The sequence below is a fragment of the Duganella sp. SG902 genome (genome assembly GCF_013376005.1).
Lineage (GTDB): Bacteria > Pseudomonadota > Gammaproteobacteria > Burkholderiales > Burkholderiaceae_D > Rugamonas.
Genome location: NZ_JABMJK010000005.1, coordinates 456,770 through 497,427, shown reverse-complemented (window position 1 = coordinate 497,427; position 40,658 = coordinate 456,770). Strand labels below are relative to the sequence as shown.

The following is a 40,658-nucleotide window of genomic DNA, read 5'->3' as shown; positions in this document are numbered from 1 at the left end:
CAACCGGCGCCCGCATCAGGCGCTGGGCATGAAAACACCCGCTAAGGCATTTGCATTAGCGGCTTGAGTTGAGCAGGAATCGCTGGGTCATTACAAGGGATCCATCCATACCAGGGATTTCGTTTGCAATTTGCGCAGAAAATGGAGGCTCGTAAATTTGATCTTCCGAATCCCATAGCTGATATACGCGCTCAAAGTTAGCCTGAGATACTTCTACCCATAGGCCAATATAGTATGGATATTCTTGCGGTTTGACGAGCAAGGGGAGAAGCGCACGGATGAAAAATCGCTTTCCTTCAATAATGCACAAATCGCTGCTTTCTGCGACCTGTCTAGCTCGGTCTTCCGCAGATAGTTTAACGACCTCCGCAAGCGGTGCGCCTTGATGTGGATATATCGAATCAAGCAACGTCTATATGAGTTGCAAACACGCGCACAGTGGATTTGATCGCCTAGGCCACTTGTTTGGCCAGTTGGTGATATAGGTCTGCCACATTCGAGTCGTGGGCCACTTTGCCTGCCTGTAGAGCAATTACACGGTCGGCTGAGGCAATCGTCTCCGGACGATGTGCGATGATGATCCGGGTTATATTCAGACCCTTCACTGCGAGATTGACCGCGTATTCCTTAGCAATATCCAGATGGCTAGTAGCCTCGTCAAGTAGAAGGATTTTAGGGCGCTTGTACAGGGCACGCGCCAGTAGTACCCGTTGCTTTTGTCCGCCGGACAGAACAGTGCCCATTTCGCCGACTAGGGTGTTGTAACCCATCGGCATCGCAGCTATTTCATCCGCGATCGCGGCAAGCCGTGCACATTCCTCGACCCAAGCCTGATCGACGCTCGGATCGAAGAAGCTGATGTTCTCAGCAATCGATCCCGCGAATAGTACGTCGTCTTGAAGCACTGCACCGATTAACTGGCGTAAGATTTCGCCACCAAAGTGCTGGACCTCGATACCGCCCACCGTCACCTTACCATCGGTCGCGGGTAATATTCCAAGTAACACATTGATTAGGGTGGTCTTTCCGCAACCGGACGCCCCTACGATCGCCACCGATTCGCCAGACGTGATCTTAAAACTTACATCATCCAAGACCCATGACTCTTGTTCAGCATAACGGTAGCGCAGATTGCTCACTTCGATGACCGGATCAATGACAGTAGTGTCCGTCACATGCGAACTATTCATAGACTCGGGTACTGTGAGAACGATGTCAGCCAAGCGCTCACCTTGCAAGCGAAGCATCTTAATTTCGAAGAGCTTATCTATAAGAGAACTGACACGGCCATCGAACTGCCCTTTATAGGCGTTAAATGCCATCAGGACACCTACGCTAAAATCACCGTCTAAAACCATCTTAGCGCCCAGCCAGATGATCAGAATGTTTTCTATGCCGAACAGCAAGCCATTGACAGTCCGATACAGCAACATTAACTTTTGAGTGCGGATGTCTGCATTGATTTGGTCGACCAACAACGTTAGCCAAGTAGCGCGGCGCTCATCATGACGCTGAAACAGCTTGATTGCCTTTACACCACGTACCGTCTCCAAGAAGTGGCTCTGCTGCTTGGCTGCATGGACGATCTGCTCCTCCGTCGCGCTGCGTAGTGGCCGATACCAAGCCCAGCGTGACAGTCCATAAAGCGTCATCGTGCCTACCGCAATCCAGCCAAGCGTGCTGCTATATATGAACATCACAATTAGAGTCACCAGCGACATGAAACCATCAAGGATCGCCTCTAGGAAGGACGTCGTGAGTGTGTGCTGGATCTGGTCGACAGTACCAAAGCGAGAAGCAATATCACCCAGATTGCGCTTCTCAAAATAATCGACGGGTAGCCGAATAAGATGCGTGAAAACATTCGCACGCCACTGAACGCTGAGAGTGGTTGTCATATACATGACCACCCAAGAACGAATTGCACTTACAGCTTGCTGCATGAGCATTAGCAGACCGAAGCCGAGAGCTAGAGTCGTCAATAGGTCACGGTCACCTGACACGATAACGTTGTCTATGACCCATTGCAGGAAGAAGGGACTGATCAATGCAAACACTTCAAGCGCCGCCGCCAGAATTAAGATCTGACTGAACGAACGCGCAAGGCCCGAGACGCGGCCCATCATAGAACGCAGTCGGATAGTTTGCACTTGCACCTGCGGCTCAAAATTCTGGCTCGGCCACAGCTCCAACGCGACCCCGGTAAATGCTGCCGATAACTCGACCTTTGCGATCTCGCGCATGCCGGAGGCGGGATCATGGATCGTGACACTTTTGGTGCCCACCTTGTTCAGCACTACAAAATGGTTGAAGTTCCAGTGAAGAATGCACGGCAGCTTCAACTTGTCGAGCTCGTCAAGGTCTACTCTCAGCGGACGCGATTCCAGGTTCAGCTGTTTTGCCATCTTGATCAGATGCGCGAGCGTGGCTCCCTTGAGCGAAATCGAAAATCGTCGGCGGAGCGTCGCCAAATCTGCCCGGAAGCCGTGGTAGCCCGCAACCATGCCAAGGCAAGCTAGGCCACACTCCGTGGCTTGAGTTTGTAAAATAACGGGCAGCCGACTGCCGTACCAAAATCTTATGTTGCTAAGAATATCGCGAAGTAGGTGCATACCAGGATTTCAATTAGAGTTTGCCGCTCAGGCTGTAAAGTGGTTCGAGCACCCATTCGTAAAGGCGACGTTTTTCCTGCAAAATGTCAGCCTCAAGCGTCATACCAGCTTGTAGAGGTTGGGGGCGGCCATATGCCTTAATCGTTTGCTCAGAAAGATTAACCGTGACACGGTACAGTGGTTCACTGCCACTCGCCTGCGCCGAAGATCCACTCATGGCTAGCAAGTCGCTGCCTGAAAGTGCAACCTTGGCCGTGTGCACGACCGTTCCTTGCGCTTGGCCGAATTTTTGGTATGGATATGCTTGGTAGCGCATCAATACCTTGTCGCCGGGACGGACAAATCCGATGGCACGGCTGGGGGCGTACAAATAGGCCATCATCGTAGCGCCTTCCGGAACGATGCTTACCAGCGGCTTCCCGCCGTCGACCGTCTGTCCAACTTCGGCCATAACTGCCGTCGCGATGCCCGACTCCGGAGCAGTGATTCCGAGTCTACGCTTGGCTTCACTCTCGGTTAGTTCCTGGCCTAGGCTAATAATATCCCGTTCGATCTGTGCCAATGTATTCTGGTGGCGCAATGGCATACTCGCCAGGTCGCTACGCTGACTCGCCAGGTCCCGCCTCACACTGATCCGATCTCGCTCCAGCGCCTGTAGACGAGCACGCTGATCAAGCAAGTCCGCTTGCCGCTGTTGCAATTGCTCTTTTGAAATGAAGCGCTGAGCCTCAAGGTCTCGCGTCCGTACAACAGCTTCTTCAGCCAGCTTGACGCGGCTAGCTTGGCCCTCAATCTGATTGCCGATTTTGGATATTTCAGCCTCTAAACCATCAATGCGTTTCACCGCCGCAATGCGCTCATCTTCATTAAGCCTGCGCGTTTTTTCAAGTGCGTCTTTCAGCGAGTCGCGCCGTGTACTAACTTGGCTGCTGATTGCCTCCTGCACACTGCCTTGGGTATAGCTACGTCTCTCGCTCGACAACACATATAGCACATCCCCTTGTTTGATCATTTGCCCCTCAACGACATTCTTTTTCACGACAATGCCGAACTGAGGTACATATACTTTAACCAATCCAAGATCAGGAACAAGTTGCCCTGTCACGGTCGAGCGCTTGGTGTAGGTGCCGAAAAACAGGAATAGCAACACTATAAGTGCGCAAAGGCAGGTCAAAAAAACAAGATAAGTAAAACTAACTGGACGGATTAATACGATATCGCCGAGCCAATTAATTGGACGTGCATTCAATGCTTCAGTTCGATACAAATTTCTGTCATTCATAAAAGAATACTTTTTCCTACGATAGTAAAATTTCGTCTCAAAAATCTCTCAGGTATCGTCGAGCTAGCCATCCTTCTACAAATTCTTCTTTGAAATTACATTATTTCAACAACTGATTTACTTCCGACCAGCAAAAATCACAGCAATGGCTCTTGAAATTTTCAAGTTTTAAACTAATATATATTATTCTCCCATAAAACAATAAAATTATTCCAGGGCAAATAATGAAATATTAATTCAAAAATCAATCACAATTTTTTTTGATGATCCATTGTGCAATATTTTAATCATAAAAACTGGTCCTTTTAAAATTAAATCAAAACCCGACTTTGTCATCAGAATCTCATTCTCATTCCATTTAAGTGGTGCTGGCAACCTTGACTGAAAGATGGTACTTCCTTCCTCTCTCGATTTTATACCGTAGCCCTGCTTCTTTATACTTTCCTCAAGGAAGTTCTTCATTTCAGCGCATCCTTGTGGATTATCCGTAGTAATTTTAAATCTTGCTGGAAGCATCATTCGCAGAACAACCGACGAGCCTGCAAATGCAACCAATAGAGTTATTGGTGCTGCAATAGGTTGATCAAAATAAATTAAAATAACCTGAAAAATAGAAAATCCTATTACTGTTGCAGCCACATACGATCCTAACTGTTTCACAGATTGAATTGCAAACAGTTTCAAAAAGAATGATCCCAATAGTTCAATTTCAGAAATTTTCATTTTGTATTAATAAGTTTTAAACTAAATTAATTGGCGATTTGAGAGATCAGCTAGCGAGGACTTAGACAAATTTCGAAGACATCCAAATTAGATATTCCGCTTGGGAGGTAAAGCAATTGAGTGTAACTGCGTGTTCTTAAATTGAAGATCAGAGCTGGTCATGTTCTCTGAGCTATGCAGTGAGAAATCTCAAACAATCTTTTATTTTCTTAGATGTGGCTCCATGTTTAGCAACATTCCATCTCAGTATTAATATGTACACAAATAATTGACGGTGCCACAGAAAGAAGATATGGTTTTTAATGAAAACGACCAGGTGAATTATAGAAATTAATAATTAGGACGACATATTTTACTACTTTGGATAAAAAAATAGCGACGGCTTTAACAATTAGAGAAAGCCGTCGCCCACAAATAGAAATTAACAACTAAATCCAAGAAACAATTCTAATTTTTTACAAATTAAAATATTACTACGAGCCAATTCTTGATTTTCTCGAAAGTTCTCTTGGATTCTAAAATAGTTAAAATCCTAGATGCTGAATGCTAATTTCGTGCTTTCTACTTCTTACTTAGCATTGACTGGCTTGGCGAGCACGTAATACGCCAAAGCGGCACCACCCATTGCCCCAATCACCGCACCCAGAGGGCCAAGAAAAGCGCCCGCACCAAAACCTTCAGCAATCCCAGCGCCAATGGCAGCACCTGCGCCCGAAGCAGCGCGGGACAAACCTGCACCGACGATCACATCGGCAGCACCAGCACCGGAAACTTCTGCAATTTCAACAATACTCAATTCACGCATTCAATAACCTCAGATATTTAGTTGGTTTAGATTTGACTACCTAAGACTCGAACATATGAAACGGTAGCTAGAAAATAAAAGCTATATTTTCAACTATTATTTCACTCTGTCCAATTACCAGCTCAAAAACTTCTTTTCCCATTCATATCCGGCATATATTAACTGTCTGCTATGTCCGAGGAGCGGTAAGTGATCTCGAAAAGTTGCTAATCGTCATCACGTCTGAAAAAATCATAACAAAACTTTCTGTGCAAATAGTCACCAAATGTAACCATGAGGAAATTTTTCTTACAAATTCTTAATATTTGTTGTTTATTAATCAGATGTCACTACCTACAGCACGCGATTTGAAGCAAGATCGAGCACGCTCATCGCTTTGAGTACACACACAAAGCAGCTATGTGGACCGTCAGCGATGCAAGTGTAACCTGATGTTTAACACACCTAAGAGCCGCTGATCTCTCGATCCCGAACACGAAAGGGCTGATTAAGAGGGTACTCATCAGAGTTAGTACCCCAACAATCACGCCAGCAACAATAGTCTCTGAGATAAGCCCGCCGCTTTGATCCGGCAATCGCACAATCTTTCCGCTCTCCGCTTTGATAGCGCAGAGAACGCTGTAGGCTCATACAGACCGACACCCGTTGTAGAGTCAATGAGCAATGGCATATGTTCACCATTCCCCATATCAACCAAGTCAACTTCATACCGTGACATCATCTCGCCATTGTTTACAATATTGGCGATTAGGCTATATGTTGCCTAGATCATTGTTAAGATAAAACTGCAAACAATGAAAAACGCCTTGCAAATCAATGACTTACAAGGCGTAGTTTACATCCACTATCTAACTGGGTCTCAGAACGGGATGTCGTCATCCATGTCCGAGAAGTTCGGCGCTGGGCGCGGGGCTGGACGTGGTGCCGGGGCCGGTGGCGCCATCTGCGGACGCGGGGCCGGGGCCTGGCGCTGTGGCGGGGCTTCGTAGCCACCGCCGCCGCCGTAGCCGCCGCCGTCATCCATGTCGTTGCCGCCCATGCCTTGACGGCCACCCAGCATCTGCATGTTTTCTGCAATGATGTCGGTCGCGTATTTCTCTACGCCATCCTTGTCGGTGTACTTGCGGGTCTGCAGACGGCCTTCGACGTAGACCGACGAGCCTTTTTTCAGGTACTGGCCAACGATTTCCGCCAGACGGCCGAAGAACGAAATACGGTGCCACTCGGTCTGCTCTTTCTGCTCGCCGGTGTTGCGGTCTTTCGAACGGTACGAAGTCGCCACTGCGATGTTGGCGATCGCATCACCGCTCGGCATGTAGCGAATTTCCGGATCGCGACCCAGATTGCCGACGATGATGACTTTGTTAACTGATGCCATTTTATTAAAACTCCCTGTGATCGGCGCAAAGTAGAAGTTTAGCTCACTTTTGATCCGGCACCGATACTTCTCTGCGCCGCCGCCTTGTTATCGCTCAAACTCCACCGCGCCGGACTGGTGAAACACCAGTTCCTGCACCGGTTTGCCGTCGCGCAGGTGGTCGCCGATGATACGGTCCATATTGTCCGAGGTGACGTTGTAGTACCAGGTGCCATCCGGCTGCACGCAGACGATGGGGCCGCCCTTGCAGGCGGCAAAACAGCTCACCCGGCTGCGCTTGACGCGCAGGTCGCCGGCGTCCAGCCCGGCCGCCTTGAGCTTGCCGCCCAAGCTGTCGAACAGCGCCTGCGAGGCGCCGTCGGCGCTGCAGCGCGGGCCGGTGCACACCAGCAGGTGGCGGTGGTAGTTGCCGATCTTCGGCTTGATGACGGGTTCACTCATGCTTCGGCCTCCCACGGCTCGTTCAGGGTGGCGCGAATATACTCGGGTGGCAGGCGGTGGCGCAAGGCCAGCGCTTCGATGCTGTCGCCGGCCGCGTGCTCGGCCTGCAGGGTGTCCAGCCAGCCCAGCAGCCCGGTCGACAGCGAACGGCCTGCCTTCTCGCCATCGCGCGTGGCGCCGCCATCTTCCATGTCGTACTTGTTGGCGTAGCCGCGCGGCGTGACCATCAGGCCGTGGCGCACGAAGGTGTTGCTGTTGCCGATCAGCACGGTACTGAGCATGCCGATCTCGGCCTCGGCCATGCTGTCCAGCGTGGTGAAGACGATGTGCTCGCGCCGCCGGTAGGCGCTCTTGACGATGGCCACCGGCGTGTCCGGCCGGCGGTGGCGCAGGAACAGGCGCTGCGCCTCGACGATCTGGCGGGTGCGGCGCCCGCTCTTGGGGTTGTACAGCGCCACCACGAAATCGGCCATGGCCACCGCGTCCAGCCGGCGCGCGATGGTGGGCCAGGGCGTCAGCAGGTCGGACAGGGAGATGGCGCAGAAGTCGTGCGTGAGCGGCGCGCCCACCAGCGCGGCGCAGCTGTTCAGCGCCGACGCGCCGGGGATGATTTCGACCTGCACCGCGTCGTCCGGTGTCCAGCCGGCCTGGAACAACACCTCATAGGTCGGCCCGGCCATGCCGTAGACGCCGGCGTCGCCCGATGATATCAGCGCCACCTTCTTGCCGGCGCGCGCCGCTTCCAGCGCGCTGACCGCGCGGTCCAGTTCCTCGGTCATGGACTTGCGGATGATCTCCTTGCCTTCGATCAGATCGGCCACCAGCTTGATGTAGGTGACGTAGCCGATCACCACGTCCGCTTCCGCAATGGCGTCGCGCGCGCGTTGCGTCATGTGTTCCACGCTGCCCGGGCCTATGCCGACCAGCATGATCTTGCCTGCGTCTGTTGTACTCATGGTGTTTTCCTTGCGATGGAGACGGTGGCGTTGCGGCCATCCGCGCCCTTGTGTTTATGTTTTTCGACGACCAGCGCGGTCATCGGCGTATCCGGCCCGGCCGCCAGCAGCGCGGCCGCCTCGCTGACCGACGGCGTGCCGGTGTAGCGGCGCACGGTTTCGGACGGATGCGGCACGGCCACCGCCGCCAGCTCGTGCGCCTCGTAGAAGCGCAGCGGCCAGCCGTGTTCCTCGGCCAGCGCCAGCAGCGCTGCCTCGTCGCTCTTGAGGGTGATGCTGGCCGCCGCGGCGACCTGCCGTGGCTGCGCGCCCGCCATGGCCAGCGCGCCATGTACCGCCTCGCGCATGGTTTCCAGCGTGACGCCGCGATCGCAGCCCAGTCCTATGGTGAACTCGCTCATGCCTGCAGCGGTGGGCGGTACACCACCAGCCTTTCGTTCAGCGCCGTCCAGCGTTCGGCCGGCACTTCGGCGTGCGTCACCCACAGCAGCGCGGCGTAACGCTCCAGCGGTACCTCGTCAAAGCGCGTGAAGCGGTGGATGTTGTCGGGCAGCGGCGTGGGGCGGGTCCACCAATCCGGACTGCCGGCTTCCTGCACGAAGGCGATCGGTTCGCCGTTGACCACGTGCGCCGATACGCGCGTGATGTTGATCTTCGGCGCCTCCACCTTCCAGCCAAGGTGGCGGCCGAGGATGTCGACCGGGATGGTGCGGCCGACATCGGAGGCGGTGGTCAGCACCGGCGCCGCGCCCAGCAGGTCCGCCACGCGCTCGCTCCACTCGTTGGCGCCGCCCACATGGCCGGACAGCACGGGGATCACGTATTGGCCTGCGTCGTCCACCACAATGATGCCGGGATCTTCGTCCTTGCTGCGCAGGTGCGGCGCGATCAGGCGCACCACGGCGCCGAGCGAGACGAAGAAGATGATCTGGTCATAGCCGGCAAACAGCGGGCCGATTTCGTCGCGCAGGGCGCCGTCGTAGGCGTGCACGGTGTTGGCCAGTTCCGAGAACTGCGCGGCAAACTTGGCCGAGGTGCGGATGTCGGCCTCCGGCAGATCGACTGCCAGGCGCGCCGCCTGCGCCGCGCCGTGTTTGGTGATGGCGACCAGGCACACACGTGGCGCCGGTTGGTGGGGGGTGCTGCTCATGCTGCCTCCGTTGAAAGTGGTTGCGGGCTGTCCTTGCGCAGGCAGCCCTTGATGCGTTCACCGCGTATGCGGTGCGGGTGTTTGATGATCAACAGCGACAGGTAGCTGACCTTGACGCCGCGCAGCGACAGGATGTCGCCGCCGCTGAAACGGCGTTCGTCCGGCGCGCCCACACGCTCGATGAAGTGTGCGCCGGCCAGCAGCTCGCGTTGCCGCATCCAGTCGATCAACTCGTCGAGGATGGGCTTGACCTTCATCAGCACCAGCGTGTCGAAGTCGGGCAGCAGGCGGTCGACCGCGCTGACGCCGTAGGCCGCCGGCACGATGGCGACCGTGTCGTCCTGCTCGGAGAACGGCACCGGCACTTGCGCGCACGCGGCGGTGAAGGAATTGACGCCGGCGATGATCCGCACCGGCACTTGCGCGTCGATTGCCTGGACGGTGCGCGCGAGGTGGCCGAAGGTGGCGTAGGTACTGGCGTCGCCCTCGACCAGGAACAGCACATCGCGGCCGGCGCGCAGCCATGGCAGCACGGTGTCCGCGGCCTTGAGCCATGCGCGGCCAAGCTTTTCGCCGTCATGCGTCATGGGGAACAGCAGTTGCGCGTGCTGCTCCGGGGGCGCCAGACCGGCGCGCCGCGCGATGTCGAAGGCGTAACTGGGCGTCTTGCCGCTGCGCGCCGGATAGACCCAGATGGTGTCGCGCCGTTGCAGCGCCTCCCAAGCGGCGCGCGTGATCAGGCCAGGGTCGCCGGGGCCGAGCGAGATGCCCCACAGGGTGCCGCGTTCAGTCATGGGCCTCCTCCCGGCGCGCGCACACAATCCACACGGGGTTTTCCGCCGCCATGCGGTGCATATGCAGTATCGGCTTGCTGCGCGCGGCCTGCAGTTGCAGCACGTCCCACGTCACGCCCTCCAGCGCCTGCAGCGTGGCGGTGGCGGTGGCGAGGTTTTCCAGTGTGACGAAATTCATCACCAGCGTGCCTTGCGGGCGCAGTCGGGCGGCAATACCGCTGATAAGCGTTGCCAGCTCGCCGCCGGAACCACCGATGAACACCGCGTCCGGGTCGGGCCACGCGTCCAGTTGTTCCGGCGCCTTGCCGAGGAACAGGCTGTAATTGCTGACGCCAAAAGCCGCGTGATTTTGTCCGGCGATGGCGTGGTCCGCGTCATTTTTTTCGATCGCGTAGACGTGGCCTTGCGGACAAAGCCGCGCCGCTTCCAGGCCCACCGAACCGGAGCCGGCGCCGATGTCCCATACCACGCTGTCGGCCCGCAACCGCATGCGCGCGAGGCTGACGGCCCGTACTTCCTGCTTGGTGATCAGGCCTTTGTCCGGCTGGCGTTGCGCGAACTCGGCGTCCGCCAGTCCGAAACGCACCGGACGCGAGGACGGCGTCACGCGCCACAGCAGCACCACGTTGAGCGCGGCGAAGCGCATGCCGGCCGCCTGCCGCGGCGTGAGCTCGGCCAGCACCCGCTCGTCCGGCTGCAGCAGGTTTTCCGCGACAGCCATCAGGAAGTCCTCGCCCATGCCTTCGGCCAGCAGCAGGCGCGCGATGCGGTCCGGCGTGTTATCGGGACTGGTGAGCACCAGCAAGCGCGCATGCTGGCGTACCGCCTGCGCCAGCGCGTACAGGCCATGGCCCGGCAGGCTGCCGCGTCGCCATTCTCCGGCATCGCGCGCGTGCACCGAGACGATGCGCGCATCCTGCCAGGCCAGGCCGATACGCGCGCACGCCAGCTGCAGCGTGGACAGGTTGGGCAGGATGTCGAGCACCTCCACGCACAGGTGCTGCGCCAGATACGGTGCGATGCCGTGGCACAGCGGGTCGCCGGTGGCCAGCACCACGCATGACAGGTGATCGGCACGCGCGGCACGCACCCACTCCGGCACTTCTTTCAGCTTGCCGATGAGGTCGTGGCGCAGCGCGCCGGTTTTGAATTCGCGCTCCAGCAGCGCCAGCGTGCGGGCGCCACCGATGATCACGTCGGCGTTGCGCAGCAGCGCCAGCGCGTTGGGACTCAGGCTGGCGACGCCGTCGTCCAGCACGCCGATGACGCGGCAGGGATTGGGATCTTTGGTTTGCATAATCTAGGCTTCCGGTAAATGGTCGATGCCGGTGCGGCCGGCGCTGGCGGGACGCGCTTGCGGCAGCGCCGGCGCCGACCACACGTCGGCCACCTGCACGCCGCTGAAATCGCACACCAGAACGCGTAGCTGGAAAGCGCGGCCGTATCGATCCGGCGCGGTCAGGGTGTCGATGGCGGCTTGCGCCAGCGCGCGGTGGAAGGCGTCGCCCAATCCGCGCTCGACCATCAACTCGGCGCCAAAGCGCGCGGTTTCGGCGGCGGCCATGGCGGCGCAGTCTTCCGGCGTGGCGCCGATGCGGCGCGCGATCTCCGCCACCAAGTCGGTATCGACTTCGCTGCGGTTGGCGTGGGTGATGGTTTCGCCCTGCGCGATCTTGGTCAGCTTGCCGACCATGACGGCCAGCACCACCAGGCCGATGCCCTGCGCCACCGCCTCGTCCAGCGCGTAACGCAGGAAGTCCCCCATCTGCACGAAGCAGGCGGACGGCAGCTCCGGACGCTCGGCGCGCAGCGTGGTCATGGCAAAGGTTTCGGTGCGGCCACCGGTGGTCAGCGCCACCATGTCGTAACCAGCGGTGGCGGCCACCTGCACACCTTGCACCACGCTGGCGCGCCACGCCGCCGTGGAATACGGCTTGACGATGCCGGTGGTGCCCAGGATGCTGATGCCGCCCAGGATGCCGAGGCGGGCGTTGGTGGTTTTCTTCGCCATCACCTGCCCATCCGGCACGCTGATGGTGACTTCGATGCCGTGTTCCGCCAGCAGCGCCGGCGCGGCTTCGCGCAGGTTGTCCGCGATGTTCTTGCGCGGCACCGGGTTGATGGCCGGGCCGCCGACCTCCAGCCCAAGGCCGGGCATGGTCACGGTGCCGACGCCTTCGCCGGCCACGTAGCAGACCGCGCCGGCCTGGCCGGGCAGCAGGCGCAGGTCCACCGTGAGGTGGGCGCCGTCGGTGCAATCGGGGTCGTCGCCGGCGAACTTCACGACCATGGCGTGCGCGTGGCCGCCGTCGCAGCGGCCATCGTGGATGGCGAATCGCACCCGGCTGCCGTTGGGCAGCAGGCTTTCGATTTCGTCCGGCACTTGACCATGGGCGAGCCCCAGCACCGCCGCGCGCGCGGCGGCGGCGGCACAGGCGCCGGTGGTGAAACCGGTGCGGGTGCCACGTTCGGCAGCCGCTTTTTCCTTCATCGCGCGGCCTTCTGACGCGCTTCGGCCAGCGCCAGCAAGGCGTGCAGCGCGGCCACCACCAGCGTCGACCCACCCTTGCGGCCACGGATGACAATCCACGGCACCACGCTGACTTCGGCCATCAGGTCCTTGGACTCCGCCGCCGAGACGAAGCCCACCGGCATGCCGACCACCAGCGCCGGCCGGACCTGTTCTTCACGGATCAGGCGCACCAGTTCTATCAGGGCGGTCGGCGCGTTGCCGATGCCGACGATGGCGCCGTTCAGCAGACCAAGGCGATGCGCCTTGCGCATGGCTTGTACGGCGCGTGTGGTGTCTTCGGCCTTGGCGGCCTCGATGACGTCCGCGTCGCTGATGAACTGGTGGGTCTTCATGCCGAAGTGGGCGAGACGCGGCTGCGACAGGCCGGAACAGATCATCTCCACGTCCGCCACCACGGGCGTGCCGCCCTTGAGCATGGCGGCTATGCCGGCTTCCACGGCATCCGCATGGAAGGCGGTCAGACCGTTGAAATCGAAATCGGCGTTGGCGTGGATCATGCGGCGCACGATGGGCCATTGCGCTTCGGTGTAATGGTGCGGGCCGACTTCGGCGTCGATGATGGCGAAGCTGTCGTGTTCAATGACCTGGCCCGCGCGGGTCAGCTGCTCGGTGACGGTGTTCACAGTGCTCATGCTGGCTGGTCCTCGAGGTGGGTATGGGTGTGGTTGTGCGTGTGCGCGTGCGAGTGGCCGTGACCCAGGTCATGCGCGATTTCGCGGTAGCTGCAGCCGTCGCACGGCAAGCGGCTGTCCTGCACGCCCGCGCGCAGGTCTTCCACACGCTGGTCCATCAGTTCGAAGATCTCCTTCTCGAAGCCGAAATGCTCGCCGCAGGCGAAGCGCACCTGTGGATACTGGCTGCGCAGATGTTCCACTTGCCGGTGGATGCGCTGCATCAGGGTGCCGGTGTACAGGTAGTAGGGCAGCACCACGATCTGCCGCATGCCCAGCAGCACCTGCCGCTGCACCACTTTCTCCAGACGCGGCCACGTGATGCCGGTAAAGGCCAGATCCACCAGCTCATGGTCACCTTCCTCCATCAGCCAGCGCGCCATCTTGGCCATGTCGCCGTTGGCGCCGCGGTCGGACGAGCCGCGTCCCAGCAGCACCACGCCGGTGGTGGTGGGGTCCGGCATGTCCAGCACGCCCATGGACTTGCGCAGGCGGCGCTTGAGGATGGCCAGTATCGGATCGCACGCGGTCAGGTGCGGCGCCAGCAGGATTTCCGCTTGCGGACAGGCCAGTCGCGCGTGCTCGATCGCCTCGGGGATCTCCATCTTGACGTGGCCGGCGGCGTTCAGAATCAGCGGCACCACCAGCACGCGGCTGGAGGTGCGCGCGGCGTTCAGCAAGGCGGCATTCATTTCCGGCGGCGCGAACTCGATGAAGCACAATTCAATGCGCCAATCCGGGCGGCGCGCGCGCCATTGATCCGTGAACGCGCGGATTTCCTGGTTGCCGGAATCCTCGCGGGAACCATGGCCGACAATCAGGATGGTGTCGAAGTGAGCTGGGTTCATGCGGTCGCCTTTCTGAAACGATGGGTAAATGTGGGGTCGTACAATTTGGAGCGCGCCAGGGTTTCCCAGTGCAGCGCGCCGAGCGTGGGGCTGGCGACGATCATGGCCTGGCTGGCGATGCCGGCTTCGCGGCAGCGCTGTTTGATATCGGCCAGCGTGCCGCGCACGATTTTTTGCTCTCCGGGCCAGCTGGCCTTGTGCACCACCAGCATCGGCGCGTCCTCGGCCCAGCCGGCGGCGCGCAGCGCGCTTTCCACCTTGTGCATCAGGGTGATCGACAGGAAGATGCAGATGGTGGTGCGATGCGCGGCCAAACTGGCGAGATCTTCGCCGTCCGGCATCGGCGTGCGGCCTTCGACACGGGTGAGGATCACGGTTTGCGTGACCTCGGGCAGCGTCATGGATTCGCCAGCGGCGGCCATCGATGCCATGGCCGACGATACGCCCGGCACCACCGACCAAGCGATGCCGGCGTCGCTGAGCGGACGCGCCAGTTCGATTAGTGCGCCATACAGGCCGGGATCGCCGGTCTGCAAGCGCACCACGGTCGCATGGCTGCGCGCCTGTTCGATCAGCCATGCGGTCATTTCCTCCAGCGTCATGTCCTTGGAATCGCGGATGGCGCAGCCGGGCGGCGCGTACAAGGTGACGGCGCGGTCCACCAATGAGCCGGCGAACAGCACCGCGCCGGCCAGTGACAGCAGCTTCTGGCCTTTGACGGTGATGAGTTCCGGGTCGCCGGGACCGGCGCCGACGAACCAGATTTTTCCAAGGGATGTCATGCGATGCTTACTCCTGAATATTTAAGCGCGTCGAGCAGGGCGTCAACGCTGCGTGGCGCGGGGCCGGCTGGCAACACGCCGCGCGTCACCAGTTGCGCATGCAGCGCCAGCGCGGCCGGCGGGCGCTGGCCGGCGGTGCGCAGCAGGTCCGCCTGCGCGCACAGGTCTGGCGCCGGGCCGGAAGCGACGCAGCGCCCGGCGGCCATGACGTGGATGTCGTCCGCCCAGCGGTAGGCGAAGTCGATGTCGTGGGTGGACAGCAGCACCGTGACGCCGCGCGCGGCGAGCCGGTCCAGCAGTGCGGTGAGTTCGGTTTGCATGGGCGCGTCCAGGCCGGCCATCGGTTCGTCCAGCAGCAGCACATCCGGTTCCATCGCCAGCACACCGGCGATGCATACGCGCTTTTTTTGGCCGAAGCTCAGTTGATGCACCGGGCGGCGCGCTTGTTCGCGCAGGCCGACGGCATCGAGGGCGGCGGCCACGCGGCCGCGTACCGCATCGGCGCCCAGCCCGAGGTTGAGCGGACCGAAGGACACGTCCTCCTCGACCAGCGCGGAGAACAATTGACGGTCCGGGTTCTGGAACACCAGGCCCACGCGGCTGCGCAGCGTCGTGAGTCCGGTGCGGCTGTAGTCAAAGGCCTTGCCCTCGATGCGCAACTGCCCGGCGGTTGGACGCAGCAAGCCATTCAGGTGGTGCAGCACGGTGGTCTTGCCGGCGCCGTTGGCGCCCAGCAGCGCGTAGCGGCGGCCGCGTTGCAGCGACAGGCTGCAATCCCGCAGGCCATGGCTGCCGTCCGGGTAGACGTGCGAGACGGCTTGCAGTTCCATCAACGCGGCGTTCACAGGCGGTCTCCCACGGCCATCGCCAGCAGGATCGCGCCACCCAGCGCCGCCCAGCGTTGCTGGCGGCGCGCCAGTGGATAAGTGGCGGGCAGGAAGCGCAACACGCCTTGATAAGCGCGCGCGTCCGCCGCCATTTGCAGCGCGGCGGCACGCTGCCAGACTTGCACCGCCATCTGACCGGCCAGCATGCCGGTGGAACGCAACGTCTGGCGCCAGCCGCGATAACCGAGGCGTGCACTTTGGGCGGTGACGCTTTCGCTCCATGCCTGACGGAGGACGAACAACATGCGGTAGCACAGCGCCATCAAGTCCAGCAGCAGTTCCGGCACGCGCAGGCGGCGCATCAGTGCGAGCAAATCAGGCAGCGGCGTGGTCAGGACCAGGCCTAGCAACGCGGCCAGCATGGCGAGTGAACGCAGTGCGGTGTGGAGCACGGTGGGCAGCATGGCGTTGGTCCAACGCCAATGGCCTTGCGCGTCCGGGCCGGCCAGCATGGCCAGGCAGGAGAGCAGCAGGAAACCGAGCGGCGGCGATGCCGCGGCGATGTAGGTCCGCACCGGTACGCGCGCGCCCAGCAGCGCGACCAGGGCCAGCACGCACGCCAACAAGGCCAGCGTGACGGGGCCGCGCGCAAGCCACGCAGCGACCACGCCAGCCAGCGCGAACAAGGCCTTGGCCGACGGCGCCACATCGCGCCACCGGCTGGCGTATGCGGACGACTCAATCAGCACGCTGTTCCCGTGATGACGGCGATGCGGCATCGGCGGCGCGTGGCCGGCCCGCGCGCTCGCGGGCGACCGAGAGGCCCAGCCAGTAGCCAATGAAACCGGCGCCAATGGCGGCCTGTAACGCGAACAACAGGGAGGCGATTTCCTCGCTGGCCGGCTCGAACACCGGCGCGTACCAAGGCACATAGCCTGGTGCGATATCGGCTATCGCCTGCTGCGCGCGCGCGTCGGCGCCGCCGAACGCGGACGGCGCGCTCACCAGCCACAATGGCAGCACCGTCAGCAGCACGACCGCCGCGCACACCATCCAGGTACGCGCCTTCATGCTTGCCCCTTGCGCGCGGCGAGCGTCATGATCGGCAGCGCGCGCAGTTCATGCGCATTGAAGCGCAGCATGGCGTTCACCACCAGCACCGTCAGCAAACCCTCGCTGATGGCGATCGGCACCTGCGTCAGCGCGAAGATGCCGGCGAACTTGGCGAACGACACGCCGATCCCGCCCACCGCCGCCGGAAACGCCAGCGCCAGCTGCAGCGACGTGGTCACATAAGTCGCCAGATCGCCGAGGCAGGCCGCCAAAAACACCGCGGCCGAACGCCCAACGCCCAGCGACGACGCCGCGCGCAAAACGCCATACGACACGAAAGGCCCGACGACCGCCATCGAAAACACATTCGCGCCCAGCGTGGTCAAGCCGCCATGCGCCATCAGCAGCGCCTGGAACAGCAGCACCACAAAGCCCACCGGCACCATGGCCGCGGGCCCGAACAGCGCCGCGCCCAGGCCCACACCGGTCGGATGCGAACAGCTGCCGGTCACCGAGGGCAGCTTCAAGGCGGATAACAGGAACGCGAAGGCGGCGGCGACGCCCAGCAGCATGCGCCGCTCAGGATGCGCGTGCAGGTCACGGCCCACCGAGCGCAAGCCCCAGGCCAGAAAAGGCAAGGATACGGCCGTCCACCCGAGCGCGTGCGCAGGCGGCAAAAAGCCTTCCATGATATGCATTCGAAACCTCCCGTCGAATGGTCTATACGGACACCAGCGGGAGGAAGAGAGACGGTCGACAGGAATGCGGGACGCGAATAGCCGGTCGACAGCGGCTTCCCGTCACCCCGGGGATGGTGCTGACTTTTTGGGCCGGTATTCTGGCTCGCCTTCATCCTTCTCCGTGTCTTCCCGCGGTTTATCGCAGTGACGTGATGACGGAGTCGTCTGGCTTACAGCAGCGGGGGCTGCACCGGATTCACACCGGTTTCCCGTTTAACGCCATCCCTGGACAGGGATGGGCGCACCCAAGCGTTGCATCTTACACCACACCGGCGACGCGTGCCAAGCGGAACACCGAAGCCGCCGCAGCCGGTATCATGCATGCTGGGACACACGAAAGGAAATCTATGTCAGCACTGGGAAAAGTGTATTTGATCGGAGCTGGACCCGGCGCGGCCGACCTGATTACCGTGCGCGGCGCGCGCCTGCTGGCGCAGGCCGAGGTGGTGCTGTACGACGCGCTGGTCACGCCCGAGATGCTGGCGCTGTGCCCGGACGCCGCGTTGATCTCGGTCGGCAAGCGTTCCGGCCAGCGCTCCACGGCGCAAGCCGTCATCAATCAGCAACTGATCGACTGCGCGCGGCGCTACCAGCTGGTGGTGCGCCTCAAGGGCGGCGACCCGATGCTGTTCGGCCGCGCCGACGAGGAATTGCGCGCGCTGGAAGCCGAGGGCATCGCGGTGGAGGTGGTGCCCGGGATTACCACCGCGCTGGCGGCGGCGGCGGCCACCAAGCAGCCGCTCACCAAACGCGGGCTGGCGCGCAGCGTGGCCTTCTTCACCTCCAGCACCGCGCCGGATGAGCCGGACCACCCGGCGCTGCCGGAAACCGACACCCTGGTGCAGTACATGGGCGGGCGCGAAGCGGCGGCTACCGCCGCGCGCCTGCTGGCCGAGGGCCGGCGCCCCGACCTGCCGGTGGTGGTGGTGGAAAACTGCAGCCGCGCCGACCAGCGCATCCTGCGCCTGCAGCTGTCCGACCTGGCCGCCGGCCTGGAAATGGCGCACGGTCCGGTGCTGGTGATGATCGGTGAAGCGTTGCAGCAACGCCAACATCAGGTAAGTTGAAACGCCGCAAGAAAATACTGGTATTATATACAGTATCGCGCGCCGCCGGCACGATCCAGCCCAAGGTCGGCGCAAGTAATCAAACCCGGCTATAGTTATGGGTTGACTCTAAAGGCAAAAAATCCCATGGAACAGATCCGCATACGCGGCGCACGCACGCACAACCTGAAAAACATCAATCTCGACCTGCCACGCAACAAGCTGATTGTGATTACCGGCTTGTCCGGCTCCGGCAAATCGTCGCTGGCGTTTGACACGCTGTACGCAGAGGGCCAGCGCCGCTACGTGGAATCGCTGTCGGCCTACGCGCGCCAGTTCCTGCAACTGATGGAAAAGCCGGACGTGGATCTGATCGAGGGCCTGTCGCCGGCCATTTCGATCGAGCAGAAAGCCACCTCGCACAACCCGCGTTCGACCGTCGGCACCGTGACCGAGATCCACGACTACCTGCGCCTGTTGTACGCGCGCGTCGGCACGCCGTACTGCATCAACCACCCGGACCAGGCGCTGGCCGCGCAGACCGTGTCGCAGATGGTGGACGCGGTGCTGGCCCTGCCCGAAGGCACCAAGCTGATGATCCTGGCGCCGGTGGTGGCCAACCGCAAGGGCGAGCACTCGGACCTGTTCGAGCAAATGCAGGCGCAGGGCTTCATCCGCTTCCGCGTGCAGAGCGGCACGCACGACGCCAAGATCTACGAAGTGGACGACCTGCCCAAGCTGAAGAAAACCGAGAAGCACACCATCGACGTGGTGATCGACCGCGTCAAGGTCAGCGCCGACATCAAGCAGCGCCTGGCCGAAAGCTTTGAAACCGCGCTGCGCCTGGCCGATGGCCGCGCCGTGGCGCTGGAGATGGACACCGGCGTGGAACACGTCTACTCCAACAAGTTCGCCTGCAACACCTGCGGCTATTCGCTGCAGGAGCTGGAGCCGCGCCTGTTCTCCTTCAATAACCCGATGGGCGCCTGCCCGGAGTGCGACGGCCTCGGTCACATCGAGTTCTTCGATCCGAAGCGCATCGTCGCCTTCCCCAACCTGTCGCTGGCCTCCGGCGCGGTGAAGGGGTGGGACCGTCGCAACCAGTTCTACTTCTCGATGCTGTCCAACCTGGCGGCGTTCTATGAGTTCGACCTCGACCTGCCGTTTGAAAAACTGCCGAAGACCGCGCAGGAAGTGGTGCTGAACGGCTCCGGCAAGCAGCAGATCCCGTTCACCTACGTCAATGAGCGCGGCCGCACCGTGGTCAAGGAACACACCTTCGAGGGTGTGGTGAACAACCTGGCGCGCCGCTACCGCGAAACCGATTCGATGGCGGTGAAAGAGGAACTGGCCAAATTCATCAACGAAAAGAAGTGCCCGTCGTGCGAAGGCGCGCGCCTGCGCGTGGAAGCGCGTTACGTCAAGGTCGGCAGCGGCAAGCAGGAACGCGCCATCTACGAGATCGCGGAGAAGCCGCTGCGCGACACGCTGTCGTTCTTCGAACAGCTGAAACTGCGCGGCGCGAAAAAGGAGATCGCCGACCGCGTGGTCAAGGAGATCATCTCGCGCCTGCAGTTCCTGAACAACGTCGGCCTCGATTACCTTTCGCTGGACCGCAGCGCCGACACCCTGTCCGGCGGCGAGGCGCAGCGTATCCGTCTGGCGTCGCAGATCGGTTCCGGCCTGACCGGTGTGATGTACGTGCTGGATGAACCGTCCATCGGCCTGCACCAGCGCGACAACGACCGCCTGATCGACACGCTGAAACACCTGCGCGACATCGGCAACAGCGTGCTGGTGGTGGAACACGATGAGGACGCGATCCGCACCGCCGACTACATCGTCGACATGGGCCCGGGCGCGGGCGTGCACGGCGGCGACGTGATCGCGGCCGGTTCGCTGAAGGACATCCTGAAGAACAAGAAATCGCTGACCGCGCAGTACCTGAGCGGCACGCGCAAGATCGAAGTGCCGAAGAAGCGCCACGTGGCCGATCCGGACAAGCAGCTGGTGATCACCGGCGCCACCGGCAACAACCTGAAAAAGGTCAACCTCAAGCTGCCGGTCGGCCTGATGACCTGCGTGACCGGCGTGTCCGGCTCCGGCAAGTCGACGCTGATCAACGACACGCTGTTCCCCGCGCTGTCGCGCCACCTGTACGGTTCCCAGACCGAGCCGGCGCCGCACGACAGCATCTCCGGCCTGGAACACTTCGACAAGGTGATCTCGGTCGACCAGGCGCCGATCGGCCGCACACCGCGTTCGAATCCGGCCACCTACACCGGCCTGTTCACGCCGATCCGCGACCTGTTCGCCACCGTGCCGACCGCGAAGGAACGGGGCTACAGCGCCGGCCGATTCTCGTTCAACGTCAAGGGCGGCCGCTGCGAGGCCTGCCAGGGCGATGGCGTGATCAAGGTCGAGATGCACTTCCTGCCGGACGTATACGTGCCGTGCGACGTCTGCCACGGCAAGCGCTATAACCGCGAAACGCTGGAAGTGCAGTACAAGGGCAAGAACATCACCGAGATCCTGGACATGACGGTGGAGGACGCGCACGAGTTCTTCAAGCCGGTGCCGCTGATCGCGCGCAAGCTGCACACGCTGCTCGACGTCGGCCTCGGTTACATCAAGCTGGGGCAGAGCGCGACCACGCTGTCCGGCGGCGAGGCGCAGCGCGTCAAGCTGTCGCTGGAGCTGTCCAAGCGCGATACCGGCCGCACGCTGTACATCCTGGACGAGCCGACCACCGGCCTGCACTTCCACGATATCGACCTGCTGCTGAAAGTGATCCACCGCCTGCGCGACCAGGGCAACACGCTGGTGATCATCGAGCACAATCTCGACGTGATCAAGACCGCCGACTGGATCGTCGACCTGGGTCCGGAGGGCGGCGCGGGCGGCGGCAAGATCATCGCCAGCGGCTCGCCGGAAGAGGTGGCGGCCAACCCGGCCAGCGTGACCGGCAAATACCTGGTGCCGCTGTTGAAGTAAGATGAAACGCGACCTCGCCACCACGCGGCTCGATCACATGATCGACATCGTCCAGCAGTACGCGCTGGACGAGCAGCGGGTGGCGACCACCATTCCCTTCCTGTCGCTGCTGCGCTCATCGCATCCCACGCCGGTGACGCGCGGCGTGCTCAAACCCTCGTGCTGCGTGATCCTGCAAGGCCAGAAGCGCGTGCATCTGGCGGATGAGGTGCTCGACTACGGCCCCGGCGAATACCTGGCGGTGTCGGTCGACATGCCGGCCTCCGGCCACATCGTCAGCGCCACGGCCGACCATCCCTACCTGCTGCTCAACATCGAACTCGACCCGCAGGAGATCGCGGCGATCGTGCTGGAGGCGCAAGTCAGCATCGACACGCAGCAGCCGGTGCGCGGCGCGTTCATCGGCCACACCGACGACGCCTTGCAGGAAGCCTTGTACCAGCTGGTGCGCTTGCTGCACGCGCCGGCGGCGGAGGCGGCCTTCTTGGCCGTTGGCCTGAAACGCGAAATCATCTACCGCATGCTGACCGGCCCCGATGGCCGCCAGCTGTACCAGAACATCGTGCTGGACCAGCAGGACCGGGGCATCAGCAAGGCCATCGCCTGGCTCAAGGACCATTACGACCAGCCGATCAAGGTGGAGGACCTGGCGCAGGCCACCAACATGAGCGTCTCCAGCCTGCACCATCGCTTCAAGGCCGTGACCACCATGGGGCCGATGCAGTATCAAAAGCAGCTGCGGCTGCAGCAGGCGCGCACGCTGCTGCTGAACGGCGATGTCGACGCCAGCACCGCCGCCTACAAGGTGGGTTATGAAAGCGCCTCGCAATTCAGCCGGGAGTACCGCCGCCTGTTCGGCGCGCCGCCCATGCAGGACATCAAGAAACTCCGGACTACACCATGAAGATCAACAGGAAGCGCCTGGTGCCGCTGGGCGTGGGATTGTTCGCTTTCGCCATCCTGGCGCTGATGGCCGACATCGCGTGGTCGGTCAGGCAGCAGCAGCTGGACCTGATCACCAATTTCTACAAGGACCATCTGGCGCGCCCGGAGACGCGGCAGGCGAGCCAGCTGCCGTCCGGCTCATTCTTCTCCAGGGATCTGGAAGCGCTGGTGGACGCCAACCTGCAGTTGTGCGACAGCCTGTCGCGCGGCGACGATGTCTGCGGCTATGGTGCCGACGGCGATGTCTTCCTCGATGCGCAGGAAGTGGCGCCCACGCTGGATTTCGAGCGCGCGCACTTCAAGGTGGAAAGAGCCGGCGACAACGTCGTCGAAGCCAGCTTCAATATCCATCCCGACATGGGCTCGGCCTACGACCGCCTGATCCGCTTCGTGCTGGTCGACGAGACGGACGGCTGGCGCGTGGACGACATGCTGTACTCGCAGGGCCGCTCGATGCGGCAGGAACTGCAAAAGGAAAACGCCAACATACTGGCGCGTGCGCGCGATCTGTCCGATACGGCGGGCTGGGTGTTCAACTATCTTAGGAACCAGGACATGCTGGACCGCGCGGTGCGCTTCATCGCCTTCCCGGTGCAGGTGTGCGACCCGTACGGCGTATGCGCGGCCATGAAGCGAGACGACATGCGCCTGATGCAGGCGCTGGATGCCCTGGCCGACAGCGGCGCCGGCGCCACCGCCCTGCCCAAGCCGGGCGAGGTGGTGGCCGGCGAAGGCAAGGTCGTCGCCATCAACGCCCTTGACTTCACCTTCCAGAACAAGGCCTGGTGGGTTACGAAGATTGATTTGCGACGGTCTTCTTCTCCGCCTCCACCCAATCCTTGATGTGCGTTTCCAGCACATCCATCGGCAACGCGCCCGCGCCCAGCACGTGGTCGTGGAACTTGCGGATGTCGAAACCGGCGCCCAGCTCCTTGCGGGCATAGTCGCGCAGTTCGAGGATCTTCAGTTGGCCGATCTTGTAGCCCAGCGCCTGGCCAGGCCAGACGATGTAGCGGTCGGTCTCGCTCTGCACTTCCACTTCCTCGATGCCCGAGTGGTCATGGAAGAAGTCCACCACCTGCTGACGGCTCCACTGCTTGTAGTGCAGGCCGGTGTCTACCACCAGGCGGATCGCGCGCAGCATCTCGTCCTGCAAGTGGCCGTAGTAGCTGTATGGGTCCTTGTAGAAGCCTAGCTCCTCGCCCAGGCGTTCCGAATACAACGCCCAGCCTTCCACGTACGCCGTGTAGCCGCCTTGCTGGCGGAAGTCCGGCAGGCCCTTGATCTCCTGCGCGATGGTCAGCTGCATGTGGTGGCCCGGCACGCCTTCGTGCAGCGCCGTGGTTTCGATGCCGATGGTGGAGCGGTGTTCGAAGTCGCCGGTGTTGACCATCACGCGGCCCGGACGCTTGCCGTCCGGGGAGCCCGGCATGTAGGAGGCGCCGGACGCGCCCTTCTCCGCGAATTCCTCGACCGGCTTGATCTCCACCTTATTCTTCGGCAGCACGCCGAACTGGTTGGTCAGTTGCGGGTACATCTGGTCCGTGTACTTCTGATAGAGATCGATGATCTCCTTGCGCGATTTCGGATGCAGCGCCGGATTGTCGGCCACCGCCTTGTTGAAGGTCTTCAGATCGCTGTAGCCCAGCTTTTTCGCGGTGTCCAGCATCTGGCCTTCGATGCGCGCCACTTCGGCCAGGCCGAGTTGGTGGATCTGCTCCGGGGTCATGTCGGTGGTGGTGGACGACTTGACCTTGAAGGCGTAGCGCGCGCCGCCATCCGGCAGCGACCACATGCCGACTTCCTTGCGGCCGTATGGCAGGTATTTGGTCTTGGTGTACACGGCCAGTTTTTTATAGGCCGGCGCCACGTCCTGCTTCACGGCGGCCAGCACTTCCTTGCTCAGGCGTGCCTTGTCGGCGGCCGAGAACTCTTTCGGGAAGCGCTTCAGCGGCTCGGCATACGGCGAATCGGCCGGCTTCATGGCCGCCACGTCCTCGCACTGCTTGACGATTTTCGGAATCAGGAACTGCGGCGGCATCAGCTTGTCCTTGACGCCGTTTTCCATCTGCGCGCGGGTCTGGTCGAACAGCTTGGGCAGGGCGTGCAGGCGCTTGATGTAGTCCTCGTAATCCTTGACCGACTCGAACGGCAGCGCGGCGACGATTTGCGGCGTGTCGAGGTGGACGCCCGAGTTCTGCGCCAGCGGCATTTCCCAATCCTTGAAGCGGGCGCCTTCCACGCTCTGGCGCAGCTGACGCACCATCAATTCGCGGTTCAGTTGTTCCTGCAGCGGGAAACCGGTGGTGTCGACCGCTTCAAAACGCTTGAGGAAGTCGGCGCTGGCCTTGATGTCGGCGTCGATGCCGGCTTGCGAGAGGTCGGACCATTTGTCGTTGTAGCGCTTGTCGCCGAGCAGCGACGCCCATTCCGGGCTGTTGCGCATGGTGTATTCCCACTGCTCTTTAATCAGCTGGTTCAGGGTCGCACGGCGCGCTTCCAGGTCGGGAGCGGCGGTGTCGGCATGGGCCACGCCCAGGATCAGGGAGAACAACAAGGCGCTGGCGGCGCCGATACGGGTAGTCGTTGTCATGTTGGCCAATCTTGTAAAAATGGTGAGCGTGCACTGTAACCGTCCGCGCGGCAAGGCGGGCGGGAATTGTGACGAAATGCTAAAACCCCGGCATGGATTGCAGAATCAGGCAACCATGCGGCAGGAATCCCACTGATGCGGCGCGGCGTGGATTTCTAGAATGGCTCCATCAACCTACCAAGGAGCCTGTCATGCACACCATCGATCACATCTACATCAACGGCCAGTTCGTCACGCCGCACGGCGAGGAATTGTTCGATCTTATCAATCCGACCACGGGGCGGCTGGACGGCCGGGTGCGCCTGGGCGACGCGGAAGACGCGCGCCGCGCCATCGCCGCCGCCAAGGCCGCCTTCCCGGCGTTCTCGCGCACCACCAAAGCCGAGCGCGGCGCCATGTTGCAACGCTTGCACGACGCGGTGCTGGCGCGCGCCGGGGACGCGGCGGCGGCGCAGGTGGAGGAATATGGCGGCCCGCTCAACAACAGCATCGGCCGCTCGCGCTACACGGCCAAGATGTTTTTGGATGTCAAAAAGGTAATGGACGAGCACGCGTTCGTGAAAACCGTGAACACGGCCAAGGTGGTGCTGGAACCGGTCGGCGTGGTCGGCATCATCACGCCGTGGAATTCCAGCGCCTGGTTTATCGCCAACAAGGTCGCGACGGCGATCGCTGCCGGTTGCACGGTGGTGGTCAAGCCGAGCGAACTGAGCGCTCGCCAGAACCAGATCCTGACCGAATGCTTCCATGCTGCGGATCTGCCGCCGGGCGTGGTGAACATCGTCAATGGCCGCGGCGACGTGGTCGGCGCCGAACTGAGCGTGCATCCGGACGTGAACAAGATTTCGTTTACCGGCTCCACAGCGGTGGGTAAAAGTATCGCCCGGCTTGGCGTCGATACCATGAAACGCGTGACGCTGGAATTGGGCGGTAAAAGCGCCAATATTATTCTGGACGATGCGGACTTTGAAAAAGCCATACCGGCCGCGATTCAAGCCTGCTTCATGAATAACGGCCAGGCTTGCATCGCCGGCAGCCGGCTGCTGGTTCCTGAAGAGAAACTGGAACTGGTGAAGCAACTGGTTAAAACCGCCGTGGAGGCGGTTAAGGTCGGCGATCCCCATCAATCCGAAAATACTCTCGGCCCGCTGGTAAATCAAAAACAGTTTGAACGCGTGCAGCGATATATTCAAGTTGGAATAGACGAGGGCGCTGAATTAATCGCCGGCGGCGTCGGCAAGCCAGTTGGCCTGGAGTCCGGCTATTTCGTCAAGCCGACGGCGTTTATTAACGTCACCAACGACATGACGATAGCGCGCGAAGAAATCTTCGGCCCGGTTTTATCGGTGCTCACTTATAAAACCGAAGAGGAAGCCATCCATATCGCCAACGATACGCCGTATGGTTTGCAGGCCTATATCAGCTCGACCGACCTGGAACGGGCCAACCGGGTGGCCCGTTCCATTATCGCCGGCCGTGTGCATATCAATGGCATTCATGACGACTTGATTGCGCCGTTCGGTGGATTCAAACAGTCCGGCATCGGCCGCGAGTTCGGGCCATATGGGCTGGAAAGCTACCTCGAACCGAAGGCGATTCTGGGTGTGGAGGCGCAATATCCACGCTAAGCCCCTGAGAACCGGCCTTTTCATGCCAAGAATAAGCATGAAAAGGCCAAATTTCAGCATGGAAGCCTAGAAGTAGATAAAGTCTTCGTTCTGGCTGGGCAACCGCCGCAAAATGCTCCACAGCTTGCTGCGCGCGGTTATGAACACAACGACGGGAACGATCAGTAATAAGGTAACCATGTCGGCCTCCATATTTCGCACGCCTGTGCGAAATTAGTTTAAATAAAACCGCAGGGCGCACCTGCGGCGTTTCAGGGGTTGCTGTAGGTTGCGATCAGTCGGTTGAAAGCGCTCTGCATATATTTTGGCGCCGGCTCTTCCCGTAAAAACCGGCTATCGTGAATTAAACCCACGATTAAACTGTAAATCTCATACACTAACTGGCCGGGATCGGTATCCGGTTTTAATTGGCCTAATTCAATCGCCTGCAAAATGGTTTTACGCAAAGAGGCGCGCCATGCCTCCACACCTTTTTGCAAACGATCACGCAACGGGCCGTTTTGATCGTCATATTCAAATGCGCCGGCGCTGTATAAACACGAATTCCGCACGCCCTCGTCCACCGTACGGCGGGCCCAGGCATTTACCTGCGCAATTAAACGGGGTAATCCACGGGGTAATTGCAGCGATGGCAGGAATATCTCTTCCGCAAAGCGGCGGTCATATTCATCCAGCACGGCGGTTTGCAATGCCTCGAGTGAGCCGACGCGGGAAAAAACCCCGCTTTTACTAATGCCGGTGCGCTTGGCCAATTCACCCAGCGACAGCTTGCCGATGCCTTCCGCCGCCGCCATGTCCAATGCGGCACTAATAATAGTGGCGTAGGTGGCCTCGCTTTTTGCTGTCAAAGTATCCATGGCTGAACTTTAGCACACCCGTGCGAAATCACAAGCAAAAAAAACAGCGCGCAGCGGTCGATCCGCTGCGCGCTGTTCCTGTCTCCTCCCGGCCGGCTTATCGCGCCAGACGCTTCTCGAGGTCGGCTTTCACTGCCTTCAGTTCTTCAGGCAGGTGGTAGGCCAGCTTGGTGAACAGTTCTTCGTGCAGTTTCAATTCTTCGCGCCATGCATCCTTGTCGATCGAGGTGATGGTCTCGAACTCTTCCGGCGAGAACGGGATGCCGTCCCAGTTCAGGTCGCCAAAGCGCGGGGTGGTGCCGAAGATGTTCTCGATACCGCCGGCCGTGCCTTCGATACGCTCGAGCATCCATTTCAGCACGCGCATGTTGTCGCCGAAGCCGGGCCAGACGAAGTGGCCTTGCTCGTCGGTACGGAACCAGTTGACGCAGAAGATCTTCGGCAGCGTGGCGCCATCGATCTTGCCGACCTTCTCGCCCAGGTTCAGCCAGTGCTGGAAGTAGTCGCTCATGTTGTAGCCGATGAACGGCAGCATGGCGAACGGGTCGCGGCGCACCACGCCCATCTGGCCGGCGGCGGCGGCGGTGGTTTCCGAACCCATGGTGGCGGCCATGTACACACCCTCCACCCAGTTGCGGGCTTCGGTCACCAGCGGCACGGTGGTCGAACGGCGGCCACCGAAGATGAAGGCCGAGATCGGCACGCCGGCCGGATCGTCCCAGGCCGGGTCGATCACCGGGTTCTGGGTCGCGGCCACGGTGAAGCGCGCGTTCGGGTGGGCCGCCTTGGAGGTCGATTCCGGGGTCCAGTCCTTGCCTTGCCAGTCGATCAGGTGCTGCGGCGCCGGCTTGCTCAGGCCTTCCCACCACACGTCGCCGTCATCGGTCAGCGCAACGTTGGTGAAGATGGTGTTCTCGCGCAGCGAGGCCATGCAGTTGTAGTTGGTTTTCTCGTTGGTGCCGGGGGCCACGCCGAAGTAGCCGGCTTCCGGGTTGATCGCGTACAGGCGGCCATCCTTGCCCGGCTTGATCCAGGCGATGTCGTCGCCGATGGTGGTGATTTTCCAGCCCTTGAAGCTCTCGGGCGGGATCAGCATGGCGAAGTTGGTCTTGCCGCAGGCCGATGGGAAGGCGGCCGCCACGTAGTGCTTCTTGCCTTCCGGCGATTCCACGCCCAGGATCAGCATGTGTTCCGCCAGCCAGCCGGTGTTGCCGTCCTGCGCATCCTGGAAGCCCATGTTGGAGGCGATGCGCAGCGCGAAGCACTTCTTGCCCAGCAGCGCGTTGCCGCCGTAGCCGGAACCGAAGGACCAGATTTCGCGGGTTTCAGGGTAGTGCACGATGTATTTGGTGGAATTGCATGGCCATGGCACGTCCTTCTGGCCGGCTTTCAGCGGCGCGCCCACGGTGTGCACGCAAGGCACGAACTCGCCGTCGGTGCCCAGTACGTCGTAGACAGCTTTGCCCATGCGCGTCATGGTGCGCATGTTGACCGCCACGTATGGCGAATCCGACAGTTCCACGCCGATGTGGGCGATAGGCGAGCCCAGCGGGCCCATCGAGAACGGCACCACGTACATGGTGCGGCCGACCATGCAACCATCGAACAGCGGATGCAGGGTGGCGCGCATTTCGGCCGGGTCCATCCAGTTGTTGGTCGGGCCGGCCTGCTCCTTGGTGGCCGAGCAGATGAAGGTGCGGTCTTCCACGCGCGCCACGTCGGTCGGATCCGAGCAGGCCAGGTAGGAATTAGGACGTTTTTCCTGGTTCAGCTTTTTCATGGTGCCGGCGGCAACCATTTCCGCGCACAGGCGGTCGTACTCTTCTTGCGAGCCATCGCACCAGTAAATGCGGTCCGGCTTGGTCAGGGCGGCGATCTCGGCCACCCAATTGATGAGCTTTTGCTGTTTGATGTAAGCTGGGGCGTTCAATGGTGCGACGCCACCCATTACTGGTTGATTCATGGTACTTCTCCAATGCTAATTAAGAATTCTGTGGCGGCAGGATCGTCGTCAGCTTTTGGCCAGGCGCTCAGAGCTCCATTCGAAATGGGTCGGCGGTCGTACGGCGGTCGTGCGCGGCCCGGATCTGGTCGTCGGGCCTTGGTTTTTCGGCCGATTGTACACCCCTCAACAGGTGTTCCATACAAAAATGTAGGAGAATTGGTTGACTAAAGTAGTAAGCTATTCGGCTTGAGTTGGAACCTGTTATTTCCCTACGAAATTAACCAAAACATCGCTTATCTTTCATGAAAATCGCCATACTCGATGATTACCAAAATGCAACTCAGAGCCTGAAATGCTTTGAGTTGTTGGCAGACCACGAAGTAAAAGTGTTCAACAGCACCACGCGCGGGCTGGGCCAGCTGGCCATCCGGCTGGCGCCGTTCGACGCGCTGGTGCTGATCCGCGAACGCACCGCGTTCAACCGCGCCCTGCTGGCCAAATTGCCGAATTTGAAACTGATTTCGCAGACCGGCAAGCTGGCCAGCCACGTCGACGTGGGCGCCGCCACCGAACTGGGGATCGCGATCGCCGAGGGCGTGGGCTCGCCCACCGCGCCGGCCGAACTGACCTGGGCGCTGATCATGGCGGCCGCGCGCAAGATCGTGCCGTATGCGAACAACCTGAAGGACGGCCTGTGGCAAACCGCCTCGATCAATCCGGCCCTGAACGGGCTGGGCTTCGTGCTCAAGGGCCGCACATTGGGGATCTGGGGCTACGGCAAGATCGGCCAGACGGTGGCCGGGTTTGGCCGCGCGTTCGGCATGCGGGTGACGGTGTGGGGCAGCGAGGCCAGCCGCGCCAAGGCGGAGGCCGATGGCCACACGGCGGCGGCCTCGCGCGAAGCGTTCTTCGAGCAGGCCGACGTGCTGAGCCTGCATCTGCGGCTGAACGACGCCACCCGCGGCATCGTCACCGCCGACGATCTGGCGCGCATGCGGCCCAGCGCGCTGTTCGTCAACACCAGCCGGGCGGAGCTGGTGCAAACCGACGCGCTGGAGCAGGCGCTGCAGCGGGGCCGTCCCGGCCACGCCGCGCTGGATGTCTACACTTCCGAGCCGTTGGCGGCGGATTCGCCGCTTTTAAGGATACCGACCGTGCTGGCCACGCCGCACCTGGGCTACGTCGAGCAGGATAGTTATGAGCTGTACTTCCGCCACGCGTTCCAGAACGTGGTGGACTTCGCCAACGGCGCCCCGGCCAATATCCACAATCCGTACTACGCCGCCAACGCGCGCCGCTAGTCGGTCTGCTCCGGCACTTCCGGCAGGCCGGTGAGGTTGATGCGCGGGGAGGGCATCACATGCACCTTGCTCCACAGACCGGCCCAGCCGGGCGGCCAGCCGATGTCGGGGCCGGCGTACGGCGGCAGCGAGGCGCGGACCGGGATCACCGGCACCGGCGGCATGTCGGTCAGCGGGCCGCCGTCCGGCCGCCGCATGTCCAGGCTGTACATATAACCGGGCAGCAGGGCATCGCACACTTGGGCAAACCAGGCGGTGTGATCTTCATCGCGCCCCAGCGCATGGGCCAGACCCTGCGGATCGAAGCGGGCCAGCGCATGAATCAGCTCCTCGGTGGTGGCGCCCGGCGAATCGCCCCAGCCCATGACCGGATTGCTGTTGTAGTCGGCGCCGGAGCCATACCAGCCCTCGCGCCAGGAGCGCTGCATCCAGTCGCGCGGACCGGTGAACAAATGCCAGCGCCAGTGTAGTCCGGACGGCTTGGGCCAGGAATACAGGTACAGCTTTTGATAGCCGGCCTGGTGCAGCTCGCGCACCACCGCCATCAGGCGCGCGTGCGGCATGCGGTCGGGCGGGGCGCGGCGGAACAGGATGGCCTCGCCGTCGGCGAACTGCACCTCGTCGGTGGACAGATTCAAATCGAGCGTGCGCGACTCGTTGCCGAAGCGGGCGGAGATCCAGCCGGTCAGCAAATTGACCGTCGTGATCACGCCATAGCCACGGTGGCGATGGAAAATAACAGTGCCGGGAGCGAGCGCTTTCATAGTCTGCAAACGAACAAAGAAACCAGTGTAGACATAGTACGCCGAAGTTTCCAGTCCGGCGTATCGGTTATCATGCACATCATTTTCATTTGGCCCGAGCTTACACCATGACCCTGCGCATTCTCGCCACCGGCGGCACTTTCGACAAACACTATAACGAATTGAACGGCAGCCTCGGCTTTGCCGACAGCCACGTGCCGGACCTGCTCAAGCGCTGCCGCCTGACCATCGACGTCGCCCTGGAACAGCTGCCGCTGATGGATTCGCTGGACATGGTCGACGCAGACCGCGAGCGCATCCTGGCGTCATGCCGCGCGGCGTCCGAACAAGCCATCGTCATCATCCACGGCACCGACACCATGCCGCAAACCGCGCAAGTGCTGGGCCCCGCCAATCTGGGCAAGACCATCGTGCTGACCGGTGCCATGATTCCGTACGAGATCGCCAACTCCGACGCCCTGTTCAACCTCGGCTTCGCCGCCGGCGTGGCGCAGACCCTGCCGGCCGGCGTGTACGTGGCCATGAACGGCAAGATCTTCGCCTGGGACAACGTGCAGAAGAATAAAGCGGCCGGCGTGTTCCAGCCGCTGTGACGACTAGCTGCGCGGCGGCGTGAACAGATGCTGCGGCGCGTCCGGCGCGTAGATATTCAACTGCAAGTGGCTGGCGGCCTGTTCGCGTAGCGGATCGAGGCCAGGCGCCGCGAGATCGGCCTGATACGTGGCCAGCGCCTGCACCAGATCGCGCACGCGCATGCTCATCGCCGTGGCGGTGGCGGCCGGCGTGTTTTTCACGGCGGTCAGCGCCGCCAGCTGGGCGCTGTTCAGGCCGGCCGTTTGCGCGGTGCTGAAGACGTTGGCCTGGGCCGGCGTGAAAGCGCTGAGCTGGGCCGTCGACAGCACCCGCAACTGCGCGCTGCCCAAGGCGCGCAGGTCCGAGGTTTCAATCGCCGCCAGGTCCTCCTTCTCCAGCGCGGCCAACGTGCTCTTGTTCAACGCCCCGACTTGCGCATAGGTGAGCCCGACCATCTGGTCGGTGGTCAGCGCCACCGCTTGCGCGCTGCTCAGGCTGGCGATCACCTGCGTGGTCAGGCCGCCAAACTGCGCGCTGCCGATGGCCACCATGTCCTGCGTCGACAAGGACTGGTATTGGCGCGAACTCAAACCCGCCAATTGCTGCGAGCCCAGCGCGGCGAATTGCGCATCGCTCAGCGCCCGCAACGAGGCCGTGGACAGCGCCGCCACCTGGCGCGCGTTGAGCGCCGCGACCTGATCGGTATTCAACGCGGCCACGTTGGCGGTCGACAGCGTGGCGATCACGCTGGTGTTCAATGCCGCCACATCCTCCGTCTCCAGGCTGGCGACGATGGCGGTGTCGAGCGCGCGGAACTGATTGCTGCTCAAGGCCGCCGACTGCGCCACCGTCAGCGCGCGCGCCTGGTCGCTGGACAACGCACGCACCTGGTCGTAGCGCAGGCCGGCCAGCGCGGTCGGTTTCAAGGCGGCGATTTCCTCCGGCTGCATCTGCGCCATCAGCGTGCTCGACAAGGCGCCGATATGCTGGCTGCCCAGCCCGGCCGCCTGTGCCGTGGTCAGCCCTAAAATCTGGTCGCTGCGCAGCACCGCGAATTGTTTGGCGCTGAGGCCGGAAATCGCCGCGCCGCTGAGCGCCGCGAAATCCTCCTGCTCCAGCGCGGCGACCGCGCTGGTCGAGAGCGCGCCCACCTGGGCTGCGGTCAGGCGCGCGGCCTGGTCGCTGGTCAACGCCACCGCCTGCGCGGTCGTCATGCCGGACAAGGCGGCCGTGCGCAGCTGGCCGATCTGGTTGGTACTCAAATAACTGATGTCATGTGCGGCGCCGCCCAGCGCCGCGAACTGCGCCGAGTTCAGCGCGGCGATAAACGCGGCCGGCAAGGCGCCCAGGTTTTCGGCCTGGATCGCCGCCAGGTTCTTGGTCGCCAACCCGCCCAGCTGCGCCGCGTTGAGACTGGCGACTTGCGCCGTGCTCAGCGCGAGGAACTGGTCGCTGCGCAGCGCGTTCAGGCTGGACGAGGTCAGCGCCGCCACCTGGCGCGGCGTCAGCGCGCCGATCTTGCCGGCGTCGAGCAGCGTCAGGAAGCGCGTGGCCAGGCCGCTGATGGCGCCGGTGCCGAGCGCGGCCAGTTCCTCCTTGTCGAGCGCGGCGAAGCTGCTGGTCGACAGCACGTTCAATTGATGACTGCCGAGACCGCTCAGCCCGGACGTGCTCAACGCATGCAAGCGATCGACATTGAGCGCCTGCACCTGGCGCGTGCCCAGCGCGCCGACCTGATGGCTGCGCAACGCCTGCAACTGGTCGGTGTTGAGGGCCAGCACCTGATTCACATTCAACACGCCGATCTGGCGCGTGCTGAGCGCGGCCAGATCCTCGGTCTCGATCGCGGCCAGCTCGGTGGCGCTGAATTGCGCCAGCAGCGCCGTGCCCAGCGCGCCGATCTGGCGCGTGCTGAACGCGGCCACCTGGTCGGGGCGGAACATATCGCTGCCGGGCGTGCGCTGGCTGGGCAGGAAAGGCAGCTGGGTCACCGTCAGCGCGCTGATCTGGTCGGTGGTGAGCGCGCGCACCTGCGCCGCCGTCAGCGCGCGCAGCTGCATCTCGCGCAGCAGCGTCAGTTGCTGGGTCTGCATGGCGGCCAGCGCCTCGGGCCGTATCGCGCCCATGCCGGCCGCGCTCAGCACCAGCGCCTGCGACACGGTCAGCGCGCTGAGTTGGCTGGCGGTGAGGGCGGCGGGGAAGCGTGTGGTCTGGGTGGCGACCGTCAACTGCGACAGGCCGAGCGCCGCGAAGTCGGCGTCCTCGAGCGCGGTGACGCTGGCGGCGGGCAGCGCCGACAACTGCTTGGCGCTGAGCGCGCGGGCTTGGGCGGTGGTCAGGGCGACCACGTACTGGGTGGGCAGCGCGGCGAAGTCAGCAGGGGTAAGGCTGGCGATCAGGCGCGTGCCGCCGGCCGCGAATTGCGCGGTCGTCATGGCGGGGTTAAAGCTCATGGATTTTCCTTTTCTAGTACGCTGAAGTGGACCGGCGGACGAACCCGGCCGCCGCACACGCGGCTAGCCGGGGGAAAAGGAAATCCGGGGTCAGGTCCTCCATTTCTACACGGCCTCAACAGCGCAGCTGTTGAGGCCGTGTAGAAATGGAGGACCTGACCCCGGAGTTTAGCGTGGCAGGGCGAGCTGGCCCTGGGCGGCGGCCCCAGGTTGCAGGGCTTTCAGGCGCTGGCTGTCGTGCTCGGTGTGGACGGCGTCGCCAAGCGGCGTGGCCGCCGCGTAGTGCTGCAGGGCGTCACCCAGCCGCGCCGCGTGCCGCGTCAGCTGGCCGCCGGCCGACGGCGCCGTCGCCACCTCGCTGTCAAAGCTGGACAGCGCTTGCGCCAGGCCGCTGACCTTGCCGCTCAGGCCTTGCGCGAACCAGACGTCAGCCGCCGCGTGCGACTGGCCATCGTCGGTGGTGTAGGTCGAGGTCAGGCCGAGGATGTTGCCGTGATCGACCGTGTCGCCACGCTGGACGTCGAGGTTGAGGCTGGCGATGTGCAAGTCGGCCAGCGTCTTCAGCTCGCCGGCCTGGCTGACGCCGTCCGCGTCGGCGTCGACCCACACGCGCAGCTCGCCATACAAGGCGTCTTGCGCATCGATCCTGCCGTCGGCATTGCCGTCCAAGGCGGCCAGCGCCTCGTAGCCGTTGCTGGCGGTGCGCCCGTCGGCCAGCCGCGTCGCCGAGCCGAACAGTTCGCGGCCGTCGTTGATGACGCCGTCTCCATCGCGATCCAGCGCCAGCAGGCCGTCGCCCGAACCCACCCAGCCGGTGGCGCGCCACGCGCCGCTGGCCGCCAGGTCGAATTGCACCCCGGCGTCCAGGCCCAGCGTGCGCACGCCGTTGCCATCGAGGTCCAGCACCAGCGGGGTGACGAACGGCATGGCCGCCTTCTGATCGGCGCTGAACGCGGCTTGCTGCGCGGCCGACAGCGCATGGTATTGCGCGGAGGTCATCACATGGGTCTGGGTGGTGGTCAGCTGCGCCAGCTGGGCGTTGCTGAAGGCGCTCATCTGGAACGCCGACAGCGCGCGGATTTGCTGCGTGCCCAGGCTGGCGATGTCCGCCACTTCGATGGCTTTCAGGTTGGCCTGGCCCAGGTCGGCAATCATGGCGGTGCTCAGCGCCGCCAGCTGCGCGCCGGAGAAGGCCGCCATTTGCGCCGCCGTGAATTGGTTGGCGCTGTCGCTCGGCTTGAGCGCGGCCATCTGCGACAGGGTCAGCGCCTGCACCTGCGGCACGGTCAGCGCCAGCAGTTGTTCGTCGCTCAGGGAACGGATCACGCTGGTGCCGAGCACGGCGATGTCGACCGCCTCCACCGCCGCCAGCGAGGCCGGCCGCAGACGGGCGATGGCGGCCGGGTTGAGCGCGGCATATTGCGCCTCGCTCAGCGCCTGCAGCTGCGCCGCGTTCATGGCCGCCAGCAGGTTGCCGTCGCGCGCGGCCGCGTTCAACAGCGTCGGGCTGATCGAGGCCACGTCCTCGAGGTCGAGGTAGGCCACTTGCGCGGCCGACAGCGCGGCCAGCTGCGCGCTGCCCATCACGCCCACCTGCTCGGCGCTCAGGGCGGCGATCTGGCTGCCTTTCAGCGCCAGCAGCTGCTGGGTTTTCAGCGCCGCCACCGCCGACAATTTCAACGCGGCGATGTCTTGCGCCTCCATCGCGCCGACCACCGTCAGCGGCAGGGCGGCGATTTGCGCGCCGCTCAGCGCCGCCACCTGTTCCACCGTCAGCGCCACCGCCTGGGCCGAGGTCAGGCCGGCGAACGCTCTGGTGGCCAGCGCGGCGATCTGGTCCGTGCTCAGGGCCGCGATGCCGGCGCCCTTGCCGCCCAGCGCGTTCATCTGGTCCGAGGTCAGGCCGGCGATCGCGGCCACGCTGACCGCCGCCAGCGTGTCGACGCTGAGCGCGCCGATATTGGCCGGCGCCAGGCTGCCGAACTGGACCGCCGTCATCGCGTGCACCTGGTCCGACGTCAGCGCGCCGAATTGGTCAATGCTGAGGCCGCTCAACTGCAGGGTGCTCAGCGCCGCCACCGCCGCCGTGGCCAGGCCGGCCAGTTGGGTGCCGCTCAGGGTGTGCAGGAAGGTCGGCGACAACGCGTTGACTTGCTTCAGGCTCAGCGCCGCCACCTGCCCGGCGCTGAAGGCCTTGATCTGCGCGAGGGTCAGGAATTGCAGCGCGCTGGTGTTGATGGCGGCGATCTGCGCCGTTCCCAGCAGGTCGAAGTTGGCGGCCACGCCGGACGTGGTCACGCCCAGCGCGCCAATCTGCGCGCCCGACAGGACCGCCACCGCCTGCGTGCTCAGCACGGCCACGTCGGTGTCCAGCGCGCTGATGGCCGCCAGCGACAGGCCGGCCACCTGGCGCGTGCCCAGCGCCGCCACCTGCTCCTCGGTCAACGCGGTGATTTGCGGCGCGCGCAGGGCGGCCATCTGCTGCGAGGCCAGGCTGACGATCTGGCGCGTGCCCAGGCCCTGCAACTGCTCGGCCGACAGGCGCGACAGCGCGCCCGTGCTCAGGCCGGCCATGGCTTGCGTGTTCAGCGCGGCGATGTCGTCGACCGACAAGGCGGCGATCCTGGCGTCGGTCAGGCCGTTGATCTGGCGGCTGCCCAGCACGGCGATCTGGTCGGTGCTCAGCACCGCCAGCTGGGCCGCCGTCAGCGCGCCCATTTGCGCGGCGCTCAGGCCAAGCACGGCGCGCGTTTGCAGCGCCATCACGTCCTGCTCTTCCAGCTTGGCGATGGCGGCCAGCGACAGCGCGCCCAGCTGGCTGCTGTTCATGACCGCCGCCTGGTCGACGCTGATGGCCACCGCCTGCGCGGCCGTCAGCCCGCCAAGCGCGGCGGTGCTCAGCGCGGCGAACTGGCCGGTGCTCAGCACGCCGAACTGGTCGGCGGTCAGATTGGCCAGCTGCGTGGAGGTCAGGCCGCGGATGGTGCTGGTCTTCAGCGCCACCACGTCCTCCAGGTCGAGCGCGCGCACGCCGGCGTTGGACAAGGCCGCGAACTGGGCGCTGCTCAGCGCGGCCACCTGGTCCGACGTCAGCGCCTGCGCCTGCTGCGTGCGCAGGCCGGCCAGCGCGGCCGTCCGCAGGGCCGCGATCTGGCCGGTGGTCAGGGCCCAGATGACGCTCTCGCCGCTGCCGTAGGGATCGTTGCCCAGCACGCTCAACTGCGTGGCGTTCAAGGCGGCGATCGCGGCCGTCTTCAGCACGGCCAGGTTGTCGGTGCTGATGGCGGCGATTTCGCGCAGCGACAGGGCGCCCACTTGCGCCGAGCTCAGCGCGGCGATCTGCGCCGAGCGCAGGTTCAGCATCTGGTCGGTGCTCAGGGCGTTCAGCTGGGCCGTGGTGAGCGCGGCCACCTGCCGCGTCGACAACGACGCCACCTGGTCGGTGCTGAAGGCCGCCAGCGCGCGCGCGGACAAGCCGGCGATCACGCCGGTGTTCAGCACCGGAATGTCGTTGAGTTCCAGCCCCTGCACGCCGTCCGAGCTCAGCGCGGAGAATTGCGCCGACGTCAGCGCGGCGATCTGGACGCTGGTCAGGGCCGCCACCTGGTCGCTGCTGAGCACGGCGGCCTGGCGCGTGCCCAGCGCCGCCAGGGTGGCGGTGCGCAGCGCGGCCAGGTCGGCGGTTTCCAGCGCCAGGATGTCGTTGGTGCTCAGCGCGCCCAGTTGCGGGCCGCTCAGCACGGCCGCCTGGGACGTGCTCAGCGCGACGATCTGGTCGGTGGTGAGCGCGCCGATCTGGCGCGTGCCCAGCGCGCTGAACTGGGTGGTGGTGAGCGCGCCGAACAGGTTGCCGGCCGGGTCGCCGCCCAGCGCCGCCAGTTGCGCCGTGCTCAGCGCCAGCAGCATCGCCGTGCCGAGCGCGCGCATGCCGTCGCTGCCGATGGCGGCGATGTCGTCGCCGCCCAGGCCGGGCAGGCCGCGCGTGCCGAGGCCGACGATCTGGCGCGTGCCCAGCGTCGCCACTTGCTCCGGGCTCAGCGCCAGCAACTGCTTGCTGCTGAAGACGGCGAATTGTTGCGAGCTCAGGCTGTTGAGCTGGTCCGAATTGAGGGCGGCGATCATGTCGGCCGACAGGGTGGCGAGAAACGCCGGTCCCAGCGCGGCCAGGCTGTCGCTGTAGTAGCCGGCGATGGCGTCGCTCGGCAGCGCGCCGACCTGGCGCGTGTTGAGGGCGAGGAATTGCGCCGGCGTCATGGCGGCCAGCTGGTCGCTGGTCAGGACGGCGATTTGCTGCGTGCTCAGCGCGGCGATGGCGGCGGTGCGCAGCGCGGCGAAGTCGACCGCCTCCATGGCGGCCAGCGCCTCGGTGCGCAGCGCGCGCGCCTGGTCGCTGCTGAACGCGGCCACCTGGCTGGTGCTCAGGGCCACCATCTCGTCGCTGGTCAGGCCGGCCAGGGTGTTGGTGCGCAGCGCCGCGATCTGGCGCGTGCTCAGCGCTTGCACATCGAGGTCGAACGCGCCCAGTTGGGCCGAGCTCAGGGAGGCGATCGCGCTGGTGCTGAGCGCCGCCACGCCGGCGCTGCCGATGGCGGCGACGGTGTCGGTGGCGAGGCTGGCGACCTGGCGCGTGGTCAGCGCGCCGATCTGCTGGGAGCGCAGGCTGGCCACCTGGTCGGTGGTCAGGGCATTGAGCTGGCCGGCGCTGAACGCCGTCATCTGCAGCGTGGCCAGTCCGGCCAGCTGGCTGGTGGTCAGCACCAGCAGCGTGTCGGTGGCGATCGAGGCGATGGTGCCGGTGGACAGCGCGCCGAAATCGGCGCTTTGCATGCCCATCAGGGCCGGGTAGTTGAGGGCGGCGAACTGCTTGCCGCTCAACACGCTGGCCTGCAGGGTGGTCAGGGCGCCGACCTGGCCGGCGTCCAGCAACGCCACCTGGGCGGAACTGAGGCTGGCGATCACGCTGGTGTTCAGCGCGGCGAAGTCGGCCGTTTCCAGCGCCGGCACCAGCCGTTGGCCGATGGCGGCGGCCTGGGCGCTGCTCAGGGTGGCCGCCTGCGCGGTGTTCAGGGCGACGATCTGGTCGGAGGTGATGCCGGCCAACGCGTTGGTGCGCAGCGCGGCGATCTGCGCGGTGGTCAGCACGCCGAACAGGTGGCCGCCGCCGGCCTCGCCCAGCACCGACAGCTGCGCCGAGCTCAGCGCGTTGACGGCGCTGGTGCTGAGCGCGCGCATGGCCGCGCTGCCCAACGCGCCGATGTCGTCGCTGCCCAGCGCGCCGATTTGCAGCGTGCCAAGGCCGACGATCTGGCGCGTGCTCAGCGCGGCGATCTGGGTGGTGGTGAACGCGTTGATCTGCGCGCTGCTCATCACCGCCAGATGGCGCGAGCCGAGACCGGCCAGTTGCTGGGTGCTCAAGGCCCACAGCAGTTGCGGGTTCAGCACCGGCACCGCGCTGGTGGTCAGCGCGGCCAGGTCGGCGCTGGACAGGCCGGCCAGGGTGTCGCTGTTCAGGGCCGCCACCTGGCGGCTGTTCAGCACGGAGAACTGGGTGGTGGTGAAGGCGGCCAGCTGCTCGCTGGTCAACACCGCCAGCTGGCGGGTCGACAAGGCGGCGATCGCGTAGGTCTTCAGCGCCGCGATGTCGGCCGCCGGCAGCGCTTGGAAGGCGGCGGTGGACAGCACCGCCACCTGGCCGCTGCTCAGCGCGGCGGCCTGGCGCGTGGTCAGCGCCGCCGCCTGCTCGGCGCTCAGCGTGGCCAGCGTGGCCGGACGCAGGGCGGCGATCTGCGCCGTGGTGAGGGTGGCGATGGCGCTGTGATCGGCGCCGCCCAGCGCGCTGAACTGGGCGGTGCTGAGCGCGGCGATGGCGCTGGTGCCCAGGTAGGGCAGGTCGCCGCCGTCCAGCGCCAGGATGTCGTCCGACGACAGGCCGGCGATCTGGCGCGAGCCCAGCGCGCCCAGCTG

33 protein-coding genes and 1 riboswitch (1 of these 34 cut by a window edge) are annotated in these 40,658 nt (G+C 63.2%); of the genes, 7 read left to right on the top strand and 26 right to left on the bottom strand.

The annotated features are described in order from the left end of the window. Positions 1-55: 55 nt before the first annotated feature. From FHW83_RS31330 to FHW83_RS14235, 20 genes are all read right to left on the bottom strand, one after another. A complete protein-coding gene (locus FHW83_RS31330) occupies positions 56-409 on the bottom strand; it encodes a DUF2199 domain-containing protein (RefSeq protein WP_176647011.1) in 354 nt (117 codons plus the stop codon). A gap of 43 nt (positions 410-452) precedes the next feature. Then, positions 453-2,612 (bottom strand): peptidase domain-containing ABC transporter, encoded by a 2,160-nt coding sequence (locus FHW83_RS14325; RefSeq protein ID WP_176647010.1) that lies wholly within the window; start codon positions 2,610-2,612, stop codon positions 453-455. A gap of 13 nt (positions 2,613-2,625) precedes the next feature. Then, entirely contained in the window at positions 2,626-3,894 is a 1,269-nt protein-coding gene (locus tag FHW83_RS14320; RefSeq protein ID WP_176647009.1) for an HlyD family secretion protein, read from the bottom strand. 237 nt (positions 3,895-4,131) lie between these two features. Further along, positions 4,132-4,617 (bottom strand): hypothetical protein, encoded by a 486-nt coding sequence (locus FHW83_RS14315; RefSeq protein WP_176647008.1) that lies wholly within the window; start codon positions 4,615-4,617, stop codon positions 4,132-4,134. Positions 4,618-5,185: 568 nt separating this feature from the next. Continuing rightward, positions 5,186-5,422 (bottom strand): hypothetical protein, encoded by a 237-nt coding sequence (locus FHW83_RS14310; RefSeq protein WP_176647007.1) that lies wholly within the window; start codon positions 5,420-5,422, stop codon positions 5,186-5,188. An 859-nt stretch (positions 5,423-6,281) separates the two neighbouring features. Next, positions 6,282-6,800: a single-stranded DNA-binding protein gene (ssb, locus tag FHW83_RS14305; protein ID WP_176647006.1), complete on the bottom strand. Its 519-nt coding sequence runs from the start codon at positions 6,798-6,800 to the stop codon at positions 6,282-6,284. A gap of 87 nt (positions 6,801-6,887) precedes the next feature. Next, positions 6,888-7,241 carry a ferredoxin gene (locus FHW83_RS14300; protein WP_176647005.1) on the bottom strand — a complete coding sequence of 118 codons (354 nt, stop codon included), beginning with the start codon at positions 7,239-7,241 and terminating at the stop codon, positions 6,888-6,890. Continuing rightward, on the bottom strand, positions 7,238-8,197 hold the full coding sequence (gene cobJ, locus FHW83_RS14295) for a precorrin-3B C(17)-methyltransferase (protein ID WP_176647004.1): 960 nt from the start codon (positions 8,195-8,197) through the stop codon (positions 7,238-7,240). The genes FHW83_RS14300 and cobJ overlap by 4 nt, the downstream gene beginning before the upstream one ends. Further along, positions 8,194-8,598 carry a cobalamin biosynthesis protein gene (locus FHW83_RS14290; RefSeq protein ID WP_176647003.1) on the bottom strand — a complete coding sequence of 135 codons (405 nt, stop codon included), beginning with the start codon at positions 8,596-8,598 and terminating at the stop codon, positions 8,194-8,196. Before FHW83_RS14290 ends, cobJ begins: the two co-directional genes overlap by 4 nt. Next, entirely contained in the window at positions 8,595-9,347 is a 753-nt protein-coding gene (locus tag FHW83_RS14285; protein WP_176647002.1) for a cobalamin biosynthesis central domain-containing protein, read from the bottom strand. The genes FHW83_RS14290 and FHW83_RS14285 overlap by 4 nt, the downstream gene beginning before the upstream one ends. Then, on the bottom strand, positions 9,344-10,141 hold the full coding sequence (gene cobI / locus FHW83_RS14280) for a precorrin-2 C(20)-methyltransferase (protein WP_176647001.1): 798 nt from the start codon (positions 10,139-10,141) through the stop codon (positions 9,344-9,346). Before cobI ends, FHW83_RS14285 begins: the two co-directional genes overlap by 4 nt. Further along, the gene (cbiE, locus tag FHW83_RS14275) at positions 10,134-11,438 is read right to left on the bottom strand and encodes a precorrin-6y C5,15-methyltransferase (decarboxylating) subunit CbiE (protein ID WP_176647000.1); all 1,305 of its coding nucleotides are present in this window, start codon (positions 11,436-11,438) and stop codon (positions 10,134-10,136) included. The genes cobI and cbiE overlap by 8 nt, the downstream gene beginning before the upstream one ends. A gap of 3 nt (positions 11,439-11,441) precedes the next feature. Further along, complete coding sequence (locus FHW83_RS14270) at positions 11,442-12,632, bottom strand: cobalt-precorrin-5B (C(1))-methyltransferase (protein ID WP_176646999.1); 1,191 nt, start codon at positions 12,630-12,632, stop codon at positions 11,442-11,444. Beyond that, positions 12,629-13,306 (bottom strand): precorrin-8X methylmutase, encoded by a 678-nt coding sequence (locus FHW83_RS14265; RefSeq protein ID WP_176646998.1) that lies wholly within the window; start codon positions 13,304-13,306, stop codon positions 12,629-12,631. The genes FHW83_RS14270 and FHW83_RS14265 overlap by 4 nt, the downstream gene beginning before the upstream one ends. Next, a complete protein-coding gene (locus FHW83_RS14260; RefSeq protein WP_176646997.1) occupies positions 13,303-14,193 on the bottom strand; it encodes a sirohydrochlorin chelatase in 891 nt (296 codons plus the stop codon). The genes FHW83_RS14265 and FHW83_RS14260 overlap by 4 nt, the downstream gene beginning before the upstream one ends. After that, a complete protein-coding gene (gene cobM, locus FHW83_RS14255) occupies positions 14,190-14,975 on the bottom strand; it encodes a precorrin-4 C(11)-methyltransferase (protein ID WP_176646996.1) in 786 nt (261 codons plus the stop codon). Before cobM ends, FHW83_RS14260 begins: the two co-directional genes overlap by 4 nt. After that, positions 14,972-15,820 (bottom strand): energy-coupling factor ABC transporter ATP-binding protein, encoded by an 849-nt coding sequence (locus FHW83_RS14250; RefSeq protein WP_373997215.1) that lies wholly within the window; start codon positions 15,818-15,820, stop codon positions 14,972-14,974. Before FHW83_RS14250 ends, cobM begins: the two co-directional genes overlap by 4 nt. Then, complete coding sequence (cbiQ, locus tag FHW83_RS14245) at positions 15,817-16,551, bottom strand: cobalt ECF transporter T component CbiQ (RefSeq protein ID WP_176646995.1); 735 nt, start codon at positions 16,549-16,551, stop codon at positions 15,817-15,819. The genes FHW83_RS14250 and cbiQ overlap by 4 nt, the downstream gene beginning before the upstream one ends. After that, on the bottom strand, positions 16,541-16,873 hold the full coding sequence (locus FHW83_RS14240; RefSeq protein ID WP_176646994.1) for an energy-coupling factor ABC transporter substrate-binding protein: 333 nt from the start codon (positions 16,871-16,873) through the stop codon (positions 16,541-16,543). Before FHW83_RS14240 ends, cbiQ begins: the two co-directional genes overlap by 11 nt. Next, the gene (locus FHW83_RS14235; RefSeq protein WP_176646993.1) at positions 16,870-17,553 is read right to left on the bottom strand and encodes an energy-coupling factor ABC transporter permease; all 684 of its coding nucleotides are present in this window, start codon (positions 17,551-17,553) and stop codon (positions 16,870-16,872) included. The genes FHW83_RS14240 and FHW83_RS14235 overlap by 4 nt, the downstream gene beginning before the upstream one ends. A gap of 112 nt (positions 17,554-17,665) precedes the next feature. Then, a riboswitch (cobalamin riboswitch) is annotated at positions 17,666-17,859 on the bottom strand. An 83-nt stretch (positions 17,860-17,942) separates the two neighbouring features. Between FHW83_RS14235 and cobA the strand changes: the two genes are divergently transcribed. From cobA to FHW83_RS14215, 4 genes are all read left to right on the top strand, one after another. Beyond that, positions 17,943-18,662 carry a uroporphyrinogen-III C-methyltransferase gene (gene cobA / locus FHW83_RS14230; protein ID WP_176646992.1) on the top strand — a complete coding sequence of 240 codons (720 nt, stop codon included), beginning with the start codon at positions 17,943-17,945 and terminating at the stop codon, positions 18,660-18,662. Between the two features lie 126 nt (positions 18,663-18,788). Further along, on the top strand, positions 18,789-21,635 hold the full coding sequence (uvrA, locus tag FHW83_RS14225) for an excinuclease ABC subunit UvrA (RefSeq protein WP_176646991.1): 2,847 nt from the start codon (positions 18,789-18,791) through the stop codon (positions 21,633-21,635). Between the two features lies 1 nt (position 21,636). Then, positions 21,637-22,539 (top strand): AraC family transcriptional regulator, encoded by a 903-nt coding sequence (locus FHW83_RS14220; RefSeq protein ID WP_176646990.1) that lies wholly within the window; start codon positions 21,637-21,639, stop codon positions 22,537-22,539. Next, the gene (locus tag FHW83_RS14215; RefSeq protein ID WP_176646989.1) at positions 22,536-23,423 is read left to right on the top strand and encodes a hypothetical protein; all 888 of its coding nucleotides are present in this window, start codon (positions 22,536-22,538) and stop codon (positions 23,421-23,423) included. The genes FHW83_RS14220 and FHW83_RS14215 overlap by 4 nt, the downstream gene beginning before the upstream one ends. On the opposite strand, the gene FHW83_RS14210 is transcribed toward FHW83_RS14215, so the two are convergent. Beyond that, entirely contained in the window at positions 23,371-25,173 is a 1,803-nt protein-coding gene (locus tag FHW83_RS14210; protein ID WP_176646988.1) for a DUF885 family protein, read from the bottom strand. The two genes, FHW83_RS14215 and FHW83_RS14210, sit on opposite strands and share 53 nt — an antisense overlap. Before the next feature lie 191 nt (positions 25,174-25,364). Here FHW83_RS14210 and FHW83_RS14205 point away from each other — a divergent pair, with 191 nt between their 5' ends. Further along, entirely contained in the window at positions 25,365-26,801 is a 1,437-nt protein-coding gene (locus tag FHW83_RS14205; protein WP_176647047.1) for an aldehyde dehydrogenase family protein, read from the top strand. 251 nt (positions 26,802-27,052) lie between these two features. On the opposite strand, the gene FHW83_RS14200 is transcribed toward FHW83_RS14205, so the two are convergent. Both FHW83_RS14200 and FHW83_RS14195 read right to left on the bottom strand, forming a co-directional pair. Next, positions 27,053-27,658, bottom strand: a complete 606-nt coding sequence (locus FHW83_RS14200) for a TetR/AcrR family transcriptional regulator (RefSeq protein ID WP_176646987.1) — start codon at positions 27,656-27,658, stop codon at positions 27,053-27,055. 97 nt (positions 27,659-27,755) lie between these two features. Next, complete coding sequence (locus FHW83_RS14195) at positions 27,756-29,621, bottom strand: phosphoenolpyruvate carboxykinase (GTP) (RefSeq protein ID WP_176646986.1); 1,866 nt, start codon at positions 29,619-29,621, stop codon at positions 27,756-27,758. A 284-nt stretch (positions 29,622-29,905) separates the two neighbouring features. Between FHW83_RS14195 and FHW83_RS14190 the strand changes: the two genes are divergently transcribed. Beyond that, positions 29,906-30,904, top strand: a complete 999-nt coding sequence (locus FHW83_RS14190; RefSeq protein ID WP_176646985.1) for a D-2-hydroxyacid dehydrogenase family protein — start codon at positions 29,906-29,908, stop codon at positions 30,902-30,904. Here the strand turns inward: FHW83_RS14190 and FHW83_RS14185 are convergent. Further along, positions 30,901-31,668, bottom strand: a complete 768-nt coding sequence (locus FHW83_RS14185; RefSeq protein WP_176646984.1) for an L-asparaginase — start codon at positions 31,666-31,668, stop codon at positions 30,901-30,903. The two genes, FHW83_RS14190 and FHW83_RS14185, sit on opposite strands and share 4 nt — an antisense overlap. 107 nt (positions 31,669-31,775) lie before the next feature. On the opposite strand from FHW83_RS14185, the gene FHW83_RS14180 reads away from it, so the two are divergent. Next, entirely contained in the window at positions 31,776-32,261 is a 486-nt protein-coding gene (locus FHW83_RS14180; protein ID WP_176646983.1) for an asparaginase domain-containing protein, read from the top strand. 3 nt (positions 32,262-32,264) lie between these two features. On the opposite strand, the gene FHW83_RS14175 is transcribed toward FHW83_RS14180, so the two are convergent. Both FHW83_RS14175 and FHW83_RS14170 read right to left on the bottom strand, forming a co-directional pair. Continuing rightward, the gene (locus FHW83_RS14175) at positions 32,265-34,694 is read right to left on the bottom strand and encodes a hypothetical protein (RefSeq protein ID WP_176646982.1); all 2,430 of its coding nucleotides are present in this window, start codon (positions 34,692-34,694) and stop codon (positions 32,265-32,267) included. 168 nt (positions 34,695-34,862) lie between these two features. Continuing rightward, positions 34,863-40,658: the 3' portion of a hypothetical protein gene (locus FHW83_RS14170; RefSeq protein ID WP_176646981.1), read on the bottom strand. 1,023 nt of this gene lie beyond the right edge of the window; 5,796 of the gene's 6,819 nt are visible here — the last part of the coding sequence; its start codon lies off the right edge, out of view; its stop codon occupies positions 34,863-34,865.

What these genes read in the sequence shown, in the direction of transcription:
- FHW83_RS14325 (WP_176647010.1), bottom strand. Translation starts at nt 2,612, where the DNA reads ATGCACCTACTTCGCGATATTCTTAGCAACATAAGATTTTGGTACGGC.
- FHW83_RS14320 (WP_176647009.1), bottom strand. Translation starts at nt 3,894, where the DNA reads ATGAATGACAGAAATTTGTATCGAACTGAAGCATTGAATGCACGTCCA.
- FHW83_RS14315 (WP_176647008.1), bottom strand. Translation starts at nt 4,617, where the DNA reads ATGAAAATTTCTGAAATTGAACTATTGGGATCATTCTTTTTGAAACTG.
- FHW83_RS14310 (WP_176647007.1), bottom strand. Translation starts at nt 5,422, where the DNA reads ATGCGTGAATTGAGTATTGTTGAAATTGCAGAAGTTTCCGGTGCTGGT.
- ssb (WP_176647006.1), bottom strand. Translation starts at nt 6,800, where the DNA reads ATGGCATCAGTTAACAAAGTCATCATCGTCGGCAATCTGGGTCGCGAT.
- FHW83_RS14300 (WP_176647005.1), bottom strand. Translation starts at nt 7,241, where the DNA reads ATGAGTGAACCCGTCATCAAGCCGAAGATCGGCAACTACCACCGCCAC.
- cobJ (WP_176647004.1), bottom strand. Translation starts at nt 8,197, where the DNA reads ATGAGTACAACAGACGCAGGCAAGATCATGCTGGTCGGCATAGGCCCG.
- FHW83_RS14290 (WP_176647003.1), bottom strand. Translation starts at nt 8,598, where the DNA reads ATGAGCGAGTTCACCATAGGACTGGGCTGCGATCGCGGCGTCACGCTG.
- FHW83_RS14285 (WP_176647002.1), bottom strand. Translation starts at nt 9,347, where the DNA reads ATGAGCAGCACCCCCCACCAACCGGCGCCACGTGTGTGCCTGGTCGCC.
- cobI (WP_176647001.1), bottom strand. Translation starts at nt 10,141, where the DNA reads ATGACTGAACGCGGCACCCTGTGGGGCATCTCGCTCGGCCCCGGCGAC.
- cbiE (WP_176647000.1), bottom strand. Translation starts at nt 11,438, where the DNA reads ATGCAAACCAAAGATCCCAATCCCTGCCGCGTCATCGGCGTGCTGGAC.
- FHW83_RS14270 (WP_176646999.1), bottom strand. Translation starts at nt 12,632, where the DNA reads ATGAAGGAAAAAGCGGCTGCCGAACGTGGCACCCGCACCGGTTTCACC.
- FHW83_RS14265 (WP_176646998.1), bottom strand. Translation starts at nt 13,306, where the DNA reads ATGAGCACTGTGAACACCGTCACCGAGCAGCTGACCCGCGCGGGCCAG.
- FHW83_RS14260 (WP_176646997.1), bottom strand. Translation starts at nt 14,193, where the DNA reads ATGAACCCAGCTCACTTCGACACCATCCTGATTGTCGGCCATGGTTCC.
- cobM (WP_176646996.1), bottom strand. Translation starts at nt 14,975, where the DNA reads ATGACATCCCTTGGAAAAATCTGGTTCGTCGGCGCCGGTCCCGGCGAC.
- FHW83_RS14240 (WP_176646994.1), bottom strand. Translation starts at nt 16,873, where the DNA reads ATGAAGGCGCGTACCTGGATGGTGTGCGCGGCGGTCGTGCTGCTGACG.
- FHW83_RS14235 (WP_176646993.1), bottom strand. Translation starts at nt 17,553, where the DNA reads ATGCATATCATGGAAGGCTTTTTGCCGCCTGCGCACGCGCTCGGGTGG.
- cobA (WP_176646992.1), top strand. Translation starts at nt 17,943, where the DNA reads ATGTCAGCACTGGGAAAAGTGTATTTGATCGGAGCTGGACCCGGCGCG.
- uvrA (WP_176646991.1), top strand. Translation starts at nt 18,789, where the DNA reads ATGGAACAGATCCGCATACGCGGCGCACGCACGCACAACCTGAAAAAC.
- FHW83_RS14220 (WP_176646990.1), top strand. Translation starts at nt 21,637, where the DNA reads ATGAAACGCGACCTCGCCACCACGCGGCTCGATCACATGATCGACATC.
- FHW83_RS14215 (WP_176646989.1), top strand. Translation starts at nt 22,536, where the DNA reads ATGAAGATCAACAGGAAGCGCCTGGTGCCGCTGGGCGTGGGATTGTTC.
- FHW83_RS14210 (WP_176646988.1), bottom strand. Translation starts at nt 25,173, where the DNA reads ATGACAACGACTACCCGTATCGGCGCCGCCAGCGCCTTGTTGTTCTCC.
- FHW83_RS14205 (WP_176647047.1), top strand. Translation starts at nt 25,365, where the DNA reads ATGCACACCATCGATCACATCTACATCAACGGCCAGTTCGTCACGCCG.
- FHW83_RS14200 (WP_176646987.1), bottom strand. Translation starts at nt 27,658, where the DNA reads ATGGATACTTTGACAGCAAAAAGCGAGGCCACCTACGCCACTATTATT.
- FHW83_RS14195 (WP_176646986.1), bottom strand. Translation starts at nt 29,621, where the DNA reads ATGAATCAACCAGTAATGGGTGGCGTCGCACCATTGAACGCCCCAGCT.
- FHW83_RS14190 (WP_176646985.1), top strand. Translation starts at nt 29,906, where the DNA reads ATGAAAATCGCCATACTCGATGATTACCAAAATGCAACTCAGAGCCTG.
- FHW83_RS14185 (WP_176646984.1), bottom strand. Translation starts at nt 31,668, where the DNA reads ATGAAAGCGCTCGCTCCCGGCACTGTTATTTTCCATCGCCACCGTGGC.
- FHW83_RS14180 (WP_176646983.1), top strand. Translation starts at nt 31,776, where the DNA reads ATGACCCTGCGCATTCTCGCCACCGGCGGCACTTTCGACAAACACTAT.
- FHW83_RS14175 (WP_176646982.1), bottom strand. Translation starts at nt 34,694, where the DNA reads ATGAGCTTTAACCCCGCCATGACGACCGCGCAATTCGCGGCCGGCGGC.